Below are 57,671 nucleotides of genomic sequence, written 5' to 3'. Positions count from 1 at the left end.
GCTGAAGCAGCTCCATGATTTCGGCGTGAAGCGCATCATTGTCGATGGCAATGAAGTTCCGGGTTACACAGAAGAAAATACGGAAATTAACCTGAATAAAATGGCAGATCTTCTTAATAAGAACGGCATTGGCCTAGCAGCTATTGAGTTATTAAAAGAGCCGCAAAAAGGGTTCAGTACGCTAGCAAAGCAAACGAATTATAACGTCGTTCGACTGCATTCGTTCACAGAGAAAGACGGAGAAAAGTTAACGGAGCCGCTCAAAAAATCGGAACTGCAGGATCGTATTCAAGGTGTTGCGGATCGTTTAGTCCTTGCAGTGAAAGACCGCAATATCCGCATGGTTTTCTTGAATGCAAAGCCAGTAAAAAGCTTGGATAAAGGCAAATTAGTCGATCCGTTAGCAGCTTACTATGAAAGTTTGCAAGGAAAAGACGGCGCTATTCCACGCATCCAAGAAGTCGGGTTTACGCTTGGACAAGCAAAGCCATTTGACGTACAAACGACAGGATGGCAGAAAATCGCGCGCATCTTCATGCTGCTTGGCGGCGTTAGTTTAATCGTGCTGATGGCGTCTTTCTTCATACCGGAAGCCGTACTGCTCCTCTTCGTCTTAGGTATGCTTGGTTTTGTTGCTTTACATACACTTTCGGCTAATCTATACGCGCAAGGTCTTGCCTTAAGTACAGCCATCAGTGCACCGAGCATAGCGATCATGCTAGCCATTCGTTCCGTTCGTTCAGGAGCCGCAGCGAAATGGAAGTCAGGTCTTGCTTACGCTTTATGGACATTGGTTAAAACTTCTGCGATCTCGTTGATTGGTGTCGTATACGAAGTGGCGCTTCTCAATCACGTTACGTATTTACTCGTGCTGCAGCAGTTCCGCGGCGTTGGTGTGCTGCATTTATTTCCCATCGCGATTGCAGGCGTGTATTTACTGTTTTTTAGCGAAAATAACACGTACAGGGATAAGATTACGAATGTTCGCCGTATTCTTTCTTCCTTTATCAGCGTGCTATGGATTGTAGTTGCGGGGGTAGCTTTAGCCGCTGTGTTCTACTACTTATCCCGTACTGGAAATGAAGGACAAGCTTCTACCGTGGAGAAATTATTCCGTTCCTTCTTGGAGAATACACTGGGCGTACGTCCGCGAACCAAAGAATTTTTGGTTGCACATCCTTTATTCCTGTTAGGCGCCTATTTGTCAGTTCGATATAGACATGCCGTCTATTTGATATTTATCGGAGTCATTGGGCAGCTTTCTATTGTAGATACATTCGCTCATTTGCATACACCGCTTCATATATCTTTGATCCGGATAAGCTACGGCCTTGTGTTTGGCGCTTTGATTGGCCTCGTTCTGATTGCAGCTTGGGAAATAATCATTAGGAGTTGGAAACGATGGGTGCCACAGTTGTAAAAATAGCGCTATCCGGCTACTATGGCTTCGATAATAGCGGAGATGAAGCTGTGCTGCAATCGATTTTGTTTGCTTTGCAGGAGCAAGGTCGAGAGCAAGGATTACAAATTGAGCCTATCGTTCTTTCTGCTAATCCTGAGAAAACGTCAGCGATGTACGGGGTGAAGGCCTATCATCGGATGAAGCCTGGTTCGCTGCTTCGAGCCTTGCGTGAAGCCGATGGCTTAATTAGCGGCGGTGGCAGTTTATTGCAGGATGCTACAAGCTCGAAGACGATCCCGTATTATTTGGCTGTCTTGAAAATTGCGCAGTTGCTGGGCAAGCCAACTTTTATTTACTCGCAAGGCATCGGGCCGGTTAGTCGCCCTATGTTTTATGGCTGGATCCGCAGCGTGTTCCAGCGCTGCGCGTATGTCTCGGTCCGCGATACGGAGTCCGCGGAGCTGCTAGGGAAGATGCGGCTCCCGCGGGAACGCATCACTGTAGTGCCTGACCCGGTCATGGGCTTGCCGCTGCGCGGGACCGGGTCTGTTGGCGGCGCGCGGGACATCGCGCCGGATGGTTTAGTGCGGACGGTCGGCGTGTCCGTCCGCTTCTGGAATGAGGACCGCTCAGAGCTGGAAGCTCTCTCGCGGTCCCTGCAAGTGCTGCTCGCAGCCGATGCGAACGTGCGGCTGCGATTCTTGCCCTTCCACCTCCCTTCCGATGAGGTGGCGTCGCAGTACGTGATTGACCGGCTCGGCGATCACGGGTCTCGGGTGGAGATGATGCGGGGCGTCACCCATCCGCAGGATATGCTCGCGCAGGTCGCGGAATGCGACCTGCTGATCGGGATGAGGCTGCATTCTTTGATTTATGCAGCCTCGCAGTTCGTGCCTATGGTAGGCATCTCGTACGATCCGAAGATCGACCAGTTCCTCCATAGGCTCGGTATGAAAGCCGCCGCATCGACAGCTCGCTTCGATGCGGATGCCTTTGCGGCAGAGGCGCAGCGCCTGCTGGCCGGCCGTGAGGATTGGGCGGCGTCCAGCCGCGCCGCCATCGAAGAGCTCAAAGCGCAGGCTCAGCTTCCTGCGCAGCGCATCATTTCTTTTTATAAACAAAGAACGAACAAATAGGAAAGAATAAAAAAGCAACCAAAATCCGATTTCCAACGTCAATTAAAGGAAGAGATATCTATGAGTTCAACATCAACAACGATACAGTCTAAGGTCGCATCTGCGAACGCAATACCCAAAGTTCGCATCTACGGAGTACCCATCTCCAAAATGAGTATGGACCAAACCGTAGCTTACCTTACGAACGCTATTGAACAAAGACAACCCCATCAGGTCATTACCGCCAATCCCATTATGGTCATGGCTGCGCAAGATGATCCTGCTTATCTGAGCATGATGCAGCGCGCTGAACTCATCGTTCCTGATGGTACAGGTGTCGTCTGGGCAGCTAAATATGTAGGTGAGCCAGTTGTAGAACGGGTTCCCGGCTATGATTTGATCCATGAGCTGATGAAAGTCGGAGAGTCGAAAGGTTGGAAAGTATACTTACTTGGAGCTTCCAATGAGGTTATCCAAGCTGCAGCTGAGAAGCTTCGTACCGCCTATCCGCGGGTAAAGCTGGTTGGTGTACGTGACGGATATTTTAAAGACGAGCAGGATGCTGAAGTGATTCAAGATATCGTGGATGCAGCTCCGGACCTCCTATTCGTAGGAAGATCTGCTGCTAATCAAGAGCCTTGGATTGGGAAATACAAACAACAGATCGGTGTCCCGGTCATGATGGGTGTTGGGGGAAGTTTTGATGTTCTTTCGGGCAAGCTAAAACGAGCACCCGTTTTATTTCAAAAACTACGTCTTGAATGGTTTTACCGCCTGATGCAGGAGCCTTGGCGTTACAAACGAATGCTTCTACTCCCGAAATTCGCATTGAAAGTGATGCGTGACAAAGAAAAAGTCACCAAACCATGAGAATATTTATGAAAATTGGCTGAAAACGGTCATTTCAGATGAATTTAGCAGTGGTATTTGTGGGCAAATGGGAGTATAATTCATTTCGGCGGATTACCTGCCACCCAAGACAAGAGGAGCTGTGAAGAAGACATGTATGGATTATATGCGATTGGGTTTATCGCTGCGTGCTTAATGGCGCTGCTGCTGACACCCCTAGTCAAAAAATTTGCCTTCTGGGTAGGAGCCGTTGATGCCCCTAACCATCGTAAGGTACATACCCGAATAATGCCGCGTCTTGGAGGATTAGCGATATTCCTTGCATTCGTCGGAGCTTATTTCGTCGTCTCTCCAGCACTTGATGCCGTTAACTCCAATGCCGCATTTGGGTTGCTAATCGGAGGCTTTGTGATTGTCGTCACGGGTGCCTTGGATGATCGTTATCAACTATCTCCCAAATGGAAACTGCTCGGGCAACTGATTGCCGCTTGCATCGTTGTCTCCTTTGGTCTTAAGATCGAACTCGTTAACATTCCTTTCGGAACGACCAACCTGCCAATTGGCTGGCTAAGTATTCCGATTACGATATTATGGATCGTCGGTGTTTCCAATGCGATTAACTTGATTGACGGCTTAGATGGCTTGTCAGCAGGCGTGTCGGGTATTGCTACAACTACTATTCTAATTCTTGCTCTTATGATGGGTAATGTTACCGTAATTTTACTATGCGTCATTTTACTAGGTAGTATCATAGGCTTCATGTTCTATAACTTCCATCCGGCCAAAATCTTCATGGGCGACTCCGGCGCCTTGTTCCTAGGCTTTGCTTTAGCAACACTATCGATTCTTGGCTTTAAGCAAGCAGCCGTTGTTTCACTTTTAATTCCTATTATGATTCTAGGCGTGCCCTTATCCGATACCTTCTTTGCAATCATGCGTCGTTATGTCAATAAATTACCGATCTCTGCACCGGATAAAAGCCATCTGCACCACTGTTTGCTGCAGCTCGGATTCAGTCATCGTACAAGCGTACTGATCATCTACGGAATTGCCTCCATCTTCGGCGGCAGCGCGGTGATCTGCTCAGTCTTTATCTCCCAAGATTCCACTTGGGGTCTTATCATGATCATCGTGGCTCTCTTCCTAGTTATGCTAGTCGGAGCTGAAGCGATTGGTATCATCAGTAAGAGCCGTAAACCGGTGCTGAACTTTCTTCAGAGGCTTGTAGGCAAGCAAGTTCAGAGCGATAGAATGGGTAAATAAGCGATAAAATTGGAATCCAACCTTCGGGTTGGATTTTTTTTGCATTTCAGGATTTTTGTTCTCCTCTAAACATTTCCTTTGTTGCGACCGATAAGTAAAGTACGAGAACTTTTGTCTATTAGCTGCGTCTAATCTTGTGGAATGATAGAAGAATATGGGAGGGATTGTCGAAATCTAGCAAGTAAAATGAAGATAATACTTAAACTATGGCGAACCTAACAACATTTAGATTACATAAGGAGGAACTAGTTTTGAAAATCAAGCAAATAAGAAATAAGTGGATTAGCATAAGCTTATTGATCACGATGCTACTCGCTCTGTTGCCCCCAATGACAGCTTCAGCTGCGCCGGTTTTGAATATTACTAATTTATATGTGCATACGGATCCTACGGCAGCGGACCCATTGGTTGATGCTTCAATTCAACGATTTACAACAAATCCAATTTCATTGAGCGTGGACATTAATGGAATCCCTCAAGATCAAATTTCGGAGATTTACTATGAGATTTCGAATGTTACTACGGGGATCACGACTCCGAATCGAACGAATCGCCCAATTTTAAATCCGAATAATAACAACCAGATTACTTTTCAAAATGTAGAACTCACAGAGGGTTTAAATAGAGTTGTTGTAAAATTCGAGAGTTCTTCCAGCATCCCATCATTACCTGGGTGGGCCTATTTCACGCCTGTTTCAAACATTACAAACTTGAAAATTAACGATGACATATTTACTGAAGGTGGTATGTTCCCGACCTCCGGGCCTTATACCAATGTTAATATTACAGGTAATGCTAACAATGCTTATCAAGTAAATGCTATCGTGAACGGCGCTACTTTTGAAGCTTCCAATTTTTCCAACGGTATTTTCACCTTTTTAACGAATACGGGGAGAGTAACAGACATAGCTTTGAAACCAGGGGATAATCAGATTCAGTTTATTTCCAAAAAACCCTACCAACTACTACACTACAAGTAGAATGTTTAAGTATGATAATGGCTTGGGTTTTGCTTATAACGGGAATATAAGATTCTTGGGTGAAGCTACTTCAGCCGACCGAAAGCTAATCACTGAACCTACACTTCAGAGTGCTACACTAAAAGATATTACTTTTACTGCGGACATTAAAAATAGTAAGGGCAACATAACAGCAGGTGTCACAGATTACGTATATGCTGATATTAGTATCGCAGGCGGAGCGAGTTTCCGTTATACGTTTGGAAGTGCTACTCCAGTAAGCAAGGTAACAGGCACTCTATCTGATGGGTCTGCAATTAATCCAGTAGTTACACAAACAGCGGATACAACAGCCTATAATACATATCAATTAAGTGTAGATTTGCCATTATCCCAAAGTGCAACTTCTCAGCAAATTGAAGTCAAACTTGTTACGGCCACGGGGAACCCTAATATCCCAACTATATATATATTTAATTATACAAATCCCAATAAGCCTTATTTGGACAATGTGGCTCAAGAGTTCAATCCTAGTGGCGGGACAAAGTTTGAGGTTAAATTAAGCGAGCAAGGTACAAGCCAAATTAATGAATTCCCAGCCAGACTTAATATCTATGCTAATGTCAATACAAAGTACGTAAATGTAAATATCCCAGGCTATTCAGGAAATGGGGATTATCCGGTTACTGAAACTTTTACTGGTAGTGGTATTTATAGAACAGCTATCGACTTGCATGATCTTACTGATGGTCTTACGACTATGACAGTTATACCAAAAGATGCTACTACGGCTAATCTCGCAGGTAAAAAGGTGTACAGTTTAAATATATCTGGGGCACCTTATGTTATAGTTAACAATTTATACAATGGGAAAGTAGTTAAGAGTAAAGGTGAATTAGTTTGCGGTGGAGTAGGTGGACCTTGTATCACAGGTAAGATCGTTAATCTTCCTGCAGCAAACTATCCGCTAGTGGAATTATCCGTAAATGATGTAAATATCCCTTTGACTCAACTAGCACCTGCTACTGGTTCTCTAATTGATGCTAATGGCAACTTTACGGTAACTGAGGGTGCTATAGTTGCATTGTTTGGTGCGGCAGAGGGAGCTAAATTCAGCGCATTATTCAATGAAGACGGAAAGAAAACGATCAAGTTCTCACTTTACCTAAAGCCTAGTGGCACAAAAGTACTTGTCACGCAAACCAACTACGACATTTTTGTTCTTAGTGATTATGCGCCGTTAATCGAGAAATTGATTCCTAATATCAACTTAACGCCATACACCGATGGCGATACAACAGGCGCATATTTGACTTCTTCAAGCACACTTCAGCTCACAGGAACTCTTAGAAATGCTGAGTTAAACTCAGAAGCTATTTTATATCTAAGAAAAACTCCATCAGGTGCAAGTGCGACACCACCGACATTGGTCGCACTTGGGGCCAAACAAGAAGTATCGGTTGATGGTAAAGCGTATAAATATGATTTCACTACAACCTCTTACACAATGGATAAGTACGGAGATTATGTATTTGAAATTGTAGCTAAGAATGCGTCAGGACGTACGACAAGTAAAATGATTACAATTACAAAACAACCTGTTAGTTACATTCTTGTTCAACCAAGCAATTTCGTAAAGAATGCAGACAAAATAGATCAAGCTAACGTTAACACGAACTATCAGACTGTGATTATTCAAGCTGATGGTGCTGACACTGTGATGTTTGGTAAGGTTGGAGCAACACAAACTTCTCCTGGAATCTTTAGATACGAAGCGGCTAATCTAAAGGCAGGAAAGAACGCTATCACCTTTGAAATTACACGCGGGCCTAATAAAGTCAAGGGTAGTTTCATCCTAATGAATCAAAACACACCTATTGAAGGAGCTCAATATAGAACTAACATTGCCTCTAAGTTGAGTGTGTTTAACGGAGATCTTCAGTTGGTGTTCCCAAAAGATACAAAATTGATGCGTAACGACAGAACTGCTAAAGAACAATTCATTACATCAGATCGTAAGCTGGTATTTGGAATCGCCAATCAAGACGATGGCCGCGTAGACAAAGCTTCTGAAACACAAGCTGGAATGCGATTCTTACAGGAGCCTACAGGACGTTTCAGACCGGCAAGTAAGCTTTTCTGGGTAGATGGTGGCACTATTGATCTTTCAGCTGCGGATACGAATGATTCATTGAAAGCTGCGCTACAAGGTAGTGGAAATCTCCCATCTCCATCCTTACCGGGACCGGGCGAAACCAGTTTCTATTCCAGATATATTAAAAATCTAGTGATACCTACACAGTCTGGTACATTAACTCTGGAATATGATCCAGAGATTAGAAATGATTCATGGAAATATATCACTGTATACCAATACGGCACATTCTTAGACCCAAGCGGTAGTGGTAATCAATATGTAGGTTGGAAGAACATTGGCGGGGTAGTAGATGCGAAAGCTCATTCAATTAAAGTCCCCGTAGAAAGCTTTGGCTATTTCCAGGTCATGTATATGGATAACAGCTTTAATGATGTTACCTCACATGATTGGGCTCGTGATTACTTGGATGTACTATATTCTAAAGGTGTAATGAACAATAAGACTACCGGACAATACCTACCTAATGATGCAATTACTCGTGGTGAGTTTGTAACGTTACTTGTCAAAGGTTTTGATGTACCTTTAATAAATGAAGATTCAACTTACCATACTAACGACCCTACAAACCCTAATTTCCAAGGGACATTTGCGGATGTTCGTAGAGGTCTTGGTCTACCAAACAGCAGTAGTTTATTCGATTTCATGCATATTGAAGCTGGGGCGCGAACCGGTATTGTCAGAGGAAACTCTAACGGTTTATTTTTACCTAATAACACAATTACTCGAGAAGATGCTGCTGTTATGATTGCTCGTGCTGCAAATATGAAGTTAGCTGCTGATGTAGACAAATCAATGGCTAATCTGAAAAAGCAGTTCACAGACGCAGATGATACCACAATGAGTACTTACGCTATGCCTTCTATTGAAGCAGTTGTAAAGTCAGGCTACATGGATGGGATAAAAAACGTTCCAGTTGCAGGTCAAAAGAAAGATACGTTCAGCTTTGATCCGAGAGGAAACATGACCAGAGCTCAGGCGGCAGCAATTGTATACCGTGTAATGCAACAAAGTGGGAAGTTACCTAAGTAAATAATAAAAAAAGGCTGTGTCCGATTTATCGGATGCAGTCTTTTTTGCATGGAAACTATTCAGGTTTATTTAAGCTAGTTTTTAGCTGGCACTCAGCTTCTCTACTTATTTACTTCACAATAAAACTATAAGTTTATTAAGTAGATAAAATTTGTACAAGAGGTGATAGGTTTTTTACTATTAAATCGATTTAATTGGAAAATACTTATCAATGAAATTATGCATACAGTCACGTATACTAATCCATGTAGCCAAGGTGATAGACGCGAAGCTACATAGAGTCATGCCTTGATTCAACTGTCGCCCCGTTGGTTATAAGTTTTTATAACAAAAACTTAAAAAATATTAGGAGGAAACAAACCTTTATGAAGAAAACACTATCCGTAGTTCTTACATCCGCTATGGCTCTTTCCATGTTCTCGTCCGTCGCATTTGGTAAAACATCTGCTGACTTTACAGACTTGAAAGACCTGGATGCAGCAACAAAAGTGAAATTTGATGCCATGATCACTGCTGGTATTTTTGACGGCGTGACAGAAACAACTTTCGGTCTGAAAGACGAAATGAACCGTGCACAATTCGCGAAAGTAGCGGCATTGATCATGGGTCTTGAAGTAAACAAAGACTTGAAAACATCCACATTCACTGACGTTAGTGTAACCGATGCAGCAAATGGTTATGCACTTCCTTACATCGAAGCTTTGAAAACAGCTGGCGTAACTGATGGTTATGCTGAAGGTCAATACAACCCAGCTGGTAAAGTAACAAAAGAACAACTCGCTACTTTCTTGGTTCGTGTTCTTGGTCAAGATGCAGCAGCTAAAGGCAAAACAGGTACAGACACAACGGTTTCTGGTTGGGCACAAGGCTATGTAGCTCTTGCACTTGAACTTAAACTTCTTTCCAATGGCACTGACGGTAAATTCGGCGGTATGACAAACGCAACTCGCGATCTGCTTGTGACTGGTGCATACGAAGCGAAACAACAATACGTACCAGCTGGTAAAGTATCTGTAACTGGCGCGAAAGCAACTGGCGTACAACAAGTAACTGTAAGCTTCAACAAGCCAGTAGATACAGCAAAAGCAACTCTTGCTCTAACAAAAGGTACACTTGCTGTTGCATCAACGGTTAAATTTACAGAAGATAAAAAATCAGCAGTGTTGACACTAACTGACTATAAAATTACTGAAGGCAATTATAGCGTAAGTCTTTCTGGATTAGACGCGGCAGCAGTAGATAAAGCAACTGCTAACTTTACAGCAGAAAATGAAAAAGTCACAAAAATTGATTTCGTAAATGCAAGTGAGAAAATCGCCCTTAGCAATCATGTTAAAATGAAGTTGAAAGCTGTAAATCAATATGGCGAAAATGCATCGTTCATTGGTGGCAGTTATACAGCATACGTTAACGGTTCGACAGCTAATTTGACTAGAAATGATGATACAGGGCTTCTTGAGCTAAATGTAGACACCACTACTGTTGGTGGAAATCCATCACAACCAGAAGTTAGTGTATTGCCAGTTAACGTATTTTTCACAAACTCTTCAGTATCTGTACAAAAAACATTTAAAATTGGTACTGCTCCCTATGTAACAAAAGTTGAACTAGGTGATGTGAGCTATCCAAACAATGCAAAAGCATTGATGAATAAAGGTGAAGTAGCTGAAATTGCAGTAACACGTATTGACCAATATGGAGATGCCATTGCAAGTGATTACACAGGCGCTGCAGATATGAAGGCAGAAGTAATTGTTACACCGTATAGCAATGATGCATTCACAATCGATAAAGCTGTTACAGATTGGGGTAAGGTAAAAGTAACTCTATCTAAAAATGTAGAGAAAGATACAGACTTTACTTTGACAACGTATGTAGGCAGTGCATCTGCAACAAAAACAGTAAGTGTTAAATCTTCAAAAGTAGCAAATAAAGTTGAGATTGCACCCTATACAGGGACTATCGCAGAAGCGGATACAAATAAATATATTACACTTGTAGCATATGATGCAGCTGGAAACAAACTGTCTGCTGAGGATATTGTTACGAATGCTAAAGAAGGTAGATTTACTATTCAAACATCTGGAGCTACATTGGCTACAGGTACAGGAATTGCAACAGTAACTGTTGGTGGAGCAAACACAGGTATCGTTGAAAGTGGCGAGCACAAAGGCCAACTGAAACTTGCGACAATTGACGCTACTGAAAGAGGTATTGTGTTCTTGAATGTAGGTATTTACTCTTCTGAAACTCAAAATAACGATACAGAACAATTTACAGTACAAGAAGGACGCAAGCCTGTAACAATCACAGTTGTAACAGACCCTGCTTCCAAAGCGATTTTGGGTGCTGACTCTAAATTCAAACTAGTTGTTAAAGACCAGTTCGGTGAGACATTGGATGGAAGAGCAGGTCTTCTAAACAAATATGCTTTGAAAACATCGGTAACTGGAGCGGCATACGGTACAATTGATGGTCAGGATGCAGATTATGTTTACGCAAATAATCAAGAGTACTCAGGCAATGCATTTACTGGTTTCAATAAAGGCTTTGTATTTAACACAGACGGCGATGCTGGTAAAATGGAATTTACAGCACAATTGGTTGAGATTGTAAATCCTGCCGACCGTACAAAAGATAAAGAAATTAAGAAAGTTACAAAATCCATTGAAACTGTAGCATCAAGCACAGAATTAACTTACGCATTAACAGCTGTAAGTGATCTCTACGCAGCATTAGATAGTTCCCAGTTAACAACGGGTCAAAAAGATGCTCCATTAACACTTTTAACGGGAAGAACACTTGAGATTACTGCGAAAGATAATGCAGGAAACAATGTAGTGATTCCACAAGATCGCATTGTTGGTGTAACTTCTTCTGATTCAAATGTGTTGAAAGTAACGTTTGATCCAGCTGGTAAAGCTAAGTTAAATGGTTATAAAGCAGGTACAGCTAATGTGACAGTGACCTTTACTGCTGCGAATGGTGAAGTGAAGGACATGACAACATCAGTAAAAGTTAAAGGTGACGCTGTTGCAGTGGCTTCCTTAACTGCTGGAAACACAACAAAAACAGTTGATAATGATGCAGTGCCAGCGGTTTATGACATCATGGACCTAGCGCTTACAGACAACTATGGCATTGAGTATAAAGGTACAAACATCGATGGCTACAAGCTATTGACAGGTGGTCTAGTATACACAGTGTCTGGTGTAACAGGTGGCACGGTATCTGTTGACCAAACAACAGGTGCGGTAACAATTGGAGCAGGTGTAACTGAGTTTACGTTGAAAGCAATTTCTAACAACGGAAAAACAGCTACTACACTGGTAACGGTAATCGATTAATTTATAAGTGATTTTTAAAAAGCGTCTTGTGCTTATCTTGCACAGGACGCTTTTTGTTTTTTTTAGTCTATGAAGTTATGCAAAAATAATCGAGTAGAAATAAGTATTGCAATTGGAAAATACTTATCAATGAAATAATGCATACAGTCACGTATACTAATTCATGTAGCCAAGGTGATAGACGCGAAGCTACATAGAGTCATGCCTTGATTCAACTGTCGCCCCGTTGGTTATAAGTTTTTATAACAAAAACTTAAAAAATATTAGGAGGAAACAAACCTTTATGAAGAAAACACTATCCGTAGTTCTTACATCCGCTATGGCTCTTTCCATGTTCTCGTCCGTCGCATTTGGTAAAACATCTGCTGACTTTACAGACTTGAAAGACCTGGATGCAGCAACAAAAGTGAAATTTGATGCCATGATCACTGCTGGTATTTTTGACGGCGTGACAGAAACAACTTTCGGTCTGAAAGACGAAATGAACCGTGCACAATTCGCGAAAGTAGCGGCATTGATCATGGGTCTTGAAGTAAACAAAGACTTGAAAACATCCACATTCACTGACGTTAGTGTAACCGATGCAGCAAATGGTTATGCACTTCCTTACATCGAAGCTTTGAAAACAGCTGGCGTAACTGATGGTTATGCTGAAGGTCAATACAACCCAGCTGGTAAAGTAACAAAAGAACAACTCGCTACTTTCTTGGTTCGTGTTCTTGGTCAAGATGCAGCAGCTAAAGGCAAAACAGGTACAGACACAACGGTTTCTGGTTGGGCACAAGGCTATGTAGCTCTTGCACTTGAACTTAAACTTCTTTCCAATGGCACTGACGGTAAATTCGGCGGTATGACAAACGCAACTCGCGATCTGCTTGTGACTGGTGCATACGAAGCGAAACAACAATACGTACCAGCTGGTAAAGTATCTGTAACTGGCGCGAAAGCAACTGGCGTACAACAAGTAACTGTAAGCTTCAACAAGCCAGTAGATACAGCAAAAGCAACTCTTGCTCTAACAAAAGGTACACTTGCTGTTGCATCAACGGTTAAATTTACAGAAGATAAAAAATCAGCAGTGTTGACACTAACTGACTATAAAATTACTGAAGGCAATTATAGCGTAAGTCTTTCTGGATTAGACGCGGCAGCAGTAGATAAAGCAACTGCTAACTTTACAGCAGAAAATGAAAAAGTCACAAAAATTGATTTCGTAAATGCAAGTGAGAAAATCGCCCTTAGCAATCATGTTAAAATGAAGTTGAAAGCTGTAAATCAATATGGCGAAAATGCATCGTTCATTGGTGGCAGTTATACAGCATACGTTAACGGTTCGACAGCTAATTTGACTAGAAATGATGATACAGGGCTTCTTGAGCTAAATGTAGACACCACTACTGTTGGTGGAAATCCATCACAACCAGAAGTTAGTGTATTGCCAGTTAACGTATTTTTCACAAACTCTTCAGTATCTGTACAAAAAACATTTAAAATTGGTACTGCTCCCTATGTAACAAAAGTTGAACTAGGTGATGTGAGCTATCCAAACAATGCAAAAGCATTGATGAATAAAGGTGAAGTAGCTGAAATTGCAGTAACACGTATTGACCAATATGGAGATGCCATTGCAAGTGATTACACAGGCGCTGCAGATATGAAGGCAGAAGTAATTGTTACACCGTATAGCAATGATGCATTCACAATCGATAAAGCTGTTACAGATTGGGGTAAGGTAAAAGTAACTCTATCTAAAAATGTAGAGAAAGATACAGACTTTACTTTGACAACGTATGTAGGCAGTGCATCTGCAACAAAAACAGTAAGTGTTAAATCTTCAAAAGTAGCAAATAAAGTTGAGATTGCACCCTATACAGGGACTATCGCAGAAGCGGATACAAATAAATATATTACACTTGTAGCATATGATGCAGCTGGAAACAAACTGTCTGCTGAGGATATTGTTACGAATGCTAAAGAAGGTAGATTTACTATTCAAACATCTGGAGCTACATTGGCTACAGGTACAGGAATTGCAACAGTAACTGTTGGTGGAGCAAACACAGGTATCGTTGAAAGTGGCGAGCACAAAGGCCAACTGAAACTTGCGACAATTGACGCTACTGAAAGAGGTATTGTGTTCTTGAATGTAGGTATTTACTCTTCTGAAACTCAAAATAACGATACAGAACAATTTACAGTACAAGAAGGACGCAAGCCTGTAACAATCACAGTTGTAACAGACCCTGCTTCCAAAGCGATTTTGGGTGCTGACTCTAAATTCAAACTAGTTGTTAAAGACCAGTTCGGTGAGACATTGGATGGAAGAGCAGGTCTTCTAAACAAATATGCTTTGAAAACATCGGTAACTGGAGCGGCATACGGTACAATTGATGGTCAGGATGCAGATTATGTTTACGCAAATAATCAAGAGTACTCAGGCAATGCATTTACTGGTTTCAATAAAGGCTTTGTATTTAACACAGACGGCGATGCTGGTAAAATGGAATTTACAGCACAATTGGTTGAGATTGTAAATCCTGCCGACCGTACAAAAGATAAAGAAATTAAGAAAGTTACAAAATCCATTGAAACTGTAGCATCAAGCACAGAATTAACTTACGCATTAACAGCTGTAAGTGATCTCTACGCAGCATTAGATAGTTCCCAGTTAACAACGGGTCAAAAAGATGCTCCATTAACACTTTTAACGGGAAGAACACTTGAGATTACTGCGAAAGATAATGCAGGAAACAATGTAGTGATTCCACAAGATCGCATTGTTGGTGTAACTTCTTCTGATTCAAATGTGTTGAAAGTAACGTTTGATCCAGCTGGTAAAGCTAAGTTAAATGGTTATAAAGCAGGTACAGCTAATGTGACAGTGACCTTTACTGCTGCGAATGGTGAAGTGAAGGACATGACAACATCAGTAAAAGTTAAAGGTGACGCTGTTGCAGTGGCTTCCTTAACTGCTGGAAACACAACAAAAACAGTTGATAATGATGCAGTGCCAGCGGTTTATGACATCATGGACCTAGCGCTTACAGACAACTATGGCATTGAGTATAAAGGTACAAACATCGATGGCTACAAGCTATTGACAGGTGGTCTAGTATACACAGTGTCTGGTGTAACAGGTGGTACGGTATCTGTTGACCAAACAACAGGTGCGGTAACAATTGGAGCAGGTGTAACTGAGTTTACGTTGAAAGCAATTTCTAACAACGGAAAAACAGCTACTACACTGGTAACGGTAATCGACTAATTTATAAGTAATTTATTAAAAAGCGTCCTGTGCATAACTAGCACGGGGCGCTTTTTCTAATTCAAATAAAATGATTACTTGCTCGTAAACCAAAAGTATTTATAAAAAAAAAAACAAAAGCGCAACTTTTTTAGAAATACTGCGTTTAATACTATGAAAATAAGAAAATTAGTTACGGCTAATTATTATTAGAAAATAATTCTTTACGACGCTAATCGACCATTGTATAATGTAAATTGGTGTGAGTGTCTATTTTCCTACTTTAAGTTTACTAGTTTCCAATGCAGCCACAAGAGCTGCACGCGAACTTAGTTATATTATGCTCTAACTCTGGAAAGGGGGTGAACCAAACAATGAGTAAATCGAGCTCAAATATTGTTAGATTCAACCTAAAAAATAAAACCAAAGATATTCAAGGAGGAGAAAAAAAGGTTATGAAAAAAAGTTTATCCGTAATTCTTTCTACAGCAATGGCATTATCCATGTTTTCTTCCGTAGCATTCGGTAAAACATCTGCTGACTTCACAGATCTTAAAGATCTTGACGCAGCTACAAAAGCGAAATTCGATGCATTGATCAGCGCAGGTATTTTTGATGGAGTGAGCGAAACTACATTTGGTCTTAAAGACGAAATGAACCGCGCTCAATTCGCAAAAGTTGCAGCTTTGATCACTGGTATCGAAGTAAACAAAGATCTTAAAACTTCCAGCTTCTCTGATGTTAAAGTAGATGACGCAGCTAATGGCTACGCACTTCCTTTCATCGAAGCTTTGAAAACTGCTGGAATCACTGATGGCTATGCTGAAGGTCAATACAACCCAGCTGGTAAAGTAACAAAAGAACAACTTGCGACTTTCTTGGTTCGCGTACTAGGTAAAGATGCTGAAGCAAAAGCAAAAACAGGTACTGATACAACTGTTTCTGGCTGGGCACAAGGCTATGTAGCATTGGCTCTTGAATTGAAACTTCTTCCTGCTGGCGCTGATGGCAAATTCGGTGGTCAAGGAAACGCAACTCGCGACCTTCTTTTGACTGGTGCATACGAAGCGAAAGCTCAATATGTATCTCCTGGTAAAGTATCCGTAACTGAAGCTAAAGCAACAGGCGTTCAAAAAGTAACTGTTACTTTCAACAAACCAGTTGACGATACTAAAGCTAAAGTTGCATTGACTAAAGGAACTCAAGCAGTTACTACAACTACTGTATGGTCTGATGACAAGAAAACAGCTACTTTGACTCTTACAGATGTTAAAATTACAGAAGGTAAATATACTGCTACTGTCTCAGGTTTAGATGCGACAGCCGTTGATAAAGTAAGCGGTGAATTTACTGCTGAAAATGAAAAAGTTACAAAATTGGATTTTGTAAATGCAAGCGAGAAAATTGCTCAAAGTCCAAGTGTTATCATTCAAGTTAAAGCATCTAATCAATACGGTGAAAATGCTTCTTACACAGGCGGAAGCTACACTGCATATGTAAATGGTGTATCCAAAAACCTAACAAGAAACGATGATACTGGCCTTCTTGAACTAGATGTTAACACTAAGAGATTAGATGGAACATCTGTAGATACGCAACCAGAAGTGTCCGTTCTACCAATTAATGTATTCTTTACAAATTCATCTGTTGCTGTACAAAGAACTTTCAAAATCGGTATTGCTCCAATCGTATCCAAAATTCAGCTTGGAGCTGTGAAATATCCTAATAGCCAAACTGCTCTGACTGAAAAAGATCAATCTGCAGAAATTGCTATTACAAGATTTGACCAATATGGCGATAAAGCATCCAAAGCAGCATTCACAGATGGCGCTGGTGTAATTTCAAGCAGCTACAAAGCTACTGTAATTGTTACTCCATACTCATTCGAGTCTGTTGAAACAAATACGGATGATCTTGATAAAATCAAAGTAAACCTTAAGAAAAATGTAGAAAAAGATGCTGATTTTACAGTAACTGTATATGTGGGATCCTCCTCTGAAACTGCAAAAGTTAGCGTTAAATCTGCAAAAACAGCAAATAAAATTGAGATTGGATCTCTTTCTGGTGTACTTGCTGAAGGTGATAAAGACAAATATGTTCCAATTATCGCATATGATGCTGCTGGAAATACATTATCTGCTGATGATATCGTAGCTAATGCTAAAGACGGAAGAATTTCCATTCAAGTCTCTGGCGCGACTATTAGCGGTGTTACTAATGCATCAGGTACAGTAACGGGTATCGTTGAAAACGGCGAAAACAAAGGTAAGCTTAAGTTGGATGAAGTAACAACTGCTGAAAGAGGAATTGTGTTTGTTAACGCAGGTATCTATACTGCTGGCATCCAAACTAATGCTACGCAAAGCTACCAAGTTAATGAAGCTCGCAAACCTTCTACAGTTGTAGTAGCTACAGCTCCTGCTGCAAAAGCAGTGCTTGGTGCTTCCTCTGAGTTTGTTCTAGTGGTAAAAGATCAATACGGTGCTACTCTTGATTCTGCTAAATCAAGCTTAGCTGGAAAATATGCTGTTAAAACAACAGTAACAGGTTCCACTTATGCTACAGTTGTAGGTAAAGATAGTGCATGGGCAACTCGACAAGCTGAATATGTAATTACAGATGATGCGTCTGCTAATGTTGCTTTGGCAACATCTTTCAAAGGTTTCAACAAAGGCTTTAAGTTTAATACAATCAACAACACAAGTGGTGAAGCTAAAATTTCAGTTGATCTAGTTGAAATTGTGAATTCTGCAGATCGCACTAAAGATAGACTGATCAAAAACCAAACTGCTTCCATTAAAACAATTGCTAATGATAGCAATCTAACTTATGCATTGAATTCAGTTGTAGATCTCTATGCATACTTAGACAGCACTTATAAGCATGCTGATGACGTTACAAATAATTACTTGTCCAGTCTTGGTAGGACTCTTGAAGTAACTGCTAAAGATGGATCAGGCGATAAAGTTGCTATTCCATCCGACCGCGTAATTGGCGCAAGTTCATCTGCTCCAAGTGTTGTGAATGCAGTTTATGGTTCAGCAGCCGGTAAAGTAAATGTTGTTGGTAACAAAGCTGGTTCTGCTACAGTAACAGTAGTGTTTAAAGCAGCTAATGGTGAAATTAAAGAGCTTACGACTAATACAATCAACGTAAAAACTGATGCTCCTACGGTAGCAACAATTAAAGCTGGAAATACTGGTATTGAACTTGCATACGGTGCTACATCGTCAACTACAGAAGCTATTCTTAACTTAACAGTTAATGATAGTTATGGAATTGAGTACACTGATGCTGAGATTCCTAAATACCAAAATGTATTAGGTCTTCTTTACACTGTAACTGGTAAAGTTGGAACTGGTACTGTTACTGTAGATCAAACAACTGGTGCTGTAACTATTACTGGTACTGTTAAAGAATTCGTTCTTAAAGCAGTTACAAGCAATGGTAAATCAGCTACAACTGTAGTAACAATTGATCAAACTCCTTAATAGAATTTGGAGTTAAGAAGACCCTCGATGAGGGTCTTCTTGTTTTTTACTTAATAAATTAAGGAGAGTAATGCTTAGTGAATTACTTATTAAGTTTTAGATCAATAGTTTTACTAATAACTTTCTTTAATGTACTAACATTATTTACCACATCCCAAGCCGAAGCCCCCACCCCAGGCTCGTCCACCGACCCGGTGATCACAAAGAGCTACTTCGACCAGAACACCTTAAGCGAAGCAAAGGTGAAGGAGATTGTCGCCTCCGCGATCGCGGCCAATGCTGGCGCAGGCCAGCCTAGCGGGAGTAACGGAGGCACGGGCACTTCCACGCCAGCGACAATGAAGGTTGTCCAATTGCAAAATGGACAAACGCTTTACGCCGGTGCTGGCGCCGAGTTTATCGTGCGAACTGGCAGGGTACTCGCCGTGAGCAACGATGAAAATGGCATCCCGGATGTAACGGGAGGCAAAGATCTTTCAGTGGGGACGGAAGTCGCGCTGAATCATCTTTTGATCTTCCCGGCCGAGGGCCGTGGTATTAAGTCATCGCCTAAGAATACGGCGGACATCTTTGTCATGGTACGCGGAAGCTATTTATTGTTGAATGCCGACGGAAGTAAGGTTGCTCAATAAAGTTTTTTGCAAATTTTAAAACTAAAATGTTTGTTCATTTGGTCGTATTTCAATAAAACTCTTCTCCATAATTTTACCCAATCTGACAAGTTCTTATGCGGTTCGACTTCAGGAATCTAGCCATACTAGTGATGTACTCACATCATCGGCAATTGCTTATGTAGTGTCGTAATCACAACAAAAACTCTAAGGAGGCGTTTGTTATGGCTAGAAACAATAATAAAGTGGTTCCTGAATCGAAAAAGGCATTAGATATTTTAAAGTATGAGATTGCTGCTGAATTAGGTTTGCCTGTCGGTAAGCAAATGTCGCTTCATGCGGATACGGAGTTTGCGACGGAATTGGGCTCGATTCCTTCCTCTTCAATGAAAGAAGACTACTGGGGACATATCTCATCGCGAGATGCAGGAGCAGTAGGGGGAACGATTACTAAAAGACTGATTCAGAAAGCAGAAGAAGCACTATTTTCTTTATAGATTTGATGAATTATTCATAATTTCTTCACGGTTTGCTGCATTGACACTAGACGACAAATGACGTAAGATAACTAATTGAAGGTCAATATTTAATTTAACCTTTTCCAATCGGGAAAGGTTCATTTTTTTGTTGTCTTTATTCATGATTACTGGGTTTACTGTTTGATTCTAATTTTTACCATTGCGGAATTCAAGGATCTTGTTAGCGCTTGAGCGCAAAAGAGGGATTCCGTTTGGCGTGAAAAGCTGCCGCTAAAGCCGGGCCCACTTTTTTTCATATAGAGGCATCGTGTAGAAGCTTTTCAAACATACTAAATGATATTAGGAGGATGAATGATATGGCGCAAGTACGTGGACGTCGTTTATTTACATCCGAATCCGTAACAGAAGGTCATCCGGATAAAATTTGTGACCAAATTTCTGACTCGGTATTGGATGCATTTCTTGCCAATGATCCGAATGCTCGTGTAGCATGTGAGGTATCTGTAGCAACTGGTTTGGTTTTGGTAATCGGTGAGATTACTTCAAGCTCTGAATATGTTGATATTCAAGCGATCGCTAGACAAACAATTAAGGATATTGGTTATACGCGTGCGAAGTATGGTTTTGACTCCCAAACTTGTGCGGTTCTCGTTTCTTTGAATGAACAATCCCCTGACATTGCACAAGGTGTTAACAGAGCCCTTGAAGCAAGAGAAGGTTCGATGTCTGATGAGGAAATTGACGCAATCGGTGCTGGTGACCAAGGTCTGATGTTCGGATTCGCGGTTAACGAAACGCCTGAGCTTATGCCTCTTCCAATCTCGATTTCTCACCAATTGGCTCGTCGTTTGACGGAAGTTCGTAAAAATGGAACTCTTCCATACCTGCGTCCGGACGGTAAAACACAAGTAACGGTTGAGTATGTCGATGATAAACCAGTTCGTGTTGATGCGATTGTTGTATCCACACAGCATGGCGAAGAAGTTACATTGGAGCAAATCCAAAAAGATATTAAAGAACATGTCATTAACCCAATCGTTCCAGCTCATTTGCTGGATGAGAATACAAACTATTTCATTAACCCAACTGGCCGTTTCGTAATTGGCGGACCTCAAGGGGATGCTGGTTTGACAGGTCGTAAAATCATCGTTGATACTTACGGTGGTTATGCTCGTCACGGCGGTGGCGCATTCTCTGGTAAGGATCCAACGAAAGTTGACCGTTCCGGTGCTTACGCAGCGCGTTATGTTGCGAAAAACATTGTAGCAGCTGGACTTGCTGAAAAATGTGAAGTTCAATTAGCATATGCTATTGGTGTAGCTCGTCCAGTGTCCATTGCTGTGGATACTTTTGGAACAGGTAAAGTAAGTGAAGAGAAGCTTGTTGAGCTGATTCATACTAACTTTGATCTTCGTCCTGCGGGCATCATTAAAGAGCTTGACCTGCGTCGTCCAATCTACCGTCAAACAGCTGCTTATGGTCACTTTGGCCGTAATGATCTGGATGTTCCTTGGGAGCGTACAGACAAAGCTGAGTCTTTGAAAACACAAGCATTGGTTTAAAATTTATGGAAGTCGTCCTTATTGGGCGACTTTTTTGCATTTTATGATAACTAAGAATTACAACAATACGAGAACATATGTTTGTTTTAATTTCTATTTTATGGTATAATAATTATATAGTCCGAAGATGCTCTAAGTTTGAGTATTATGGTATAATCGTAAAACAGAATTAAGTAATTGGATCGGGAGTGATGATGTTGGATAATGACTTGAAAGAAGCATTAACCGCGTTACTTAGGGCTGAATTATTACCAGTGATAGACAGATTAGACAGAATGGAATTGGAACAAGCTCAAATAAAGCAAGCTGTATTGGAAACCAATGAAACAGTGAAAAGGATGGAGCTTATTCAAGAGCAGCAGCATTCGATTATTGAACTATTATCCGCTAGGTCGATTGAGCAAGAAGCTAAGCTTAAATGGTCTAAATAAAATGTCACGTATCTCAAGCAGAGAGCAGATCCGAGTAGGGTCGTGCTCTCTTTTCTTTTGCTGGCTCGTGGTCATATTTTTGACGTATAAATACAACTTCTCTTAGATCGTAACTTTTTCACTAGTTTAAGAGTCTATATAGATATCCGAAAAGATAGATACTAGACTTAAACTGAAAGAGGAGAGTGGAAAAGCAGCATGATGGTACAAAAGCAAGTAGGAATGGGTGCGCTGGCTTGCGCATTGGTATGGCAATTGGTTGCGGGGACTACGGTAAACGCGGCAGGGCCGACGTTGACACTTAGTTCGCAGGAGACGATTACATCTGGTGCAATTATGAAGAATTACATTTGGAAGACTACTAGAAGCAATAAGGACGTATCGGTGAACGCCAATGTGGTAGAAGTCGATTTGACGAATCCGAACGTTAAGATAGACGCAATGGCTGGGACGAAGAATCAGTTCACGAAGAACCAGAGTGTTTTGGGTATGGTGAAGGATACCGGTGCCGTGGCAGGTGTGAATGGGGATTTCTTCAATACACAGGCGGAAGGTGTTCCAGAAGGCGCGCAAATCACGAATGGTCAAGTAATGGCAACCCCTGCGAAAATATCTGGACTTTATTCTTTTGCGATTACGAATACGAATCAACCGATTATTGATATTTTTGATTTTCAAGGCAGGGTGACGGCGAAGGACGGGACTTCTTTTGAGCTTGGCGGTGTGAACAAAACGTATTATTGGGACGACAATGATGTCGCGATGATCGCAGACGGACTTTTCCTCTATACGAATGCCTGGGCTTTAACGCAGCGTGCAGTTGATGGAACCCATGTTCCAACTGAAGCACTCATACAGAATGATGTAGTCAAGGAAATTGCCGTAGATACGAATATTAAAATGGTTGCTCCAGCAGATGGCTATATCCTCAGAGGCTCTGGTCTTGCCAGGGAGTTTATTGTAAATCACCTCAAAGTCGGAGATAAGATCACTACCAAATATGATATGGTCCCGCATGATGCGTCTAAGACGTATGATTGGAAGAATTTTAAAATGCTCATTGGCGGCAGCACACTGCTAGTGGATGAGGCAAAGCCGAGTTATTTTACACGTAATATTGGCGATTTCAGTGGCTATAGCCCACGTTCCCGAACGGCAATAGGCTATTCCAAAGATATGAAGACGGCTTATATCATTACTTCGGATCGCAGTGCAGGCAGTGCAGGGATGACGCTCCCCGAGCTTCAGCAGTTTATGATTAGTGCTGGTGTTTGGAGAGGGATGGTTCTGGATGGCGGGGGATCGACGCAGATGGTTTCAAGACCTCTCGGAGATTTTGATCCGAAGCTAGTTAATAAAACAGAGAATGGCAATCAGCGTTCCGTTGTAAATGGTGTGGGTGTGTATTCGACGGCACCGAAGGGCGATTTGAAGGGACTTATTTTAAAAGGTCAAAATATTTTATTTATGAATGAATCCAGCACTTATCAATTTAAAGCTTATGATGACTATTATAATCCGATTTCCGTAGAGGGCATTGTTCCACAGTGGAGTAGTTCCACGACGATTGGAGCGTTCAAAGATAATGTGTTTACACCGACATTGCCTGGCAAGACCCAAATCATTGCCAAGTCAGGCAAAGGTTCAGCATCCATGGACGTCGAGGTTGTCGGAAGAAATCAGATTACTTCCATGAAATTTAATTCAGGAGCCTTTTCACTGACAGAAGGCGGGGATTTCAAGCTGCCTATATCGGTAACGACTAGGAGTGGTGCAACACGCGAATTGCCGGCGGCATCAGCAACTTGGGAGCTAAGTGGGGTTAAAGGGTCTCTGAAAGACGGTATTCTTCATGTGGATAGCGCTTCGGGCTCTCAGGCGGCTCAGGTTATTGCGAGATATGATGGTTATAGCACGATGGTTACATTGCCTGTTGGTCAGGAGAAGGTTTGGTACGATCTAGATAAGTTTGCAGTTATGACAACAGGCGATAAGTATCCAGCCGAGGTTGTTTCAGCTGTTAATATTGTGCCAAATAGCGGGAACAAGAGTCTAGAAATTTCGTATGATTTTACAAAAGGAACAGGTACCAAAGCAGCTTACGCTAGATTCGATGGGATGAACGGTGTTCAGATTGAAGGAGAGCCGGAGTTTATCACTGCCAAAGTGCTCGGTGACGGAAGCTTTAACTGGGTGCGCGCAGAAATCATTGATGCGAATGGGAAGTTGAATTACGTAAGTTTCACTGAAAATATGAACTGGACAGGCTGGCGCAAGGTAACGGCTGATGTGTCCGACCTCAAATTTCCGATCAAAATTAAGAGTGTATATATCGCTAATCCAGCGAATGGACAGGATGAAAGGGCCCCAAAAGGGAAAATTAATATCGATGATATCTCTTTCATTTACAAAGGACAGCTAGCCGCTCTACCGAAAAATGCGGTAAAATTGACTGTGAATAAGAAACAAGCGACACTGAATGATAAATCCTATACATTAGAGCAGGCTCCGACGATTGTGAATGATAATACGTTAGTTCCTCTTCGTTTCGTAACAGAAGCATTAGGCGGTAATGTGAAGTGGGATGACAAAGAGCGGAAGGTAACCGTTATTCGAGGTGACAAGCTGATTGACCTGTGGATTGATAATGCTGATCTGCTTGTAAACGGAGATCGTGTGACCGCTGAAGTGTCTCCTAAAATCATGAATAATGTGACGATGGTGCCTTTGCGACTCATTTCAGAGAAATTAGGCTTTAAAGTAGGCTGGGAACCCAAAAATTATGGGATTACGATCGAATAAATAGTGCTAGAAGTACACGGCAAACGGGTAAAACTATGATACAATATGGGGTAGACTAATTTCTAATATTGTTTTATAAAGGAGCTCGTTTCATTTGCAGCCAGACGCTATAGATCGTGTCATTAAAAACGCAATTAACGTCATGGAGAGCAGCAAGTACCAAATGTTTGAAATCGCTGAAGCTTCTCGTGTGGAAAAAGAGTCACTCACTCGCGAGCTCGAAGAGATTAAGTACGAAACGAGTGTTACCATCGAGCTGGTTGACAATTTGGAGAAGGATTACAAGCGATCTCGTATTCGACTTACGGAGGTCAGTCGTGATTTCAACAAGTATCGTGAGGAAGATATCAAGATTGCTTATGAAGCCGCGATTGCTTTTCAATTACAGCTGACAATTGCTAGGGAAAAAGAAAATAATCTAAAGACTCGGCGCAATGATCTGCAGGTACGCACGAAAAATGTGGACAAGCAGGTGGAGCGAGCAGAAACAATCGTATCGCAAATGAATGTGGTACTGGAATATTTATCGGGCGACCTCAATCAGGTGACTCGTATACTCGAATCCGCCAAGAACAGGCAATTACTCGGTTTGAAGATTATTTTGGCCCAAGAGGAAGAACGGAAGCGTATTGCGCGTGAAATTCACGATGGTATGGCTCAAACCTTGGCGAATGTAGTGCTTCGAACTGAAATTGCCCAGCGTATGCTGGTAAAAGAGGATATTCCCGCGGTGAAGGAAGAATTGGTAGATTTGAAGGGTCAAGTCAGAGGGGGGCTTGAAGAAGTTCGTAAGATCATCTTCAACCTCCGTCCGATGGCTCTCGATGATCTAGGAATCGTTCCGACACTGCGTAAATATGTACAGGATTTCGAAGATAAGCATAGAATTCGCACACAGTTTAATCTCGTAGGCAAGGAGACTCGCATTCCGTCTGGGCTTGAAATTGCTATTTTCCGACTTGTGCAGGAAGCTTTATCTAATGTAAATAAGCATGCAAAAGCTACTTTCCTATCTGTTGAACTCACACTGGAGCCGGATCAAGTGCAAATCTACGTGGTAGATAACGGGATCGGTTTTGACGTGCCGCAGACAGAACAAAGAATAGCCAAGGGAAATAATTTCGGCTTGCTGGGCATGCGTGAGCGTGTCGAGCTTCTGGAGGGCACGATGGTTCTAGAGTCCGAAAAAGATTCAGGTACAAAAATTACGATGCTAATCCCTATCGGCGGCGTTGGAGAGAACAAGGAGGAAAAACAGAATGGACAACACGGCGAGTCATAAACGCAATGTGCATATTGTCATTGCGGACGATCATCAGCTGTTTCGTGAAGGTGTTAAACGAATTATTAATATGGAAGATGATATGGAAGTCATCGGTGAGTGCGGTGATGGTATCCAGGTTATCGAGCTGTGCAATCAAATCACGCCGGATATTGTTCTCATGGATATTAATATGCCGCTCGAGAACGGCGTTGTGGCGACTGAACGGCTTAAGCTTATTTTTCCCGATATCAAAGTAATCATTTTATCCATCCATGATGATGAGAGCTACGTGTTCGAAACTCTTCGTAAGGGGGCTTCAGGTTATTTGCTGAAAGATATGGAAGCGGAGTCGCTCATTAATGCGATTCGTTCCGTAGTGGCTGGTCATGCTTACATTCACCCTAAGGTTACTGGCAAGCTGATTAATCAGCTCAGACGTATGACCTATTTGGATGATGTGGGTGTAGTTGGTTCCGGCCAAGGCGTCAAAGATTCAGCTCTTAAATACATACATAATACAAATAGTCCGCTAACCAAGCGAGAAGCAGAAGTTCTTCGTCTGATGGCGGAAGGTAAAAAAAGCAATAAGCTGATCGGAGAGTTCCTCTATATCAGTGAAAAAACGGTGAAAAACCACGTCAGCAGCATCCTCCAAAAAATGGAAGTTGATGATCGTACACAAGCTGTTATTATAGCAATTAAAAATGGTTGGGTAACGTTGTAATCTCCATTTTCACGAGAGGAACCCCCCTTAACTTTGCAGCATACACTGCAGGTAAGGGAGGGACCCGCTATGTGGATTGGATTGCTTTGGATCTTAGGTTGCTACGGAATCAGCATTGCTGTGCTCCATTTATTGCTCGGCACTCGCAGAGGTGGAAGCAAGAAAACGGCTAATGTGCTGCTCGTCACCAAAAATAATCAAAACCAAATTGAATGGTATATTCGCTCCTTGTTTTTCTTCTCGCGTTTTAAGGGCAACGAAGTGAAAGCAACGATATTCGATGAAGGATCTTCCGACGATACGAGGAAAATCATTGAGCGCTTATCCCATAGCCATTTGCTAGAGCTTCGGTATCTGACGGATTATGACGCGGTTGACCACTATTTACGTCAACATGATAGTGAACCCGTGACTGTCGTTCATCTAAGCAGCAGGGAGGATCTAGTGAAGATCCATGTCGGTTGAAGGCAACGGTTTCAAGTACTTAGTTACAATGAGAGTAAGGTGAGGAATGAAGGTTCAACTTTATGCAGTTTGTTTGGGAAAAGAGTGGGAGTGGCGATTAACGATTCACTCACAGACGGACATCCAATATTGGTTCGAGCAATACGCAGCCGACGCCGGCCTCGTAGTGTTCGAACCTTTTATTTCGTTAGGGCAGGGTGTGCGGATGCTTCAGGGGCTGAATGTGGAAAATCAGTTGGCGTTTGAATCGCATGACGAGAGAGTGCTGGAGCGGCTTCGGCAGCTTATGCATGAATACAATATCCCTATTGGTGAAGATCTTCGTATGCAAAAGATTAAATATGAGGTGTGGAAGCAAGGGAAGTATCCAAGTAACACGTTGGATGCGTATGTATATGCCATTATTGTGGAAGCTTGCAGCGGTCGGTCGCTGCTTGTAGAGGAATTTCAACAACTGTTGGTGACGGTTGGGGTAGATTTAGGGACAGGAAATGAGTGGCTATCCTATCTGCAGCTTGCTCATCTCAATGGTGATGTTGAGGTGAGGAATGGACTAGAAGTGATCGAGCGCCGAGATTGGCGCCAGGGGTTTAGAAAGACGACGAGCTACACCTGTAAACGGTGTGGAAGTGGTGCGAAGCGCATGTTTTGGTCGGCTTGCTTGCATTGCGGACAAGCCTGTCCTTATTGTGAGGAGTGCCTGACCATGGGGAGGGCTCGGTTTTGTTCTTTGCTAGTTATTGGGCACTCGAGGGAGGTTGCGCCGACGGGGTCCCGGGTGGGGCAAGGTGGCGTGGAAGATCGAGAGAGGGAAGAACAGGAAGAGCAGCTTCGCGCTTATATTGAGCCTTGGGGGCTCAGTGAGGCCCAGGCTAGGGCTTCGTTGGAGGGGCTGCGCTATATATGCGGGAATGGTGTTGAGGGCTCGAGGGAGAAACGGACTGGTTATAGAAGAGTAGGTTGGCCAGGGAGCAGAGCGAGGAAAGGCAGCGAAAGAGCGGGAGCTGATGCAGAAGTAAAAGCAAAAGTGAACCACCAATTCCCGCGAAGGTTCTTGATCTGGGCAGTTACAGGTGCGGGGAAGACGGAGATGATCTTTCCGTTGATCCATCACACCGTTGCGAGAGGAGGGCGTGTGCTTATCGCGACACCACGTAAGGACGTGGTGTTAGAGCTGCAACCACGAATATGCCGCGCATTTGCCGATTACAGCGTGGTGACGCTGTATGGTGGAAGCGAGCAGCGCTGGGAGCAAGGGCAGATTACAATCGCGACAACGCATCAGCTGCTGCGCTTTCAGGAGGCTTTTGATCTTGTCATTATCGATGAGATTGATGCTTTTCCCTACCATAACAATCCCATGCTTGCCTATGCAGCGGCTAAAGTCTGCAAAGCAAGCGGAACGAATATTTTGCTTTCGGCTACACCGCCGAGGGCTGTAAGGCAGGCCGCAAAGCGGGGGAGATTACCGCATGTTCGAGTGCCGGTACGCTTTCACAGGCACCCATTGCCAGTTCCTCAGCTGGTTTCGGTCCCACCTCTGAGGAAAATAGTCCAGTCACAAATAATGCCGAGTTCATTATTTGCTAAGCTGGTGGCCTCGGTGGAACGAGGTGCGCAGGTGTTTGTTTTTGTCCCCAACATTCAGTTGGTCGAGCCAATGGTTAATCTTCTAAGGTCTAAATTAAGTCATGGCATGAGTGAAGCTAGTTTGTGTATCGAAGGAACCTCATCCAAAGATCTTGCTAGAACTGAAAAGGTCCAGCTTTTTCGAAACAGAGAAATCCGTGTGCTGGTCACAACAACGATTTTGGAGCGAGGAGTCACGGTGCCAAAGTCTGATGTGTTCATTATGGATGCCGATTCGAAACTATTTGATGAAGCAGCGCTCGTTCAGATGGCTGGGCGTGCAGGCAGGTCGCAGGACGATCCGGCAGGGAAGGTCTATTTTGCAGCAAAAGAAATCACGCAATTTCAAAAGGAGGCAATTCGAAAAATTAAGCAGATGAATCGCATCGCACGTAAACAGGGCTATTTATTAAGGGGGAAATGAATGAGCTATCAGCAAATGAATTTGAGGATTTTGATTAAAAAAGTGATGGGTTCGGTAGCTTCGCTGCTTAGTCCGCTGAAAAAAGAATGTTTACTTTGCAAACAGAATAGCACTCTCCGTGTTGATGAATTAGGACTTTGCCATTCGTGTTACACACGAATTCCTTGGATTCGAGAAGCGCTTTGTCCAACTTGTGGACGAGGGGAATTTTGCTCAGACTGTCAACGAAGGCCGCATTCCTATTTTATAAGAAGCCGTAGCGCTGTCAGATATGATGAAACGATGAAGGAATTATTGGCGCGATATAAGTATCGTGGAGATGAGCGTTTGAAGACGGTCCTCGGGAAGATGCTTGTACATTCTTATCACTTATTACATAAGGATAGAGACACTTTTCCCTCAGAATCCGATTCTGTGAAGGAGTTTATCACTTTCGTGCCAGTGAGCGAGCGCAGAATGCTGGAACGTGGTTTTAATCAAGCGGAGCAGATGGCAGTTGAACTTGGTCATAGAATAGGGATCCCTGTCATACCCCTTCTTAAGCGTTCCAAGCACACAGATAAACAAAGCTTCAAGAAGAGGAATGAACGGCTGGACGATTTGGAGCATGTTTTTGAGGTGAATGAGTCGATTTATAATTATTTAGAAGAATCTTCGGCTACTTCGTTTGTTATTTATATCGTGGATGATGTTTATACGACTGGAAGCACTATGAATCAATGTGCCAAGGTTCTCAGGGAGTACATATCTGCCGAAGTATTCGGTCTAACGTGGGCGCGGTAGCAGGAATTGTCACCACATCTGTCAAAAATATTATTGTGCAAACGCTGTCGAATTACTGTAAACTGGAATTAATAATTGGGTGATGGGAATAATAGGAGGGGGCTATACAATGGGCATGAATGTAGCTAATTGTCCGCGCTGCGGGAAAATATTCGTTAAAGGCTTTAACGAGGTTTGCCCGAATTGTGTGAAGGATTTGGAGCAGCAGTATGAGAAATGCTTGAAATACCTGCGTGAAAACAAAGGTACCACCATAAATGATTTAAGTGAGGCAACAGGGGTAGCGGTTAAACAGATCACTAAATTTATCCGTGATGGCCGAATCTCTATTATGCATGCGCCGAATATGTCTTTTCCGTGTGAAGTATGCGGAACGCTGATTCGTGAGAACACGATTTGTGAAGCTTGCCGCAGCAAGCTTGTGAAGGATGTAAGGAATAATGCAGAGGATGAGCGGCGTAAAACGGAAAAAGTAGCAAAGGAAAGTCAAGTTAGTTTTAAAATCAAAGATCGTTTGAATGATAGACATTAACTATTCTCTAAATAGGACTATAGAGATATAAAGTTTCATAGGTAAGATGCCGATAATAGTGGTAAAGATTATCGGCTTTTTATTTTATATGTCTCAGTAATAGGAGTGTTATCGTATGAAAATTAATGACAATCAACGGATCGGTGCAGTAAATCCTTATAAAAAAGCAGGCGACGCCACTTTCGCTCATGCTGCCGGCAAGAAAGGTAAGCCTAAGGATCAAGTCGAAATTTCTGCTGAGGCAAAGGAACTTCTAGGAGCTTCGGGAAGTGCCCGAACGGAAGAACAAACGCTTCGTATTGAACAATTGAAGTCGTCCGTCGCGGCTGGGACTTATCGTGTGGATGCAGGTAAATTAGCTGAGAAAATCCTTCCTTACTTGAAGTAAGAAAATAGCGTACACAACAGATAGAAGCAGGTGACGATCATGTCGATACAGCCCTTGTTGGAAACGATGGATAAACTTCAGGAAGCGCATGAAGCTCTGCTTGAACTTGCAAAGGGGAAAACGGAGATTCTTGTTAGCAACGATATCGATCAACTCAATATGATTGTTAATCGGGAGAATAAATGGGTTAGGGCGATTACAGAAGCGAATCAACAACGGATTCAAATCATCGGCTCTTACTTGATATCTAGAGGTTATAATCCTAATCCCAAAATAACGGTTAGTGATTTGATTAAGGTTATTTTTAAGGCAGAAGAGAAACAAGCGCTAATGGAAGCTCAACAAAAGCTGCTTGTTACCATAGAGGAATTAAAAGAAAGCAACGTCATTAATCAGCAGTTAATTGAACAGTCCTTGGCTTTTATCAATTATTCACTCGATTTGGTCATTGGTGCGCCAGAGGATGATATGGTCTATAGGAATCCTAATCAGGCTAAAAGTGGAAATCGATTAGGGATGTTTGATAGAAGAGGATAGCGGCTATATTCAGAATACCCAAGTAGGGCATAGGAGAGGGAAACCATGAGATCGACTTTTGGCGGAATTGAAATATCCAAGCGGGGGATCCTTACACAGCAAGCTGCACTAACAACGGCTGGACATAACGTAGCTAATGCGAACACGCCGGGCTTTTCACGTCAGGTTGTCAAAATGGTTGCAGCTGAACCCATCGAAGCTTTGAGTTTAAACCGCTCCACCCTCCCAGGGCAAATGGGTCAAGGGGTTGAGTTCACAGAAGTAAAGCGCATACGTGAGGCTTTTCTTGATAAGCAATTTGCGAATGAGAACAAAAGTTTCGGAGAATGGTCTGTTCGTCAAGATACATTAGAGAAGTTAGAAGCGATCATCAACGAGCCGTCGGATACGGGGCTTCGTCAGGTTCTGGATAATTTTTGGAACTCTTGGCAGGAGTTGGGCAAGCAACCGGATAATATGGAAACGCGCGCAGTTGTCAAAGAAAGTGCAATTGCGTTAACAGATGCTTTCAATCATGCCGCTAAACAGCTCAACGATCTTGCATCTGACTTGAGTGATAATATTTCTGTTAAGTCAACCGAAGTGAATTCAGTCCTGAAACAGATTGCAAATTTAAATAATGAAATATTCCGAGTTGAAGGATTAGGTAACAATGCAAATGATCTTCGTGATCAACGAGATCTATTGGTTGACGGACTATCTAAAGTCATTAATGTGACGGTTCAAGAAGAGTCACGCGGATATCATATAAGGATGGGAAATCAGGATTTGGTAGTGGGAAGTACACCGACGAATTTTACCGTGGATCTTGTGGACTCAGCCTACCAAGGGGATCTAAACAGCGGGCAATTGTTTGGACTTAAGTTATCAAATGAAAGATATGTCACTGAATATAAGAATCAATTGAATTCGATGGTTACCACAATTGTAACTTCGGTCAATGATATGCATAAACAAGGATACACATTGCAGGACACACCGCCTAAGAAAGGCGGAGATTTTTTTGCACCTAGTACTGATTTTAGTAACGCAGCACTGACAATGAAAGTAAGTAGCAATATTACGGATAATGTAGAGAATATTGCTGCTTCGGCAAGAACGTATACGGACGCGAGTGGTGTCGAACGTGTGGTCAAAGGGAATAATGAATTCGCACTGAAATTAGCTAACATTAAGAATACGAAATACAATTTCGATGGTTCCGGCGTTACCAAAATTATCCTCAACGGCGGAACGTTCGATGAATTCCTTCGTGCAGTTGTATCGGAAATCGGGGTTCAGACGCAAGAAGCACAGCGTCAAACGTCAAATCAGAAGATTCTTGTAGACCAGGTGGATGCAAGACGACAATCAGTAAGCGGTGTGTCTATAGATGAAGAGATGGCAGATATGATTAAATACCAACATGCATACAATGCGGCTGCACGCTCTTTGACAACGTTTGATGAGATGCTCGATAAAGTCATTAATTCAATGGGTACGGTAGGCAGATAATAGCTTAATACAAATTTGATATGAGGTGAAACGAATGCCGCTTCGCGTTACGCAAGGCATGTTAAATACTCAATTATTGCGCAATATTAATGGGAATATGAGTCGCATGGACAATTTACAGAATCAGTTATCGACAGGTCGCAGAATCAATAAGCCTTCTGACGATCCGGTAGGGATTAGTTTCTCAATGCGTTATCGTAGTGAATTAGCCGCCAATGATCAATACCAACGAAATGTCGATGCTACGGTGTCTTTCCTAGATTATAGTGAAACAGCATTAAGCCAGATAGGTGAAGTACTGCAAAGGGGTCGGGAACTAACTGTACAGGCTGCTAATAGTACAAATTCGAGGGATTCCCTGGATGCCATTAAAATTGAAGTTGATCAGCTATACAACCAACTAACGACTATAGGAAACAGTCAATTTAATGGGAAATATGTCTTTAATGGACAAATTACAGACAAGGCCCCGTTTCCTGATCCGAATAATCCTGAGAATGCTGTTACTGATAACGGAGAGATCAAGTTCGAGATCGGTGCAGGGGTGCAGATTGCTATGAATAAGACAGCAACTGACATTTTCGGGAAATCTGGCGATAAGGACAACGCGTTTCAGATGCTTAAGGATCTTTCAGCTGCATTAACCGCTGGAGACAGTAATTTAATTGCAGAGTCAATTACGACTATTGATCAGAGAATGACGAAGATAATCGGAGCACGTTCTGACATTGGCGCCAAGACCAACCGCATTCAATTAGCCGAAGAGCGCCTCCGTGACATAGGTATCAATCTACAGAGCTTGCAATCTAAGACGGAAGATGCAGATATGTCGATCGTTATTACCAACCTTAAAATGGAGGAAAATGTTTACCAAGCCTCCTTATCAGCAGGCTCCAAAGTAATTGTTCCGACATTAGTTGATTTCTTACGTTAATGTAAAGTTAGGAGGGGGCTGAATTGTCGAGTATTCCACAACTTCAAATCCGTCAGCAACCTGCCCTCATAGGAATTGATGCTGATTTAGGAACACAGGATATTAGGCAGCCGAAGGCAACCTACGAGATGAAGACTGATCGCCCTCAACTAGAGATACATCAGGAGCCAGGAGATTTACAGATTGATCAAAGTCGGGCATGGGATGCACTGGGTATGGGACCGATTTTAGAGGCAATGTCTAGAATTTACACCCAAAGCAAAGATGTTGCTCTGCAAGGAATCGCCCGAATTGTAGAAAACGGGAATCGCATGGCTGCGATTCACTTGCATGGGAACCCCATTGCTGATATTGCCAAACAGTTAACATTTGAACATCCAGAATTCGATTACTATGGCGAGGCATCTTTCGACAACGTAGATATTACGTATACACCATTTAAAGCCGAAATTAATGTAATAGAGGGTAAAATCAATGTGAATGCACAGATAAATCAGCCTGAAATTACGTATAATCGAGGAAAATTAGACATTTATGTGCGACAGTACGCTAAAGTTGAGTATATACCACCCCAAATTGATTTTAAAACTTAAAACTGTATAATCAAGCTATAGATTTTTCTATAGCTTCTTTTCGTATATATAGACTAAGGAGAGATGTCATTCATGATCGTACAGACATTGTTTTTTGGGGAACTTGAAGTTGTAGAAGCAGACACCATGACATTTCCGGGTGGTATTCCTGGTTTTGAAGCTTGTACACAGTTTATGTTAGTACAGCCTGCAGATAGCCTACCCTTTTCCTACTTACAGTCCATTCAGCAGCCGGAGCTTTCTTTCTTGGTCGTAGACCCTTTCCTGTTCTTTAAAGACTACGAAATCAGTCTTCCAGACTCTGTACAGGAAGAGTTACTGATTGAGCAGGCGACGGACGTACAACTTTATACGGTTGTTACAGTGAGTAATGGGAATTCGAAGATAACCACTAATCTTCTAGCTCCTATTGTCATGAATACGAAGAAGTGTCTAGCCAAACAAGTGATATTACATGACTCTAACTATCAGGTGAAGCACGAGATTATTATCAATAATCCGCTGGAAACCATGAAAGATGAGGGGTGACGGGAATGTTGGTACTGGCAAGGAAAAAAGGTGAGTCCATCATGATCGGGGACCAAATAGAAATTGTTATTCTTAGTACGGACGGCGATACAATTCGAATAGGTATTAATGCGCCCAAGAATGTTGAAGTGTACCGAAAAGAGGTATTCCTTCAGATCAAAGAAGCAAATATGGATGCATCTAAACATACGGTGAGTCCTGCAAATATTAGTTTATTATTCAATAAAATAAAGTAGGAAAAAAATGTCGATGATGAATCGACATTTTTTTTGATTTTGCTATAAACTATTAGAATAGTACTGACGATATATATATCATGAGGCAATAAGTTAGGACGGCCGACCTACTTAAAACCCTAAAATAACATCCACATGGACGTGGATCAAACGACCTTCAGGAGGAAGAAAAATGAGAATTAATCACAATATCGCAGCTTTGAACACACACCGTCAGTTGAACAGTGCATCTACTGCACAAGGTAAATCCATGGAGAAATTATCTTCAGGTCTTCGTATCAACCGTGCAGGTGATGACGCTGCTGGTCTAGCAATCTCCGAAAAAATGCGTGGACAAATTCGTGGTTTGGATATGGCTTCTAAAAACTCACAAGATGCTATTTCATTGATCCAAACTGCTGAGGGTGCATTGAACGAAACTCATGACATCCTGCAACGTATGCGTGAGCTTGCTGTTCAATCAGCTAACGATACGAATACAGGTGGCGACCGTACAAAACTACAAGATGAATTGAACCAATTAACAACTGAAATTGATAGAATTTCAACTACAACTGAGTTTAATACTCAAAAACTTCTAGATGGTTCTTTCAAAGGCACATTCCAAATTGGTGCAAATGAAAGTCAATCACTTAATCTATCTGTAAATAAAATGGGTGCTCAAGCACTTGGATTGACTTCGAGTGCCACTGTTGAAAATACTGCTGTACTAGCAGCTAATACTCTTAAAGATGGTATTTATACTGTAGATGCTAATGGTACAGACGTTAAAGATGCTGATGGTAATATTGTAGGTCAAGTTAACGGTGCTGACATTGAAGATGCTGCTGGAACAGCTGTCATTACATTTACAAATGACCCAGCTGCTGGTGCAACTTTTACAATCGCAAATGGGAAAGCCGAATTAAAGCAAGCTTTAGGTGCTCCTGCTAAAGAATTATCTGCAGGGAATTATGAAATTAAAGGTACTGATCTATTAAAAGATGGACAAATAGTTGGTGCACTGACTGGTGCTAGTATTACATCGTTAAACGGTAAAACTCTTGCTGCTCCTATTGTAATGACTGATGTAGGTCAAACAGCTGCATTTGCAGATGGGGATAAATTCACTATTAATGGCGCAGATATCTCTTCAAGAGAAAAGGCATCAGGATCAATTACTTCAATTAATAACGCAATTGAAAATGTTTCAACAGAACGATCAAAATTAGGTGCTGTTCAAAACCGTTTAGAACACACGATCAATAACTTGAATACTTCTTCTGAAAACTTAACAGCTGCTGAGTCTCGTGTACGTGACGTAGACATGGCGAAAGAAATGATGACCCAAACTAAGAACTCAATTCTTGCTCAAGCTGCTCAAGCAATGTTGGCTCAAGCTAACCAACAGCCACAAGGTGTACTTCAATTGCTTCGTTAATTTAATGTTTAGAGATGGTCCTAGGAATGTTCTAGGGCCTTTTTTTTTCTAAAAAATTAGCTAACACTATCCTACTCTATTGCCGATAATAAGAGTATATAGTTAACTTCGGTAGGAGGTTATTAAAGTGAGTATTAATAATTCTTTAAGTGGAATAGGCGGTTTATCAGGATCGGATAAGCCTATAGAGTCGGTGGCTAAGCCACAAAAAGCCGAGGAGACAAACCCTGTAGCTGTGGGTGAGTATGTGACATCTCGAATCAATAACACCTACGATCTTAAGCAAGCAGAGCTTCAAGGGAATACTGTTACAATTAGTGATGCTCAGGTCGTCAAAGCTCTTGAACATGCGATTAAAGCGATGGAGGGAAAATCCACTTCTTTGGAATTCTCTATCCATGAGAAAACGAAGCTTATTTCAGTGAAAGTACTAGATAAAACCACGGGGGAAACGATCCGTGAAATCCCGCCAGAGAAGAGCTTGGATTTTGTTGCCAAACTATGGGAAATGGCTGGAATCCTTGTCGATGAGCGTAGGTAATTAGCGATTAATAAATGAGGGATGGTGGGTCACCAATGGTCATGCGTTTGAATGGATTCTCAGGGACTGGAATCGATATTGATGATACTGTAAGTAAGTTAATGAAGGCAGCTCGTATGCCTCAAGATAAATTAAAACAAAAGAAGCAGACTCTTGAATGGCAGCGAGATGAGTATCGAGCCATGAATTCTAAAATCATGGACTTCCGTAGTGCAGCTTTTAATATGAAATTGGAGTCATCATATCTGAGTAAGAAAGCTACCTCTTCAGCTGAGCATGTTTTGACAGCTACTTCAACATCAGTAGCAGCTGAGGGAACGCATAAATTGGAAATTCTAAACCTTGCTAAAGCGGCACAAGTTTACTCTACGCCTCCGAGTGGTGCAACTAGTGATAGTGCACTTATAGGCCTAACAGAACCAGCGAATTTTACAATAAGCGGCAAAACAGGTTCTGTCACTTTAAATCTTAAGGCAACAGATACGATAGCAAGTGTGGTATCACAGGTGAATGCTAAAACTGGTGTAACTGGCGTTAGCATGAACTACGACACGAATCTCAAGAGTTTCTTTTTCACATCTTCCAGTACAGGTGTTACCGGGGACTTCACCTTAAAGATGGAGGGAGATCAAACTGCAGATCCAGGTAATCCAGGTGACTGGTTGAATAAAGTATTTGGATTAACTAGTGTATTTGACCCTGTCACTGAGACCTCTACGCTTACCATAACTGGGGATAAGGCAAAAGTTATGGTTAATGATGATCCTAACATGGTAGCATATTATGATTCCAACAACTTCACCTTTAATGGTATGAATATTACTGCCAAAAATTTGGGTGTAGCAACTCTTACAACCACACGGGATCTCGACACAACATTTAATAACATTAAGTCCTTTGTTGATAAATATAACGAGTTAATTACTACCATAAATTCGAAGATGGATGAAAAGAGATATAAGGGTTTTACTCCATTAACCGACGAACAGCGTTCTGAGATGAAAGAAGATCAGATTAAAGCGTGGGAAGAAAAAGCAAAGAGCGGAATGTTGCATAATGACGACTTGCTTTCAAGTGGTATTAATAACATGCGGACATCCTTTTCCACAATTACCCAGGGCTTGCCGATTGGTACTGCAAAGAGTTTATCCGAAATTGGCATTACAACGGGTAACTATATGGATAAAGGCAAAATATATATAGATGAAGCCAAGCTAAAAAAAGCCATTACGGAAAAACCCAATGAAGTTATGGCACTATTTAATGCAGATGATAAGAATGCTGCTTCCGATTTGGGCGATGGATTAGCAACACGCTTGTATGATCGAGCAAATGCATTAATGAAAACCATCACGTCTAAAGCTGGGGCTAGCTCGGGCATAGATCTTAACTCTGTTATAGGAAAAAATATGAGTAATATCGATACTCGCATAAATAGTATGACCTTGCGTCTAGACACGTTACAAACACGATACTACAAACAATTTACGGCGATGGAAAAGTATATTACCCAATTGAATGCACAGAGTTCGTCACTCGCCTCACAGTTTAGTTAGAATGAGATTTAGAAGTATTAACTAGGGGGATATCATTATGATTCAAGCTCAACGCAATAAATACATGGAAAATACAGTTCAGACAGCTACTCCAGCGCAATTGTTAATTATGCTATGTGATGGGGCGATCCGGTTTTGCCGTGCGGGTGTTGAGGCTTTGAAAAATACGAACTACCAAGACGCTAACACCAACCTAGTCAAGGTACAAGATATTATTAGCGAATTTTCCATCACGATTGATCGTAATGCCTCGATTGCTAGTGATTTACTAAGATTATACGAGTATTTCAATCACCGTCTTATTGAGGCGAATATGAAAAAATCCGCGGAGCCGGCTGAAGAAGTATTAGGATTTCTGATTCAGTTGAAAGAAACATGGATGCAAGCTGCGCTGCAAGCGAAAGGGATCACTGCAGCACCTGTTGGAGCTTCCCATGGATGAGTTGGTTACAGAGCTGGAGCAACGAACGCAACAAGCACTAGCTGAGCTGGCTATGATGGATGCGGAGAGACTCGCTGAGTATATGGAGCAGCGTGGTACGTTAATGCAGGCAATAATTGATGCTACGTTGGCTGTACCGGCACAGAACACGATGACGTACAAGGAACGCATTCAAGCAATCCTTGGTGCGGATCCGATTTTCGTCCAGAAGCTCACACAATTCCGAGATGAAGCTCGCGAGCAATTAGCGAAGATTGATAACGGTAAGACTCAAAAGAATGCGTATGACAACGCATTTGATAATGAAAGTTACTTTTTTGATCGAAAAAAATAGATGCTCCCCCAAACCTTTTGCCGCGGCAAGAGGTTTTTATTTTTTGCAGTTTTTCTAAGTTTCGGCTAAAACCTGTGGACAATCCATCCCGCCTAACCCCATTTGTGCATAAACCAACCACAATGAACCCAACTTATCCAAAATTCTCTCCCCACAACCTGTGGATAATGTGTACAATTATGTGCATAACTTTGTTGATAAAATGTAAAGAAGCCCGATACGACAAGTTTTTACAAATTCTGCACTTATCCACGGCTTGTATATACCCGAATTTTCAAAATATTTCATCAAATGGTAAGTTAGAAATTGACAGGTCAAGCGGGCTGGTGATATAGTCGAAAAGTAAGGGCTTACATTTTATTATTTTTTAAAACGAAAGGAATGTGTACGTTATGCAAGGTAAAGTAAAATGGTTTAATGCAGAAAAAGGTTATGGTTTCATTGAGCGTGAAGATGGCGGGGATGTATTCGTGCATTTCTCAGCGATTCAATCAGAAGGCTTCAAAACGTTAGACGAAGGTCAGGCTGTTGAGTTTGACATCGTAGAAGGCGCACGTGGACCACAAGCCGCTAATGTAAGCAGAATATAAGCTTCCGGTACGTTTTGTGCCGCTTGAATACATCTACTGAACTAACTGGCACCCTGGGGCTTTATTCTAGGGTGTTTTTTTGCGCAAATAGTGTGCTCGGAATTTAAAGGAATTATGAAGATGGGGGTTGAATGTAGTATAATGTAAGAAGGAAGGGAGATGTTTAACTATGATGATTAGCATTCGCGGAGAACACCTTGAAGTAACTGAAGCCCTCAGGGACTATGTCGACAAGAAATTGAACAGACTAGAGAGGTATTTTGAAGCTCCCCTTACATCTGATGTACAAGTAAAGCTAAGTGTGGTTAAAGGTTTACAAACGATTGAGGTAGGTATTCCCCTGACAGGCGTGCTGCTGCGAGCTGAAGAACGCAACAATGATATGTATGCGTCGATCGATTTGGTCGTGGACAAGTTGGAACGCCAGATTCGTAAGCATAAGACGAGGACGAATCGAAAAATTCGCCAAGATGGCGGCAAGCGTGATTTATTTAAGGTTGAAACATCGCCTGTCACTTATTTGGACGAGGAAGATGACTTTGAACTGGTCCGCAACAAACGCTTCGATTTGAAGCCGATGGATGTGGAAGAAGCGATTCTACAAATGAACATGGTAGGCCATAATTTCTTCGTTTTTTCGAACATGGATACAGATCAAGTCAATGTAGTTTACAAACGAGATGACGGTAAGTATGGTCTGATTGAGCCGGCTGTTTAATAAGAAAGCGGAGCAACTCGAGACATCCCTAAAACAAAAAATGAGCTTGATTCGATTCTGTCGAATTAAGCTTTTTCTCATGCATGCAATCGGAACATCGATTCAATACTATAGAAAATAAGTAAAAACGTGCTCTTTTCACCTAGTGTGGATGGTTTATACAGATGTAAGAATGGTCATTTGTTGCGGCAAGACCGTCAAAAGTGGTACAATTTAAGGATACGAATGCAAGGGAAAGGGGTTCACCGATGCTAGGACTAGTGAAGAAAATTTTTGGTGATTCCAATGAACGGGAAATTAAACGGATGCTCAAGGCCGTTGATTATATCAACGACCTAGAAGCTAGCATTAAGCCGCTGTCCGATGAGGAATTAAAAGGCAAGACAACTGAGTTCAGAAACCGCCTGGAAAAAGGCGAAGAACTTGATGATCTTTTACCGGAAGCTTTTGCTGTTGTTAGAGAAGCAGGTTTACGTGTACTAGGTAAACGTCATTACGACGTTCAGCTCATCGGGGGGATGGTGCTTCACGAAGGCCGTATCGCGGAGATGAGAACAGGGGAAGGGAAAACGCTCGTTGGAACACTCCCTGTCTATTTGAATGCTTTGCTTGGAAGAGGCGTACACGTAGTTACGGTCAATGACTATTTGGCTCAACGTGATAGCGCCGAGATGGGTCAGATCTATGAATTCCTCGGTTTGACAGTTGGGGTTAATCTCCACGACCTGTCACATGAGGAGAAGCAAGCGGCTTACGCTTGTGATATTACGTATGGTACGAATAACGAATACGGTTTTGATTACTTGCGTGATAACATGGTTCTTTACAAAGAGCAGATGGTTCAGCGTCCACTTTATTTTGCGGTTATCGATGAAGTTGACTCCATTTTGGTCGATGAGGCGAGAACGCCGTTGATTATTTCGGGACAGGCTGCTAAGTCGACAGACTTGTACTATGCGGCTGACCGTTTTGTGGCTAAGTTGAAAGAAGAAGAGGATTACACGATTGATATTAAAGTACGTTCCGTAGCTCTTACTGAAGAAGGGGTAGCTAAAGCGGAGCGGGCATTCGGCATTGAGAACTTATTCGATCATCAGAATGTGAATATCAACCATCACGTGACGCAAGGGCTCAAGGCTCGTTTCATTATGAAACGCGATGTGGATTATGTGGTACAAGAAGACGAAGTCATGATTGTTGATGAATTCACGGGCCGTATTATGACAGGCCGTCGTTATAGTGATGGGCTGCACCAAGCCATTGAGGCCAAAGAGCAGCTGCAAGTGCAGAACGAGAGCATGACGCTGGCGACAATTACATTCCAGAACTATTTCCGGATGTACCGCAAACTAGCGGGTATGACAGGTACTGCGAAAACGGAAGAAGAAGAGCTCAAGAAAATTTACGGTCTTGAAGTTATCATTGTTCCGACGAACCGTCCGATGATTCGTAAGGATTTGCCGGATGTGGTGTACAAGTCAGAGAATGGTAAGTTCAAGGCGGTTGTTGAACAAATTGTTGAGCGCCATCAGCTGAACCAACCAGTTCTTGTAGGTACGGTGTCTATTGAGAATTCTGAGAAATTGTCGGAGATGCTCAAAAAGAAAGGCATTCAGCACAAAGTACTGAATGCGAAGTATCATGCAGAAGAAGCTGAAATCGTAGCACGCGCGGGTCAACCTGGCTCTGTGACGATTGCAACGAACATGGCGGGCCGCGGTACGGACATTGTGCTCGGTGAAGGCGTACATGAAGCAGGCGGACTGCATATCATAGGTACAGAACGTCATGAAAGCAGACGGATCGACAATCAGCTGCGTGGACGCGCAGGCCGTCAAGGTGACCCTGGTTCTTCACAGTTCTACCTCTCCCTTGAGGACGAATTGATGAAACGTTTCGGCGCGGACAATATCATGGCGATGATGGACCGCCTCGGTATGGAAGAAGATCAACCGATCGAAAGCAAATTGATCACACGTGCAGTGGAATCGGCCCAAAAACGCGTTGAGGGTAACAACTTCGACGTTCGTAAAGTCGTTCTTCAATACGACGATGTCATGAATCAACAACGGGAAATTATATATAAACAGCGCCGTGAGCTGCTGGAGTCCGAAAATATTCGTGAAGTCATCGAAGGTATGATCAACGCGGTTATCGAACGCATCGTGAAAGCACACTGTCCGGAGGAACAAATTCCGGAGGAGTGGGAGCTTCAGGAAGTGGCTAACTTCGTGAACAACAACTTCTTAACTGAAGAAGGCCAGATTACGGATCAAAATATTTGGGGCAAAGAACAAGAAGAGATTATTGACTACATCAAAGATCTCGTTAGCAAACGTTATGATGAGCGTGAAGCAGAGATTGGTGAAGAATTCATGCGTGAATTCGAAAAAGTCGTTGCTCTTCGTGCTGTAGATAGCAAATGGATGGATCACATCGATGCCATGGATCAGCTGCGCCAAGGTATTCATCTTCGTGCTTACGGCGGAACAGATCCGCTGCGTGAATATCAATTCGAAGGCTTCGAGATGTTCCAAGAGATGATTGAGAATATCCGCGAAGAAGTCGCGATGTACATTATGAAGGCTCACGTACAAAGCAACCTGGAGCGTCAAGCCGTAGCCGAAGGTCAAGCGGTGGATACGAAGAATGAAGCCGGCGGGAAGAAACCGCTCGTGCGCGGCGATGAGCAGCGTATTGGACGCAACGACCCATGCCCATGCGGCAGCGGGAAGAAATTCAAGCAGTGCCACGGACAAGGCAGCTAATCGCTGCTATCTTGCTACCATGATCTGTATAACCTAGGCACAAGAGAATAAAAGAGGTGTAAGACATGCTGGAACCAGAAGTAAAACAGGATTTAAGAGAGACAGCAAAGCGACTAACCGAATTACGGGGGTCTCTTTGACTTAGATCATAAGCTTGAAGCGATCGGGGATTTTGAGGAAAAAATGGGGGCACCGGACTTCTGGGACGATAATGATCGTGCCCAGAAGACCATCGCGGACCTCAACGCCATCAAAAGTGTCGTCGATCAGTTCCAAGGCTTCTCGAACGAGTTCGACGACCTGCAGGTCATGGTCGAGCTCGAGGAAGAGGAGAGCGATGCAGGCCTAGCGAAAGACATTGAGTCAGGCATCGATGCCTTGAAGAAGAAGCTCGAATCCTTCGAGCTAGGCTTGCTCCTCAATCAGCCGTACGACCGGCTGAATGCGATCCTGGAGCTGCATCCCGGTGCGGGCGGCACCGAGTCGCAGGACTGGGCGGAGATGCTGCTGCGCATGTACCGCCGCTGGGCGGAGAAGCGGGGCTACAAAGTCGAGGTGCTCGACTATTTGCCCGGCGACGAAGCCGGCGTGAAGAGTGTCACGCTGCAGATCACAGGCTTCAACGCCTACGGCTATTTGAAGGCGGAGAAGGGCGTGCATCGGCTCGTCCGGATCTCGCCGTTCGACGCCTCCGGTCGTCGTCACACCTCGTTTGCGTCGTGTGACGTCATGCCGGAGATCGAGGACGACACGGACGTGGGTGAGATCCGCTCCGAGGATCTCAAGATCGATACGTACCGCGCAAGCGGCGCCGGCGGTCAACACATCAACACCACGGATTCGGCTGTGCGGATAACGCACATACCAACGGGTGTCGTGGTGAGCTGTCAGCAAGAACGCTCGCAGATTAAGAACCGCGAGAAAGCGATGAAGATGCTGCGTTCCAAGCTCTACGAGCGGAAGATCGAAGAGCAACTGAAGCATCTCGCAGAGATTCGCGGCGAGCAGTCTGACATTGCATGGGGAAGCCAGATTCGCTCTTATGTGTTTCATCCCTATAGCATGGTCAAAGATCACAGGACTTCAGCGGAAACAGGTAATATTGGCGCAGTGATGGATGGAGATCTCAATATGTTCATCGATGCTTACCTGCGTCATCAGATTCGGAAGCCGGAGTAGAACAGGTACATGAGCTGTGTGCTGGAAGAGCTTGGTGCACCGAACCATTACTAATCGCAAAACGCATATATAGAGCAATAGACGTTTATCCTACATCTGAAAGGTGTAGGATTTTTTCAAGTTTAATGTCATTCAGGGTTTGGGTAAGGAAAGAGTAGGATGGAACAACAAGGAGGAAGAAGAAACATGACACTTACGACAGAGCAGCGCATTACACTGCACGGCTTTAACAACCTTACAAAATCATTGAGCTTCAATATGTACGATATCTGCTACACCAGAACCAAAGAAGAGCGCGAAGCCTACATAGAATATATTGACGAACAGTACAATGCAGCCAGGCTAACCAAAATTCTCAAAGCGGTCGCGGATATCATCGGTGCTCATGTGCTCAATGTGGCCAAGCAGGATTATGATCCGCAAGGGGCAAGCGTAACGATGTTGGTTTCTGAAGGTCCAGTGGAGGGCGCTCCTGACGCTTCATTTGAGGAATCCCCAGGGCCCCTGCCGGAGACGGTGCTTATGCACCTGAACACCAGCCATATCACTGTTCATACCTATCCGGAATATCACCCTGATGAAGGGATTAGCACGTTTAGGGCGGATATTGATGTATCTACATGCGGGGAAATTTCGCCGCTAAAGGCACTGAATTACTTAATCCATTCCTTCGATACGGATATTATGACGATGGATTATCGGGTTCGCGGCTTCACTCGGGATATCAACGGGCATAAGCTGTTTATTGATCATGATATTAGTTCGATTCAGAACTACATTCCTGAGGAAATTAAAAGCATGTACGACATGATTGATGTGAACGTCTATCAGGAAAATATTTTTCATACGAAATGTAAGCTGAAGAAATTTGATTTAAACAATTATTTGTTCGGTTATACGAAAGACAAGCTGAGCGTAGCCGAGCAGAAGGACATTACGGAAAGTGTAAAGTGGGAAATGGACGAGATATTTTACGGTAAAAATATGAGTGCACCCTTGTTGTAAGAGTAGGCTTGAAACACATGCTACAAGGGATATGGGCATGTTTAATTGGTACCGAGAGGAGGGCCGTTCGTGCCCAGAAAAGAACCGCGAATACGGATAGGAAGTCCAGCACATACCGTATTTGAGTATATATTGATGCTGATCGGCTCGCTGATTATGGCGGCTAGTTTTAACTGTTTTTTGAACCCAAATCAAATTGCGACGGGTGGGGTTTCAGGTCTTTCTACGATTGTTCAGCATTTGACGGGTCTGAATCCAGCGATTACGCAGTGGGCCCTGAATATACCGATTTTCTTGTTAGCCCTATGGCTGCTTGGCGGGCAATTCGGGGTTAAGGCGGCTGTCGGGTCGGTTATATTTCCACTGTGCGTACTCGTAACAAGCCATTTAGGGGTACCAACGCAAAATCCCTTGCTCGCGTCTGTCTATGGAGGTATTGGCGTTGGACTTGGACTCGGCATCGTCTTCCGAGGACGCGGGTCTACAGGCGGACTCGGTCTGGCTGCTCAAATCCTACATAAATACACAGGCTTAAGTTTAGGTTTCTCTGTAGCGATTTTTGATGGTCTGGTCATTCTAGGTTCAGCGCTTGTTTTTACACCGGAAAATGCACTATACGGATTGATTGGGTTATTTGTCACCACGAAAACAATCGATATCGTTCAACTCGGCTTCAACTATGCTAAAGTGGCCTTCATTATTTCTGATCATACAGAAGCCATACGCAAGGCGATTTTATATGATTTGGACCGTGGACTTACGGAGCTTAATGGGTCCGGAGGATTTACAGGCGAATCGCGAACGGTCTTAATGGTCGTTGTGAAACAAAATGAAGTAAGTCGATTGAAAACACTAGTTCAGTCGGTGGATCCTCAGGCTTTTGTCATTTTGAGCGAAACGAATGAGGTATTAGGGGAAGGTTTCAAACGACATGCATAGCGAGAAGCTTTGTGATAGATTGGCGCACTTTAGGTGCGTCTTTTTGTGCATAACTTTTTTAAGGGAAGGGTCGCTTGTGGATAAATTGTGCATAATCTGTGGATAACCATACTACTTACCCACACTTCTTGAATAACTTGAAATATTCACATACAGGATTTGCCTGTATAGCGTATAATTTGTGATAATTGATTTGACACTCACCGGGTATCGATGAGAAAGCATTGTTTTTATGCACATGTTACGTTTAATTGATGCATATTATGTATACTTCTTGTCGGAAGGCAGGAACTCAAAGAATTAAAGATTTGTCGATTTTAATGTAGAAAATCCTTGAAATGCCTTGCGTAGGCACAATTCAATTGTCAAAATCCGCATAAAAAAATTCATTGAATTATTATGTATACGACTGTATAATAATACATATATTTTCGGAACATCGGGAGGGAAATTCGAATGAGTCATGGAGTTAGGGCGGCTATTATTGGAGCCACGGGTTATGGTGGTGCGGAGTTGATTCGTCTGTTGCAGGCGCATCCTTTGGTACAGATCACTTCGGTCATCTCAACTTCTAATGCAGGAGCGCCGCTTGCGGAGCATTTTCCACACTTGCAGGAAGTGGTTGTGGATATTCTAGATGTGCTTGATGTTGACTTGATTGCGAGCAAAGCAGACGTTGTGTTCTTGGCGACACCAGCTGGTGTGAGTGCAGAACTTTCACCGAAGCTTCTGGCAGCTGGCCTGAAGGTTATTGATATCTCTGGGGACCTCAGACTTAAATCGGCTGCGGACTATGAAAAGTGGTATAAAAAAACAGCTGCTTCTGAGGAAGCATTGGCACAATCGATATATGGTTTGTCCGAAGTTTTCGGCGACGAAGTGAAGGGCAGTGATTTAATCGCTAACCCAGGCTGCTATCCGACAGCGACGCTGCTTGGTCTGATTCCTGCAGTCAAAGCGGGTTGGATCGATCCCTCGACGATTATTATTGATGCCAAATCCGGCGTTTCCGGAGCGGGTCGTGGCGTTAGTCTAGGTTTTCACTATGCGGAAGCGAATGAGAATTTAACAGCCTATAAAGTAAATAAACATCAGCATATTCCGGAAATCGAGCAGGCGCTCAGCCGTGTTGCGGGTAAGCCCGTTGTTACGACGTTCACGACACATCTTGTGCCTATGACTCGCGGGATTATGTCTACCATGTACGCAACGATACAAGGTGAACACACCGCCGAGGAATTCATCGAATTGTACCGCCATTATTATGAAGGTCGGAGATTTGTGCGGATTCGTCAAAATGGTAAGCTCCCTTCTACGAAGGAAGTTTTCGGCTCTAACTACTGCGATATCGGCTTTGCAGTGGATGAGCGCACGGGGCGTGTGACCATCGTTTCTGTCATCGACAATGTAGTTAAAGGTGCTGCAGGTCAGGCCATTCAGAATTTGAATATCATGCAAGGCTGGGACGAAACGACAGGGCTGTTGTTCGCACCGGTGTATCCATAACGAGAAGATGAGGACAGGTGAAGAACGAACATGCTAGATCTAGTGAGCTTTACTGTCGTGCCAGAGGGCACAGTAACGACGCCGAAAGGCTTTCGTGCAGGTGGTCTGCACTGTGGATTGAAGAAGACGGAGCGCTATGATCTAGGCGCAATCGTCTGTGATGTACCGGCGGCAGCGGCGGGCGTTTATACGCTGAACGCTTTCCAAGCGGCACCGCTGCGTGTGACGCAGGAGAGCATCGCCCAAGGCGGCAAGCTGCAGGCGATGATCGTCAACAGCGGCAACGCGAATGCGTGTACCGGCCAGCAGGGCGAGGACGATGCATACGCAATGCGCGCTGCAAGTAGCAAGGCGCTAGGCGTGGCGGAGCACCACGTCGGCGTGACGAGCACGGGTGTCATCGGTGAGTTACTGCCGATGGGGAAAGTACTCAGCGGCATCGAGCAGCTGCCGGCTAAAGTGAAGGCAGACGGCGGAAACGACTTCTGCCAATCGATCCTGACCACGGATCTCACGCAGAAGATGACGTGCGTCCGTGTTGTTGTTGGCGGCAAAGAGATTCACATTGCCGGGGCAGCGAAGGGTTCGGGGATGATTCACCCGAACATGGCGACGATGCTCGGTTTCATGACAACCGACGCGCCGATTGAGAGCGAATACCTGCAGCTGCTGCTGAGCAGGATCACAGATACTACGTTCAACATGATCACCGTTGACGGGGATACGAGCACCAACGACATGGTCGTGGCGATGGCAAGTGGGCTGGCCGGCGGCGAAGCTTTGAATCCGGAGCATCCGGATTGGGAAGCGTTCGCGGCTGGGTTCCAGTACGTTGGCGAGTACCTCGCCAAGGCGATTGCGCGCGACGGCGAGGGCGCAACGAAGCTGATCGAGACGACAGTAGTCGGCGCGGAGAGCGACGATGCGGCACGTAAGATCGTGAAGTCGATCATTGGCTCTAGCTTGGTCAAATCCGCTGTTTATGGCGCGGACGCGAACTGGGGTCGGATCATTGCGGCTGTCGGCTACTCTGGACAGCCGGTGAACGTGAACACTGTCGATATTCGCCTAGGCGATATCGCAGTATTAGAGCAGTCGCGTCCAGTGAAGTTCGACGAGGAAGCGGCGCTTGCTTATTTGAAAACAGATACGATTCAAATTCATGTGAATTTACATATGGGCGCTGGCAAGGCAACGGGCTGGGGCTGCGATTTAACATATGATTATGTGCGGATCAATGCGGCTTATCGGACTTAGGTTTGTTTTAAGCTAGCACATAAGGAAGCAAAGGGGACCGAAAGCTTGTGAAGAACAATTGCTTTGTGATGAAATGCGGCGGCAGCACGCTTGCTGCGTTACCGATTAGTTTCTTTGAAGATATGCGTCAGCTTCAAGATGAGGGTATTGTAACTGTCATCGTTCACGGCGGCGGTCCTGCCATTTCGGAGACGCTTGGGAAGCTGGGGATTGAGTCCGGTTTCGTAAACGGTCTACGGGTAACGAATGAAGCGGTGCTCGACGTTGTGGAGATGGTGCTTTCCGGTCAGATTAACAAAGAGATCGTACGCCGAATTCAGTTAACAGGCGCAGCGGCCCTTGGATTGTCCGGTGTGGATGGACATTTAATTGAAGCGAAGCCGGTGGCGAACAGCCATGAAGTTGGCCTCGTTGGTGATGTTACGAAAGTAAATGCTGAGCTGATTCAAGGTATCGTAAGCATGGGGTACATCCCGGTGATCGCACCGGTTGGACTTGGCGCCGATGGCGGCCAGCGTTACAACATTAATGCCGATACAGCAGCAGGAGCTGTTGCTTCTCACCTTGGTGTGGAGCAGATGGTTGTGGTGACGGACGTTCCCGGCATTATGAAAACAGTGGATGGCGAGAAGCAGGTGCTTCCCGTTGTCAGTGTAGCAGAGATTGAAGAGATGATCGCGAGCGGTGACATCTACGGGGGCATGATTCCGAAGGTTCGAGCAGCGATTGCTTGTATACAAGGCAGGGTCCAAGAAGTTGTCATCGTAAACGGCTCTGAGCCCAACGTGCTGAGCAAAGTGCTGAAGGGCACGGGGATTGGCACACGGATTGTTCGTTAATAGAAGTTAAAAATCAAAGGCTTCTTGAATGGAGTTAACCGTCATGCAGCGGATTACTTTTATGTTTAAACAATTCCTAAGAGAGCCCTTATGGTTTAGAATACTTATTTCAACAACCTTGCTTATTGCACTTCTTTTTAGCGATTCCTACTTTTCGAATGATCCAGCTTACCAAGGCTTCTCCAAATTAGCGGCAGCCATCTTTTTCATCGCATACGGGATGAAAATGCGAAGGAATCGAGTAACAGCTATCATTTTATTTGCAGCTGCAGCCATATGTCTTTATCTAGCTTGGCACAAGTTCGAACTCATGGGTTGAACCACAAACTTTAAGGAGGGAATGTACATGACTGAAACAGGAAAAAGCTCGCTATTTCCAACCTACGCAAGATATCCAATCACGCTAGTGAAGGGGGAAGGCAGCCGTCTCTGGGACGATACAGGCAAGGAATACATTGACTTGATGAGCGGGATTGCGGTAACGAACCTCGGGCACGCGCCTCAAGCGGTGAAGGAGAAGTTGATTGAACAGCTCGATCAGCTTTGGCATGTGAGCAATCTTTTTCATATTCCGAATCAGGAGAAGCTGGCAACCTTACTCACAGATAATAGCTGTGCAGACGCGGTATTCTTCTGTTCCACTGGCGCGGAAGCGAATGAGGCTGCAATTAAGCTGGCACGTCGTTATAACCAGAAGGTTTTGAACAATGGTCGGTACGAGATTATCACGTTCAACATGTCGTTCCACGGACGCACGCTGGCGACATTAACGGCTACTGGGCAGGATAAAGTGAAGGAAGGCTTCCATCCGCTTCCTGGCGGCTTCGCCTATGCGCCTTATAACGATTTCGAGGCTGTCCGCAGTCTCGTCAATGAGCATACCTGTGCCATCATGCTGGAGATGGTGCAAGGGGAAGGCGGCGTACTGCCGGCTGATCCGGAGTTCGTGAAACAAATTGCAGAGCTGTGCAAGCAAGAGAATCTGCTTCTAATCGTGGATGAAATCCAGACGGGCGTGGGACGTACGGGTAAGCTTTTTGCCTATGAGCATTATGGGGTGGAGCCGGATATTTTCACGTTGGCCAAAGGCCTTGGTGGCGGGTTTCCGATCGGTGCTATGTTAGGAAAAGCGTTCTTGGCAGAAGCATTCAGCGCAGGAAGCCACGGTTCAACCTTTGGTGGAACGCCGATAGCTACGGCTGCTGGATATGCGGCTGTGGACACGATTGTCACCAACAAACTGCCAGAGCGTGCTGCGGAATTAGGCGCATACACAGTGAAGAAGCTGGAAAGCAAGCTTGCAGGCAATCCGCTTATCAACAATATTCGTGGTATTGGTCTCCTCATCGGGATCGAATGCACACAACCAGCAGGTGAAATCATTAGTGAAATTCATAAGCAAGGTGTACTCGTGATTCCGGCAGGGCCGAACGTTATTCGTCTGGTGCCCGCTTTGACCATACCGCAAGAAGATTTAGATCAAGCCCTAGATGTGGTGTGCAGTGTCCTCTCCCAGAAGGCATCAACCATCAGCAGCGTCTAGTAAAAAGTTCCGTTTAGAGAGGTTGGATAACATGAATATGGCTGTAAAGGAAGAACTGGCTGCCCAGTTGAAGGGCAAGGATTTTCTTGCTTTAGTTGATTATACATCAGAAGAAATTGAATATTTGATTCACTATGCGATCGAGCTTAAACGTAAACAGAAAGCTAGAGAGCCGCATGCTGTGCTCGCTGGTAAGACGTTGGGAATGATTTTTGAAAAATCCTCGACGCGTACGCGTGTTTCCTTTGAAGTAGGAATGTACCAATTAGGGGGTCAGGCTCTTTTCCTCAGTAAAAATGATCTGCAGCTTGGACGCGGCGAAACCGTTTGGGATACCGCACAAACACTGTCCCGTTACCTGGATGGCATCATGATTCGTACGTACGAACACCGCAAAGTGATTGACCTTGCTCGCGGATCAACGGTACCGGTTATCAATGGATTGACGGATTATGCTCATCCTTGTCAGGTTATGGCTGATTATCAGACGGTTTTGGAGAAAAAAGGCCGTTTGAAAGGTCTCAAAGTCGCCTACATCGGAGATGGCAACAATATGGTGCATTCCCTCATGATGGGTGCAAGTAAATTAGGGATGAACTTCGCGATTGCCTCACCGGAAGGCTACGATCCCGACAAGGAAGTCATTCAGAATTCTAAAGAGAACGCAGCGCAAACCGGAGGCAGTGTCCTCCTTACTCGCGATCCACGCGAAGCGATTGAAAATGCGGACGTCGTCTACACAGACGTTTGGGCAAGCATGGGCTTTGAGGCCGAGCAGAAGGAGCGGGAGATTGCTTTCAAGAATTTCCAAATCAATGAGGCGCTTGTGAAGCATGCCAAATCAGATTATTTGTTCATGCATTGCTTGCCTGCACATCGCGGGGAAGAAGTGAGCGAAGGCGTTATCGATGGACCGAATTCTATCATTTTTGATCAAGCAGAGAATCGTCTTCATGCGCAAAAGGCCATTATGGCCGCAACAATGATATAATAATTCGTAGCAGACATAGAAACGGAGAGATTAGAAGACATGGCTAAGGAAAAAATCGTTCTCGCCTATTCCGGCGGATTGGATACATCGGTTATCCTCAAATGGCTTAAGGAGACTTACGACGCGGAAATTATTGCTTTCACAGCGGATATTGGGCAAAAGGATGAGCTGGACGGTCTGGAGGAAAAAGCGCTCCAAACCGGCGCATCCAAGATCTACATCGACGACCTGCGCGAAGAGTTCGCGAAGGATTTCATCAACCCGATGTTCCAAGCGGGTGCTCTATATGAAGGGCAATACCTGCTCGGCACTTCGATTGCTCGTCCTTTGATCGCGAAGCGCATGGTTGAAATCGCTCGCGCTGAAGGCGCAACAGCGATTGCTCACGGAGCAACCGGCAAAGGGAATGACCAAGTGCGCTTTGAGCTGACAGCAGCGGCGTTGGCGCCTGAGCTGTCCGTTATCGCGCCTTGGCGTCTAGAAGAATTCCGCGAACAGTTCCCAGGTCGCGCAGAGATGATCGCGTATGCCGAGAAACACGGCATTCCGGTGACTGCATCAGCGGCGAAGCCGTATTCGACGGATCGCAATTTGCTGCATATCTCTTTCGAGAGCGGCATGTTGGAAGATCCTTGGTTTGATGCTGCATCCGACGAAAACAAAGGCATGTACGTCCTGAGCGTAGCTCCGGAAGATGCACCAGATCAAGCGGAGTATATCGAGCTTGAGTTTGACAAAGGTGACTGCGTAGCTATCAATGGCAAAAAGTTGTCCCCTCTTCAAGTTATGGAAACATTGAATGAAATCGGCGGCAAGCACGGTATTGGCCGTGTGGACATGGTCGAGAACCGTTTCGTCGGCATGAAGAGCCGCGGCGTGTACGAGACTCCGGGCGGTACGATCCTTTTTACCGCTCATCGCAAAATGGAATCCCTCACGATGGACCGCGATGTCATGCACCTTCGTGATTCCCTCATTACGAAATATGCAACACTAGTCTACAACGGCTTCTGGTTCGCACCTGAGCGTTTGGCAATTCAAGCACTTGTGGGAGAAAGCCAAAAGAACGTAACAGGTACTGTACGCTTGAAATTGTACAAAGGCAACGTAATGGGCGCTGGTGTGAAAAGCCCAGTTTCCTTGTACAATCCGGAAATTGCTACAATGGAAGCAGATCCGACGAAAGCCTACGATCAAGGCGATGCAACTGGATTCATCCGCTTGAACGCACTTCGTCTGAAAGTATCTTCTGGCGTAGAACAAAACGCAAAGAAGTAATTATATAGCAGTACGGTCCGCTGGCTTTCCCTCGTGGAAAGCCTTTGGGTTGTCAATAAGGCTGTGTCCATAAGTCTGTTCAGCAGAGAGACTTTGAGCGCCGCTCAAAGATCCCTATATCCAGCAGAGAGACTTTGAGCGCAGCTCAAAGATCCCTATATCCAGCAGAGAGACTTTGAGCGCAGCTCAAAGATCCCTATATTAGGTGTTAATACGAGAGGAGCCATGCACGGTGTCTAAGCTTTGGGGTGGACGATTTACGAAAAAAACCGACCAATTGGTCGAAGAATATACCGCATCTATTACATTTGATAAAGAGTTAGCTGAGGAAGATATTGAAGGCAGCTTGGCGCATGTGACTATGCTTGGCAAGTGCGGCATTCTACCTGCGGATGATGTCGAGAAAATCAAGGATGGCTTGCTGGCTGTCCAAGGTATGATTCGCCGTGGCGAGCTGGAGTACACGATTCAGAATGAAGATATTCATATGAATATCGAGAAAACCTTGATCGATTTGATCGGCCCTGTCGGCGGCAAGCTTCATACTGGCCGCAGCCGTAACGATCAAGTAGCTACGGACATGCATCTCTACCTACGCAAGCGGGTGGTCGAGTTCGTAGGCCTGCTGATCAAGCTCCAGGAAGCTTTGCTTGAGAAAGCGAAGGATAATCTGGATACGATTATCCCAGGGTATACGCATCTGCAGCGTGCGCAGCCGATTCTGTTTGCGCATCACATGATGGCTTATGTCAGCATGTTCCAGCGTGACCTTGAGCGCTTGCAGGACAGCTACAAACGCGTAGACATGCTCCCGCTCGGCGCTGGCGCGCTCGCGGGCACAACCTTCCCGATCGACCGCCATTTCGTGGCGGAGCAGCTCGGGTTCGGACGCGTGTATGAGAACTCCCTGGATGCGGTCAGCGACCGCGATTTCATCCTGGAGTTCCTCTCTAACGCGTCCATGATCATGATGCACCTTTCTCGCTTCAGCGAGGAAATGGTGCTTTGGTCCTCGACCGAGTTCGCGTTCATCGAACTCGATGATGCTTTCTGCACCGGCAGCTCGATCATGCCGCAGAAGAAGAACCCGGACGTGGCTGAGCTTGTCCGCGGCAAAACAGGCCGCGTCTACGGCAACTTGTTCGGTCTGATGACCGTGCTCAAGTCGCTGCCGCTGGCTTATAACAAGGATATGCAGGAAGACAAAGAAGGCATGTTCGATACGGTTCGTACCCTGCAGGGCGCGCTTCAATTATTCGCTCCTATGGTCTCTACGATGAAAGTAAACTCGGATCGCATGAGACAAGCTGTAAACCAAGATTTCTCGAACGCTACGGATATCGCCGATTACCTGGTGAACAAAGGATTGCCTTTCCGTCAGGCGCATGAAGTGATTGGTAAAACAGTTTTGTACTGCATCCAAAACAAAAAATATCTACTCGATATGAGCATCGAGGAGTTCAAAACCTTCTCCAGCCTTTTCGAGTCCGATATTTATCAGGTCCTACAACCTGAGCAAGTGGTTAACGCGCGTAATGTCTACGGCGGAACGGCCAGCAACCAAGTGACAGAGGCGATTGCCCGTGCAGAACAAGTGCTGGCGCAATCGAACGAGTGGCTGACAGTTTATTTAGAAAAAAGCAAATAACAGATAGATAAAAAGCCTTCAAAACCATCGAATCTGATGGTCTTGAAGGCTTTTCTTATCTGCCAGTCACCGAGATAAACCCTGTATCTGCTCGTACCGTCACTTTTTTGCTGCCATCACCGATGGTGCCCTTTGCGGAATGATGATCGGTCCGTTCTACATTTACGCCAGGTACTTGCAGATTGACACTGCCCGTGTCGGTTCTCAGATCGAAGCTTGCACCTTTTGGAGCAGGATCGAGCTGAAGACGAATCGTGCCTGTGTCAGATTCAAGCGATACGGAATCTCCGATATCGTGCAGCTTAGCCGTAATGCCGCCTGTATCTGTTTTCATCTTTACATCACCTTGCCCGTCCTCTACGTTGATATACCCCGTATCTGTTTGAAGGTTTAACTGTTTCCCTTCGTAACGCTCAATGGTTATACCGCCTGTGTCCGTGCTGGCTGTGAGTTTGTCGGCTTTCACTTCATTAAAGTGGATGCGTCCTGTATCCGAAGACACCGTGATCGCTTTGTATATTTTATCTGGCAGCGTCACTTCTGTCTTGATGCCTAGCCCCTGGTAAGCGATTATTCTTTTCAATTCGTTCAAATCAAAATTAAAGCCATTCGTAATCGATGCTTTTTTCTGCGTACAGACGTCTACTCGCCATACATTACTTCCTTCTGTTGCAGCCTCAATGGTGCAATTTTTAGCATTATTCTCGCTAATCGTTCCTACGAGATGGACTTTAATTTCATCGGAATTACTAGGGATAAAAGTTACCCCGGAGATGTCATTTTGAATGATTAATGTATCAATATTTGCGACAGGAATCTTCTTTTCGATATCAATATTCGTGACACCTGCGCTCCAATCAACCTCTTTGAAAGAAACAGCTGCTCCAATAAGGCCAATTCCAAGGCAGGCAAAGCCGAGCAGTAAGAAAAATTTGACTCCACGTTTCATAGCTTAAGCCCCCTTAATCAATTTGGCATTAAATTGGATATACATCCAGCTGAGTTTGAAAAATACTTTGAACAACCATGAGCTTAGCGTCGTCAATATAATGCCCAAGCCGAAACAAGCAAGCATTGCGAATCCAATGAAACGCATATCGCTGCCGACCGTTCCCATATAACTGCCGAGAATGCCGACAATTGGCGAGATGATGAGCGCGAAGCCCGAAACAAATAGCGCAATTAATGTTGCGAGAATACCGAACCAAGGACCAACGACGAATATTAGGTTAAAAAATCCAAGCGAAATGCTTACGATAATAGCCTTAATACTCGACTCGTGTTTAACCGGATAAGGGTACGGGTTGGGATTCATATAAGGATTCGTGCTCTGTGGAGGCGTATAAGGTGGAAAGCCCTTAGTTTCAGGAGCTTGCTTAGGCGCCGCAGTCGGTTCAGGTCTGGAATAAGATTTCTCTACCGCATCGCTAGGCGTGCTTTTCGAAGGCACATGCCCAGTAGTTGGTGTCTCCTTCTGAGCGTCCCAGTTAGGAACTCGCGGATAGCCGAGGGACTGCGCTACATCATCCTCTTGCTTGCCATTTTCAATGGCTTTCTGAAACAATTCTTCATAAACAGACAATATATTTTGGCGCTCCTTCTCGGGAAGTCCACGCAGTCGATAGTTTAATTCTTTGAAATAATCGATTTTGCTCATCGCCTAGCCTCCTTGTGTGCTATTTCATATTCCTATCATAATAGAAAAAAGTCATAATGACCTAGTAACTACAGTCACATGACCTTTCCTATTCCAAAAAGAGGCAGAAGCCTTATATTACCGGGTAACCGGTCCTTTCACGCCATCTTCAAGGATGGGCTGTTCTGGCGTGGAGGGATTCATTTCT

Annotated in this window: 49 protein-coding genes (2 of these 49 cut by a window edge); 46 read left to right on the top strand and 3 right to left on the bottom strand. The window is 43.9% G+C overall.

The window, feature by feature from the left end:
• The 46 genes from QFZ80_RS33480 to argH form a co-directional block, all read left to right on the top strand.
• On the top strand, positions 1–1,420 hold the 3' portion of the coding sequence (locus QFZ80_RS33480; RefSeq protein ID WP_373460226.1) for a DUF5693 family protein. The gene continues 635 nt to the left of window position 1, outside the view; 1,420 of the gene's 2,055 nt are visible here — the last part of the coding sequence; its start codon lies beyond the left edge, outside the window; the stop codon is at positions 1,418–1,420.
• Entirely contained in the window at positions 1,402–2,538 is a 1,137-nt protein-coding gene (gene csaB, locus QFZ80_RS33475; protein WP_307563052.1) for a polysaccharide pyruvyl transferase CsaB, read from the top strand. The genes QFZ80_RS33480 and csaB overlap by 19 nt, the downstream gene beginning before the upstream one ends.
• Positions 2,539–2,598: 60 nt before the next feature.
• Complete coding sequence (locus tag QFZ80_RS33470; protein ID WP_307551119.1) at positions 2,599–3,387, top strand: WecB/TagA/CpsF family glycosyltransferase; 789 nt, start codon at positions 2,599–2,601, stop codon at positions 3,385–3,387.
• Between the two features lie 132 nt (positions 3,388–3,519).
• Positions 3,520–4,629, top strand: coding sequence for a glycosyltransferase family 4 protein (locus tag QFZ80_RS33465; RefSeq protein ID WP_307551120.1), 1,110 nt, complete (start codon positions 3,520–3,522; stop codon positions 4,627–4,629).
• A gap of 251 nt (positions 4,630–4,880) precedes the next feature.
• The gene (locus QFZ80_RS33460) at positions 4,881–5,609 is read left to right on the top strand and encodes a hypothetical protein (protein WP_307563049.1); all 729 of its coding nucleotides are present in this window, start codon (positions 4,881–4,883) and stop codon (positions 5,607–5,609) included.
• Between the two features lie 55 nt (positions 5,610–5,664).
• Positions 5,665–8,775, top strand: coding sequence for an S-layer homology domain-containing protein (locus tag QFZ80_RS33455; RefSeq protein ID WP_307563047.1), 3,111 nt, complete (start codon positions 5,665–5,667; stop codon positions 8,773–8,775).
• Between the two features lie 365 nt (positions 8,776–9,140).
• The gene (locus QFZ80_RS33450; protein WP_307563045.1) at positions 9,141–12,122 is read left to right on the top strand and encodes an S-layer homology domain-containing protein; all 2,982 of its coding nucleotides are present in this window, start codon (positions 9,141–9,143) and stop codon (positions 12,120–12,122) included.
• 283 nt (positions 12,123–12,405) lie between these two features.
• Positions 12,406–15,387, top strand: a complete 2,982-nt coding sequence (locus QFZ80_RS33445; RefSeq protein ID WP_307563045.1) for an S-layer homology domain-containing protein — start codon at positions 12,406–12,408, stop codon at positions 15,385–15,387.
• Positions 15,388–15,740: 353 nt separating this feature from the next.
• Positions 15,741–18,857: an S-layer homology domain-containing protein gene (locus QFZ80_RS33440; protein ID WP_307563043.1), complete on the top strand. Its 3,117-nt coding sequence runs from the start codon at positions 15,741–15,743 to the stop codon at positions 18,855–18,857.
• Between the two features lie 242 nt (positions 18,858–19,099).
• The gene (locus QFZ80_RS33435; protein WP_307563041.1) at positions 19,100–19,489 is read left to right on the top strand and encodes a hypothetical protein; all 390 of its coding nucleotides are present in this window, start codon (positions 19,100–19,102) and stop codon (positions 19,487–19,489) included.
• A gap of 203 nt (positions 19,490–19,692) precedes the next feature.
• The gene (locus QFZ80_RS33430) at positions 19,693–19,965 is read left to right on the top strand and encodes an alpha/beta-type small acid-soluble spore protein (protein WP_029194931.1); all 273 of its coding nucleotides are present in this window, start codon (positions 19,693–19,695) and stop codon (positions 19,963–19,965) included.
• 338 nt (positions 19,966–20,303) lie between these two features.
• Positions 20,304–21,509, top strand: coding sequence for a methionine adenosyltransferase (gene metK / locus QFZ80_RS33425; RefSeq protein WP_307563038.1), 1,206 nt, complete (start codon positions 20,304–20,306; stop codon positions 21,507–21,509).
• A 191-nt stretch (positions 21,510–21,700) separates the two neighbouring features.
• The gene (locus tag QFZ80_RS33420; RefSeq protein WP_307563036.1) at positions 21,701–21,940 is read left to right on the top strand and encodes a hypothetical protein; all 240 of its coding nucleotides are present in this window, start codon (positions 21,701–21,703) and stop codon (positions 21,938–21,940) included.
• A 198-nt stretch (positions 21,941–22,138) separates the two neighbouring features.
• The gene (locus tag QFZ80_RS33415; RefSeq protein ID WP_307563034.1) at positions 22,139–24,742 is read left to right on the top strand and encodes a stalk domain-containing protein; all 2,604 of its coding nucleotides are present in this window, start codon (positions 22,139–22,141) and stop codon (positions 24,740–24,742) included.
• A gap of 94 nt (positions 24,743–24,836) precedes the next feature.
• Positions 24,837–26,024, top strand: coding sequence for a sensor histidine kinase (locus tag QFZ80_RS33410; protein WP_307563032.1), 1,188 nt, complete (start codon positions 24,837–24,839; stop codon positions 26,022–26,024).
• On the top strand, positions 26,002–26,730 hold the full coding sequence (locus tag QFZ80_RS33405) for a response regulator (RefSeq protein ID WP_307563030.1): 729 nt from the start codon (positions 26,002–26,004) through the stop codon (positions 26,728–26,730). The genes QFZ80_RS33410 and QFZ80_RS33405 overlap by 23 nt, the downstream gene beginning before the upstream one ends.
• Before the next feature lie 69 nt (positions 26,731–26,799).
• A complete protein-coding gene (locus QFZ80_RS33400) occupies positions 26,800–27,195 on the top strand; it encodes a hypothetical protein (protein ID WP_307551141.1) in 396 nt (131 codons plus the stop codon).
• A gap of 46 nt (positions 27,196–27,241) precedes the next feature.
• Positions 27,242–29,248 carry an ATP-dependent helicase ComFA gene (locus QFZ80_RS33395; RefSeq protein ID WP_307563028.1) on the top strand — a complete coding sequence of 669 codons (2,007 nt, stop codon included), beginning with the start codon at positions 27,242–27,244 and terminating at the stop codon, positions 29,246–29,248.
• Positions 29,249–30,031, top strand: coding sequence for a ComFC family protein (locus QFZ80_RS33390; RefSeq protein WP_307563026.1), 783 nt, complete (start codon positions 29,249–29,251; stop codon positions 30,029–30,031). It begins immediately after the preceding gene.
• Between the two features lie 109 nt (positions 30,032–30,140).
• Positions 30,141–30,563, top strand: coding sequence for a TIGR03826 family flagellar region protein (locus QFZ80_RS33385; protein ID WP_307551147.1), 423 nt, complete (start codon positions 30,141–30,143; stop codon positions 30,561–30,563).
• A 115-nt stretch (positions 30,564–30,678) separates the two neighbouring features.
• Entirely contained in the window at positions 30,679–30,951 is a 273-nt protein-coding gene (gene flgM, locus QFZ80_RS33380; RefSeq protein WP_307563024.1) for a flagellar biosynthesis anti-sigma factor FlgM, read from the top strand.
• A gap of 39 nt (positions 30,952–30,990) precedes the next feature.
• Positions 30,991–31,488 carry a flagellar protein FlgN gene (locus QFZ80_RS33375; RefSeq protein ID WP_307563023.1) on the top strand — a complete coding sequence of 166 codons (498 nt, stop codon included), beginning with the start codon at positions 30,991–30,993 and terminating at the stop codon, positions 31,486–31,488.
• A gap of 45 nt (positions 31,489–31,533) precedes the next feature.
• Positions 31,534–32,982: a flagellar hook-associated protein FlgK gene (flgK, locus tag QFZ80_RS33370; protein ID WP_307563021.1), complete on the top strand. Its 1,449-nt coding sequence runs from the start codon at positions 31,534–31,536 to the stop codon at positions 32,980–32,982.
• A 34-nt stretch (positions 32,983–33,016) separates the two neighbouring features.
• Positions 33,017–33,916 carry a flagellar hook-associated protein FlgL gene (gene flgL, locus QFZ80_RS33365; protein ID WP_307563019.1) on the top strand — a complete coding sequence of 300 codons (900 nt, stop codon included), beginning with the start codon at positions 33,017–33,019 and terminating at the stop codon, positions 33,914–33,916.
• 23 nt (positions 33,917–33,939) lie between these two features.
• On the top strand, positions 33,940–34,509 hold the full coding sequence (locus QFZ80_RS33360; protein ID WP_307563017.1) for a DUF6470 family protein: 570 nt from the start codon (positions 33,940–33,942) through the stop codon (positions 34,507–34,509).
• 72 nt (positions 34,510–34,581) lie between these two features.
• On the top strand, positions 34,582–35,037 hold the full coding sequence (gene fliW, locus QFZ80_RS33355) for a flagellar assembly protein FliW (RefSeq protein WP_307563016.1): 456 nt from the start codon (positions 34,582–34,584) through the stop codon (positions 35,035–35,037).
• Between the two features lie 5 nt (positions 35,038–35,042).
• A complete protein-coding gene (gene csrA, locus QFZ80_RS33350) occupies positions 35,043–35,273 on the top strand; it encodes a carbon storage regulator CsrA (RefSeq protein ID WP_307563012.1) in 231 nt (76 codons plus the stop codon).
• Between the two features lie 172 nt (positions 35,274–35,445).
• On the top strand, positions 35,446–36,693 hold the full coding sequence (locus tag QFZ80_RS33345; RefSeq protein ID WP_307563011.1) for a flagellin N-terminal helical domain-containing protein: 1,248 nt from the start codon (positions 35,446–35,448) through the stop codon (positions 36,691–36,693).
• A 127-nt stretch (positions 36,694–36,820) separates the two neighbouring features.
• The gene (locus tag QFZ80_RS33340) at positions 36,821–37,234 is read left to right on the top strand and encodes a flagellar protein FlaG (RefSeq protein WP_307563009.1); all 414 of its coding nucleotides are present in this window, start codon (positions 36,821–36,823) and stop codon (positions 37,232–37,234) included.
• 35 nt (positions 37,235–37,269) lie between these two features.
• Positions 37,270–38,790 carry a flagellar filament capping protein FliD gene (fliD, locus tag QFZ80_RS33335; RefSeq protein ID WP_307563007.1) on the top strand — a complete coding sequence of 507 codons (1,521 nt, stop codon included), beginning with the start codon at positions 37,270–37,272 and terminating at the stop codon, positions 38,788–38,790.
• Positions 38,791–38,827: 37 nt separating this feature from the next.
• Entirely contained in the window at positions 38,828–39,232 is a 405-nt protein-coding gene (gene fliS, locus QFZ80_RS33330) for a flagellar export chaperone FliS (RefSeq protein WP_307563005.1), read from the top strand.
• The gene (gene fliT / locus QFZ80_RS33325) at positions 39,225–39,566 is read left to right on the top strand and encodes a flagellar protein FliT (protein ID WP_307563003.1); all 342 of its coding nucleotides are present in this window, start codon (positions 39,225–39,227) and stop codon (positions 39,564–39,566) included. Before fliS ends, fliT begins: the two co-directional genes overlap by 8 nt.
• Positions 39,567–39,958: 392 nt before the next feature.
• Entirely contained in the window at positions 39,959–40,156 is a 198-nt protein-coding gene (locus QFZ80_RS33320) for a cold shock domain-containing protein (RefSeq protein ID WP_047682118.1), read from the top strand.
• Positions 40,157–40,325: 169 nt separating this feature from the next.
• Positions 40,326–40,874 carry a ribosome hibernation-promoting factor, HPF/YfiA family gene (gene hpf, locus QFZ80_RS33315; protein ID WP_307551170.1) on the top strand — a complete coding sequence of 183 codons (549 nt, stop codon included), beginning with the start codon at positions 40,326–40,328 and terminating at the stop codon, positions 40,872–40,874.
• Between the two features lie 248 nt (positions 40,875–41,122).
• The gene (gene secA / locus QFZ80_RS33310; RefSeq protein ID WP_307563001.1) at positions 41,123–43,642 is read left to right on the top strand and encodes a preprotein translocase subunit SecA; all 2,520 of its coding nucleotides are present in this window, start codon (positions 41,123–41,125) and stop codon (positions 43,640–43,642) included.
• Positions 43,643–43,707: 65 nt separating this feature from the next.
• Positions 43,708–44,821 (top strand): peptide chain release factor 2 gene (gene prfB / locus QFZ80_RS33305; protein ID WP_307551174.1). Its coding sequence is split into 2 segments (ribosomal slippage): positions 43,708–43,779 and positions 43,781–44,821, totalling 1,113 coding nucleotides; the frame shifts between segments, so codons are not numbered across the junction.
• 186 nt (positions 44,822–45,007) lie between these two features.
• Positions 45,008–45,826 (top strand): adenosylmethionine decarboxylase, encoded by an 819-nt coding sequence (gene speD / locus QFZ80_RS33300; RefSeq protein WP_307551176.1) that lies wholly within the window; start codon positions 45,008–45,010, stop codon positions 45,824–45,826.
• A gap of 69 nt (positions 45,827–45,895) precedes the next feature.
• Complete coding sequence (locus QFZ80_RS33295) at positions 45,896–46,765, top strand: YitT family protein (protein ID WP_307551178.1); 870 nt, start codon at positions 45,896–45,898, stop codon at positions 46,763–46,765.
• Between the two features lie 456 nt (positions 46,766–47,221).
• Positions 47,222–48,271 carry an N-acetyl-gamma-glutamyl-phosphate reductase gene (argC, locus tag QFZ80_RS33290; RefSeq protein WP_307562999.1) on the top strand — a complete coding sequence of 350 codons (1,050 nt, stop codon included), beginning with the start codon at positions 47,222–47,224 and terminating at the stop codon, positions 48,269–48,271.
• A 30-nt stretch (positions 48,272–48,301) separates the two neighbouring features.
• The gene (argJ, locus tag QFZ80_RS33285) at positions 48,302–49,528 is read left to right on the top strand and encodes a bifunctional glutamate N-acetyltransferase/amino-acid acetyltransferase ArgJ (RefSeq protein WP_307562997.1); all 1,227 of its coding nucleotides are present in this window, start codon (positions 48,302–48,304) and stop codon (positions 49,526–49,528) included.
• Between the two features lie 68 nt (positions 49,529–49,596).
• The gene (gene argB / locus QFZ80_RS33280) at positions 49,597–50,367 is read left to right on the top strand and encodes an acetylglutamate kinase (protein ID WP_307555860.1); all 771 of its coding nucleotides are present in this window, start codon (positions 49,597–49,599) and stop codon (positions 50,365–50,367) included.
• Positions 50,368–50,410: 43 nt separating this feature from the next.
• Positions 50,411–50,686 carry a hypothetical protein gene (locus QFZ80_RS33275; RefSeq protein WP_307551183.1) on the top strand — a complete coding sequence of 92 codons (276 nt, stop codon included), beginning with the start codon at positions 50,411–50,413 and terminating at the stop codon, positions 50,684–50,686.
• Positions 50,687–50,713: 27 nt separating this feature from the next.
• Positions 50,714–51,910, top strand: coding sequence for an acetylornithine transaminase (locus tag QFZ80_RS33270; protein ID WP_307562995.1), 1,197 nt, complete (start codon positions 50,714–50,716; stop codon positions 51,908–51,910).
• Positions 51,911–51,941: 31 nt separating this feature from the next.
• Positions 51,942–52,901: an ornithine carbamoyltransferase gene (gene argF / locus QFZ80_RS33265; protein ID WP_307551187.1), complete on the top strand. Its 960-nt coding sequence runs from the start codon at positions 51,942–51,944 to the stop codon at positions 52,899–52,901.
• Between the two features lie 39 nt (positions 52,902–52,940).
• Positions 52,941–54,179 carry an argininosuccinate synthase gene (locus tag QFZ80_RS33260; RefSeq protein WP_307551189.1) on the top strand — a complete coding sequence of 413 codons (1,239 nt, stop codon included), beginning with the start codon at positions 52,941–52,943 and terminating at the stop codon, positions 54,177–54,179.
• Positions 54,180–54,411: 232 nt separating this feature from the next.
• Positions 54,412–55,827 (top strand): argininosuccinate lyase, encoded by a 1,416-nt coding sequence (argH, locus tag QFZ80_RS33255; protein ID WP_307564302.1) that lies wholly within the window; start codon positions 54,412–54,414, stop codon positions 55,825–55,827.
• Between the two features lie 55 nt (positions 55,828–55,882).
• Here the strand turns inward: argH and QFZ80_RS33250 are convergent, their stop codons facing one another.
• The 3 genes from QFZ80_RS33250 to QFZ80_RS33240 form a co-directional block, all read right to left on the bottom strand.
• Complete coding sequence (locus tag QFZ80_RS33250) at positions 55,883–56,776, bottom strand: DUF4097 family beta strand repeat-containing protein (RefSeq protein WP_307562993.1); 894 nt, start codon at positions 56,774–56,776, stop codon at positions 55,883–55,885.
• Positions 56,777–56,779: 3 nt separating this feature from the next.
• The gene (locus QFZ80_RS33245) at positions 56,780–57,484 is read right to left on the bottom strand and encodes an HAAS signaling domain-containing protein (protein ID WP_307562991.1); all 705 of its coding nucleotides are present in this window, start codon (positions 57,482–57,484) and stop codon (positions 56,780–56,782) included.
• Between the two features lie 117 nt (positions 57,485–57,601).
• A protein-coding gene (locus QFZ80_RS33240; RefSeq protein ID WP_307562988.1) for a VanW family protein crosses the window boundary here: on the bottom strand, positions 57,602–57,671 show its end. It continues 1,373 nt past the right edge of the window; only the last 70 of its 1,443 coding nucleotides appear in the window; its start codon lies beyond the right edge, outside the window — the gene reads right to left on this strand; its stop codon occupies positions 57,602–57,604.

Source organism: Paenibacillus sp. V4I7, from assembly GCF_030817275.1.
In the GTDB taxonomy this organism is placed as follows: Bacteria; Bacillota; Bacilli; order Paenibacillales; family NBRC-103111; genus Paenibacillus_E.
The sequence above is the reverse complement of the archived record's forward strand: the minus strand, read 5'-3'. Positions and strand labels throughout refer to the sequence as shown.

What these genes read in the sequence shown, in the direction of transcription:
- csaB (WP_307563052.1), top strand. Translation starts at nt 1,402, where the DNA reads ATGGGTGCCACAGTTGTAAAAATAGCGCTATCCGGCTACTATGGCTTC.
- QFZ80_RS33470 (WP_307551119.1), top strand. Translation starts at nt 2,599, where the DNA reads ATGAGTTCAACATCAACAACGATACAGTCTAAGGTCGCATCTGCGAAC.
- QFZ80_RS33465 (WP_307551120.1), top strand. Translation starts at nt 3,520, where the DNA reads ATGTATGGATTATATGCGATTGGGTTTATCGCTGCGTGCTTAATGGCG.
- QFZ80_RS33450 (WP_307563045.1), top strand. Translation starts at nt 9,141, where the DNA reads ATGAAGAAAACACTATCCGTAGTTCTTACATCCGCTATGGCTCTTTCC.
- QFZ80_RS33445 (WP_307563045.1), top strand. Translation starts at nt 12,406, where the DNA reads ATGAAGAAAACACTATCCGTAGTTCTTACATCCGCTATGGCTCTTTCC.
- QFZ80_RS33440 (WP_307563043.1), top strand. Translation starts at nt 15,741, where the DNA reads ATGAGTAAATCGAGCTCAAATATTGTTAGATTCAACCTAAAAAATAAA.
- QFZ80_RS33430 (WP_029194931.1), top strand. Translation starts at nt 19,693, where the DNA reads ATGGCTAGAAACAATAATAAAGTGGTTCCTGAATCGAAAAAGGCATTA.
- metK (WP_307563038.1), top strand. Translation starts at nt 20,304, where the DNA reads ATGGCGCAAGTACGTGGACGTCGTTTATTTACATCCGAATCCGTAACA.
- QFZ80_RS33420 (WP_307563036.1), top strand. Translation starts at nt 21,701, where the DNA reads ATGATGTTGGATAATGACTTGAAAGAAGCATTAACCGCGTTACTTAGG.
- QFZ80_RS33415 (WP_307563034.1), top strand. Translation starts at nt 22,139, where the DNA reads ATGATGGTACAAAAGCAAGTAGGAATGGGTGCGCTGGCTTGCGCATTG.
- QFZ80_RS33405 (WP_307563030.1), top strand. Translation starts at nt 26,002, where the DNA reads ATGGACAACACGGCGAGTCATAAACGCAATGTGCATATTGTCATTGCG.
- QFZ80_RS33400 (WP_307551141.1), top strand. Translation starts at nt 26,800, where the DNA reads ATGTGGATTGGATTGCTTTGGATCTTAGGTTGCTACGGAATCAGCATT.
- QFZ80_RS33395 (WP_307563028.1), top strand. Translation starts at nt 27,242, where the DNA reads ATGAAGGTTCAACTTTATGCAGTTTGTTTGGGAAAAGAGTGGGAGTGG.
- QFZ80_RS33390 (WP_307563026.1), top strand. Translation starts at nt 29,249, where the DNA reads ATGAGCTATCAGCAAATGAATTTGAGGATTTTGATTAAAAAAGTGATG.
- QFZ80_RS33385 (WP_307551147.1), top strand. Translation starts at nt 30,141, where the DNA reads ATGGGCATGAATGTAGCTAATTGTCCGCGCTGCGGGAAAATATTCGTT.
- flgM (WP_307563024.1), top strand. Translation starts at nt 30,679, where the DNA reads ATGAAAATTAATGACAATCAACGGATCGGTGCAGTAAATCCTTATAAA.
- QFZ80_RS33375 (WP_307563023.1), top strand. Translation starts at nt 30,991, where the DNA reads ATGTCGATACAGCCCTTGTTGGAAACGATGGATAAACTTCAGGAAGCG.
- flgK (WP_307563021.1), top strand. Translation starts at nt 31,534, where the DNA reads ATGAGATCGACTTTTGGCGGAATTGAAATATCCAAGCGGGGGATCCTT.
- flgL (WP_307563019.1), top strand. Translation starts at nt 33,017, where the DNA reads ATGCCGCTTCGCGTTACGCAAGGCATGTTAAATACTCAATTATTGCGC.
- fliW (WP_307563016.1), top strand. Translation starts at nt 34,582, where the DNA reads ATGATCGTACAGACATTGTTTTTTGGGGAACTTGAAGTTGTAGAAGCA.
- csrA (WP_307563012.1), top strand. Translation starts at nt 35,043, where the DNA reads ATGTTGGTACTGGCAAGGAAAAAAGGTGAGTCCATCATGATCGGGGAC.
- QFZ80_RS33345 (WP_307563011.1), top strand. Translation starts at nt 35,446, where the DNA reads ATGAGAATTAATCACAATATCGCAGCTTTGAACACACACCGTCAGTTG.
- fliD (WP_307563007.1), top strand. Translation starts at nt 37,270, where the DNA reads ATGGTCATGCGTTTGAATGGATTCTCAGGGACTGGAATCGATATTGAT.
- fliS (WP_307563005.1), top strand. Translation starts at nt 38,828, where the DNA reads ATGATTCAAGCTCAACGCAATAAATACATGGAAAATACAGTTCAGACA.
- fliT (WP_307563003.1), top strand. Translation starts at nt 39,225, where the DNA reads ATGGATGAGTTGGTTACAGAGCTGGAGCAACGAACGCAACAAGCACTA.
- QFZ80_RS33320 (WP_047682118.1), top strand. Translation starts at nt 39,959, where the DNA reads ATGCAAGGTAAAGTAAAATGGTTTAATGCAGAAAAAGGTTATGGTTTC.
- hpf (WP_307551170.1), top strand. Translation starts at nt 40,326, where the DNA reads ATGATGATTAGCATTCGCGGAGAACACCTTGAAGTAACTGAAGCCCTC.
- secA (WP_307563001.1), top strand. Translation starts at nt 41,123, where the DNA reads ATGCTAGGACTAGTGAAGAAAATTTTTGGTGATTCCAATGAACGGGAA.
- speD (WP_307551176.1), top strand. Translation starts at nt 45,008, where the DNA reads ATGACACTTACGACAGAGCAGCGCATTACACTGCACGGCTTTAACAAC.
- argC (WP_307562999.1), top strand. Translation starts at nt 47,222, where the DNA reads ATGAGTCATGGAGTTAGGGCGGCTATTATTGGAGCCACGGGTTATGGT.
- argJ (WP_307562997.1), top strand. Translation starts at nt 48,302, where the DNA reads ATGCTAGATCTAGTGAGCTTTACTGTCGTGCCAGAGGGCACAGTAACG.
- argB (WP_307555860.1), top strand. Translation starts at nt 49,597, where the DNA reads ATGAAATGCGGCGGCAGCACGCTTGCTGCGTTACCGATTAGTTTCTTT.
- QFZ80_RS33275 (WP_307551183.1), top strand. Translation starts at nt 50,411, where the DNA reads ATGCAGCGGATTACTTTTATGTTTAAACAATTCCTAAGAGAGCCCTTA.
- QFZ80_RS33270 (WP_307562995.1), top strand. Translation starts at nt 50,714, where the DNA reads ATGACTGAAACAGGAAAAAGCTCGCTATTTCCAACCTACGCAAGATAT.
- argF (WP_307551187.1), top strand. Translation starts at nt 51,942, where the DNA reads ATGAATATGGCTGTAAAGGAAGAACTGGCTGCCCAGTTGAAGGGCAAG.
- QFZ80_RS33260 (WP_307551189.1), top strand. Translation starts at nt 52,941, where the DNA reads ATGGCTAAGGAAAAAATCGTTCTCGCCTATTCCGGCGGATTGGATACA.
- QFZ80_RS33250 (WP_307562993.1), bottom strand. Translation starts at nt 56,776, where the DNA reads ATGAAACGTGGAGTCAAATTTTTCTTACTGCTCGGCTTTGCCTGCCTT.
- QFZ80_RS33245 (WP_307562991.1), bottom strand. Translation starts at nt 57,484, where the DNA reads ATGAGCAAAATCGATTATTTCAAAGAATTAAACTATCGACTGCGTGGA.